This window comes from Alteromonas sp. ASW11-130, assembly GCF_026183735.1.
In the GTDB taxonomy this organism is placed as follows: domain Bacteria; phylum Pseudomonadota; class Gammaproteobacteria; order Enterobacterales; family Alteromonadaceae; genus Alteromonas.
Map to the genome: position 1 here is coordinate 115,344 of NZ_JAPFRE010000045.1, position 57,671 is coordinate 173,014.

The window sequence follows — 57,671 nt, forward strand, 5'->3', positions numbered from 1 at the left end:
AACGCCCTGATATTCGCCTTGGTATTCAGCTTCTTTGATGATATCTCTGAACGAAGTATTCAACGCAGCTACCTGAGAACGCAAAATGTCGTGAAAACGAACGACAACAGGGAATTGAACGCCTTCTTCGCAAATTTCATCGATGACAGCTTTGAAATCAATTCTGACTGAGGAATTAGTAGGATCTGGCAACACTTTGATGTTGCCATTTTCACCTATTTGAAAATAACCTCCGCCCCATTGAGAAACGCCATACATTTTTTCAGCTTGCTCAATATTCCAAGTGGACAATGTGAATCACCTATTGTGTGGTAAATGAAAAAATAGGGCGCTGATATGCGCCATTAATATCGCCGATATTATAGTCGTAGGTAGATAGGATGCTATCTTAATTAATAAGTTGAGGGGAAAAAATTTTCAATTTCGCTCCTATCGGTTTTTATCCAGCAACGTACCGCTTCACTCAACTCATCATCGAGTGATTTACTCGCCCAACTCAGGGCTTCTTCGCCACCACCTGATGCTGGCGTTCCCCAGAATACCAAATACATACGCTTTATTTGCGTTCGCGACCACAATTAAAACGTTCCCGATTTTCATCGGGATGACGATGGTGCGGAAGTTGATGAATGGTTGTAGTGCGAACATTATCGAACGCAACAAAAACACCGTCATCGTGATGAACATCACGAACTCCTTCGTCAGCATCGAGTGTGGAAGTTACCCAGCCTACCGCAGACATACGCGCTATTTACGTTTGTGAAAACATCCAAATGATCCCGATTTGCATCGGGATGACGATGGTCCGGAAGTTGATGATGGTGACGAAGTTGACGATGGTGTGGAAGTTGACGATGGTGCGGAAGTTGATGATGGTGACGAAGTTGACGACGGTGCGGAAGTTGACGAATGGTCGTAGTGCGAACATTATCGAACGCAAGAAAAACACCGTCATCGTGATGAACATCACGATCTCCTACGTCAGCATCGAGTGTGGAAGTTACCCCGTAAACCGCAGGCATACACGCTATTTACGTTTGTGAAAACATACAAAACGATCCCGATTTGCATCGGGATGACGATGATTAGGAAGTTGACGATGGTGCGGAAGTAGACGATGGTGAGGAAGTTGACTAACAGTTGGGTGAACGTTGACGAATGGCTATAGTGCGGTAATTTACGTACGATTGTAGTATGGGTCTGACGCCAAATAAAAAAGCACCCGAAGGTGCTTTTTTTAATCTTTCTGAAATGGAAGATGATGGAAGGCAGCGCCCTACATCATGCCGCCCATTCCGCCCATGCCGCCCATGTCAGGCATTGCAGGTGCTTCTTCTTTAGGAATTTCAGCAACCATTGCTTCAGTTGTAATCATCAATGAAGCAATTGATGCTGCAAATTGAAGTGCAGAACGGGTTACTTTTGTTGGATCCAAAATACCCATTTCTAACATGTCGCCGTAAGTGTCGTTACCAGCATTGTAACCAAAGTTGCCCGAACCGTTCTTAATTTCGTTAACAACGACTGAAGACTCGGCACCAGAGTTAATCGCGATCTGACGAAGCGGTGCTTCCATAGCGCGAAGAGCAAGCTTGATACCTACAGTCTGATCTTCGTTATCTCCTTTAAGATCAGCTAGTTTTGCTGCTGCACGTACTAAAGCAACACCACCTCCAGGTACCACACCCTCTTCTACTGCTGCACGAGTAGCGTGTAACGCATCTTCTACGCGATCTTTCTTCTCTTTCATTTCAACTTCTGTTGCTGCACCAACTTTGATGACTGCAACACCGCCTGACAACTTAGCCAAACGCTCCTGAAGTTTTTCTTTGTCGTAGTCTGAAGTTGATTCTTCAATTTGACCGCGAATTTGCGAACAACGACCTTCGATTGCTGCTTGCTCACCTGCACCATCTACAACAGTGGTGTTGTCTTTGTTGATAACAACACGCTTCGCTGTACCCAAATCTTCAAGCTGAGCTTTTTCTAACTCAAGACCGATTTCTTCAGAAATAACAGTACCGCCAGTAAGTGTAGCGATGTCTTGAAGCATCGCTTTACGACGATCACCAAAACCAGGCGCTTTAACCGCAGCGACTTTAACGATGCCGCGCATGTTATTCACTACTAATGTAGCAAGCGCTTCGCCTTCTACGTCTTCAGCAATGATCATAAGAGGCTTGCCCGCTTTCGCTACACCTTCAAGGGTAGGTAGCAATTCACGGATATTAGAGATCTTCTTATCTACCAATAGAATAAACGGGTTGTCTAATTCAACCGTACCGTTTTCTTGGTTGTTGATGAAGTAAGGAGACAGATAACCGCGGTCAAACTGCATACCTTCAACAACGTCAAGCTCGTTTTGAAGCGCCTGACCTTCTTCTACAGTGATAACGCCTTCTTTACCTACTTTTTCCATCGCCTGAGCAATGATTTCGCCTACTTCTGCATCAGAGTTAGCAGAGATAGTTCCTACCTGAGCGATAGATTTGCTATCGGCACACGGCGTCGAAAGGTTTTTAAGTTCTTCAACCGCGGCAATGACTGCTTTATCAATACCACGCTTAAGATCCATTGGGTTCATGCCTGCTGCTACAGACTTTAAGCCTTCGGTAACGATAGATTGTGCCAATACAGTCGCAGTGGTCGTACCGTCACCAGCTTCATCGTTTGATTTAGACGCAACTTCTTTTACCATTTGTGCGCCCATGTTTTCGAATTTGTCTTCTAGCTCAATTTCTTTCGCTACAGACACACCATCTTTGGTGATAGTCGGTGCGCCAAAAGACTTATCTAACACTACGTTACGGCCTTTTGGACCAAGGGTAACTTTAACTGCGTTTGCCAGAGTGTTTACGCCTTTAAGCATTTTTGTGCGGGCGTCATCTCCAAAACGAACTTCTTTAGCTGCCATGTTTATTTTCCTCTAAATTCAGTTAACAGATGATTACTCGACAATCGCCAGGATGTCGCTTTCGCTTACGATCAGCACTTCTTCGCCGTCTAGCTTTTCAGTTTTGACGCCATAACCATCATTAAAAATAACGGTATCGCCAACTTTTACATCCAAAGCTTTCACGTCGCCGTTGTCTAGAATGCGACCATTACCTACAGCGATTACTTCGCCACGGGTCGATTTTTCTGCTGCGGAACCAGTCAACACAATACCACCAGCAGATTTGGTTTCTTGCTCAGCACGTTTGATGATAACGCGGTCATGTAAAGGACGAATTGCCATTTTCAAGTCTCCTGAAAATCCAACTATTTTCTAAGTTTCAAGTGTGCTTTAAATACCCGTCAGGCATAAAGCTTTTACGGTTGTCGGCTTATAGCTAAATCCATAAGCCAACGTAATTTGTTTCTGCGTGGTTAAATGGGGTAATCGCGAAACGATCTCAAGGGGGACAACAAAAAAAATATAAAAAAATTTAATCCAGTCGCTTATTATTGTTGGTATCTGATTTATCCTGATATTCCCCTTCTATAATATCACTGTCCTTGTCTTGAGGGTGTGAAGAGGCTTTATAGTGTTCGTGTGAATGAAAGGATGCGCCAGTTACTACTTGCATAGACAGGTGCTTTTTAAGCTTCTGCGCAAAGAACTTTCGCGAAGGAGGCAGTACTAACAGTAAACCAAACGTATCTGTAATAAAGCCAGGTGTAACCAACAAAACGCCCGCGACAACCAGCATCAACCCTTCTAGCATTTCCTGGCCGGGGATTTGATTAGACTGCATTTTTTGCTGAGCTGTTTTAAGCGTATTCACCCCTTCCCGGCGCACAAAGTATGCGCCCACAAACGCACTAATCAACACCAGAGCAATAGTATTCCAACCACCGATAACATCGCCCACCTGAACTAACACTGCTATTTCGATAATAGGCATTATGGCGAATAATAGAAACAAGTTGCGCAAAGCTATAACCCCAGAAAAATAATATTAACTAATAGAAATGGGGTAGGTTTTTAAAATGACAACCACCTACCCGGAATTAGCGATAATTGAACGATAATGCGAACTTTAGCGGTCTTGCTTATTATCACCCTTGATGATCATTGGACAAAAAAGAATAATTTATCTAATCAGCGCTGAGGGGTAATAAGCATGCTGACACTATTTAAGACGATGTAAGACAGACTAAATCAATTCCTTTTCGTTATTGCCAAGCCTGATTCAGCGTTTTAAAAGGACACATATATCTGAGTTTACACAGTTTCAACGTTAGTTCATTGGTATGTTTTAAACAGAAAACGTGTAGCGCTAAACGTTCGTTCATCGATGCGAACTGGTATATCGTGCTAAGCTAATAACCGCTCTTTCAACTTTTTATAAGGGTCGAATCATGTCCGTCTGTGTTGTGTTTTGCACCGTACCAGAAGAAAATCTAGCGAAAAAACTAGCCACCTCACTTGTAGAAAAAAAACTGGCTGCTTGCGTTAAAGTAATACCTAAAGTGACTACCGTGTACCGCTGGGAAGAAAAAGTCGTCACAGACAGTGAATGTCAGCTAATTATTAAAACGGTTACCGATAATGTCGAAAATGCGTTTGTAGTGGTAAGCGAGCAACATCCCTACGATGTACCAGAGTGGCTAGTTATTCCTGACGCACAGGGCAGCGATGCTTACATCAGCTGGATTCGCGAGCAGACGAATTCGTAAGACGCTAAAGACTAAAGCTCGTTAACTAAATAAATAACAATCACGTTATTAGACGTACAAGATAAAAAGTAGAGATGTAATTAATGAAACTGAAACATGTATTTTTATTTATGTTTGCCCTGTTCATAACCTATTCCTGTTACGCTCAGGTTTCTGCAAATGACCAATTTGGTGACATGTTTTATGATGAGCCTGAATTTCTTCCCGTGGACCAAGCCTTCATGTTTGATTTCATTCAACAGGAGGGCGAACTACAAATTAAGTTTACTATCGCTGAGGGCTACTATTTATATAAACATCAATTTAAAACGGTTACAAAAAATGCCGAATTAGGTGAAGCTCAATTTCCTCCAGCAAAAGAAAAAGAAGATGAGTTTTTTGGCTTAACCGAAGTGTATTATGACCAGGTCACTTTTCGCTACCCAATCAACCATGCTGAACAGGACAGCGTCGTTAAGTTGCGCTTTCAAGGGTGCGCGGAGGCTGGATTATGTTATCCCCCCACTACCAAGGTTATTTACCTTTCTAAAACGGGCGTTACAGATGCAAACGATGATCCTGCAGACACCGGCGCCATGACGCCAACCTTTCAGTCCCACCAATATGATTTGGCAGAAAGACTGACTGAAGACGATTTATTAATAACCTTATTGTTGTTTCTTGCACTAGGAATCGGGCTGGCATTTACTCCCTGCGTTTTCCCCATGTATCCCATTTTGTCGGGCATCATCTTAGGCCAGGGTAAAAACGCTTCGATTGCGCATAGTTTCACTCTGTCTTTCGTCTATGTGCAGGGTATGGCGATTACGTATTCTTTGCTAGGGTTAGCTGTCGCTTCCGCGGGCGTTCAGTTTCAGGCTGCACTTCAGCATCCTGCCATTCTCGCCACATTTATTGTAATTTTTATTCTACTCGCCTTTGCCATGTTTGGTGCATACAATTTGCAACTACCTGCTACGTGGCAGGAAAAGCTTAACAATTTAAGTAACTCCCAATCCCGTGGCAAACTGGGTGGGGTATTTGTGATGGGTGTACTTTCTGGCCTGATTGCCTCCCCCTGCACTACCGCGCCGCTTACAGGTATTCTTTTGTTTATTGCCCAAACTGGCGATATGTTTTTAGGCTTTATATCGTTGTATGTGCTAAGTGTGGGGATGGGTATACCGCTTATTTTATTTGGCATGAGTGGCGGCAAACTGTTACCCAAAGCAGGTAACTGGATGAACGTAGTCAAAATCACGTTCGGGTTTATGATGTTAGCTGTAGCCTTGTTTTTCATCGAGCGGTTATGGAATAACGTTTATACAGAGCTGATGTGGGCTGCACTCGGGCTAGCAACGTTTTCGTACTATCAGGTCACCAACCAGAATACAGCACCAACATTTATGAAAGGCATACGTACAGCGATTATTTTCGTTGGACTGTTTGCTAGTGTATTAATGGGATACCAATCTCTATACAAAGTAAGTTCATTGGCGGTCAATCTCAGCTCAAACACTAGCACTACGAGTTCTGTCGGACATCCTGAGTTTATAGTGGTTAAAAACTTAGAAGACTTTACCCAGAAATTGGCGAAGGCCAACGCTCAGAATAAGTCGGTTATGGTTGATTTGTACGCGGACTGGTGCGTGGCGTGTAAAGAATTTGAAAAATATACGTTCTCAGATGCCCGCGTGCAAAGCGCGCTGGCACACACTGATTGGATGCAGATCGATTTGACTGACAACACACCGACTAATTTGGCATTTCAGGAGCACTTCGACATCCTTGGTTTACCCACCATTTTATTTTTTGACAATAAGGGTAATGAATTAAAGCAATCACGCGTTACTGGTTTTATGCGTGCAGAGCCCTTTGCGAAACATGTAGAAGAAGCTTTATCGCGTTCGGAAACTGATGAGTAACCTGTTATGAAACTGCCTCTAGCCTGCTTAATTTTGTTCATGGGTAGCGTACAAGCCGAGCCTGGATGCTTTGATGATTGGTTTTGCATTACCACGAACGACGGGTCCGTGAATATTCAATTACAGCATGAACTTCCGGCTGTCATCACCGTGACGTCGTCCGCCCTAGAACCCGCAGAAGTCACGCTATCTTTAACGGATACAAAATCCCATAAATTGGGAAACATTAGTTCGCCAACAGAATTTTGGAACACTATGCGCGTTAATTGGACGGCGGGTAAATTAAATGCAAAGCATGATAATAGTGTTGAGTATGGCTACCCACTTGAACAAAATAACCTTAACGTGGTGCAGGGTTTCAATGGCGAATATAGTCACCAGGGTGCATCTCGCTACGCTATTGATTTTGCCGCCCCAATAGGTACGCGAGTATTGGCTGCGCGAGGAGGGAAAGTCATTGATCTCGAGGAATCGTTCGATACTGGCGGTCCATCTAAAAAATACGCGACCTATGCAAATTATGTGGTGATATTGCATGACGATGGTACCACTGGCGAATACTACCACCTGAAACATAATGGGGTGTTGGTTAAGCGGGGAGATATTGTCGAACAGGGCCAAACTATTGCAAAGTCAGGCAATACGGGCTTTTCTTCCCTACCCCACTTACACTTTGGCGTTTATAAAGCGCTACCCCACGGTAAATACCAATCTGTTAAATTTAGATTTAAGCAATCACACTCAAAGCTCAATTTTCGGCGATAATGGCTGATTAGACCAGTATTTTGCTGCTAAATCTTCATTTCTGTCTATAATCGATCGTCAATTTAAAAAGTTTTTGTTCAATTGCTTTTTTTTCGTGCAACTTGCGAAAAAATTTGTTGGAATGGGAAATACTCCCCGATTTACCGGAAGATAGCTGCATTTTAATGAATATTCTGCTTATTAATGGTCCTAATCTAAATATGTTAGGTCGCCGGGAACCGGAGAAATACGGTTCTCAAACCCTTGCTCAAATAGTGAAGGGTATTGAAGCTCACGCGCATAGCCATAATGTGTCCGTTGAGCATTTCCAGTCCAATGCAGAACACGAATTGATTGATTGCATACAGCAATCTTATGGAAAAGCAGACGCTATTATCATCAACCCGGGCGCATTCACCCACACCAGTATAGCGATGAGGGATGCACTACTCAGTGTAGCTATTCCCTTTTACGAAGTGCACTTGTCAAACATACATGCACGCGAAAACTTTAGACATAATTCGTATTTTTCAGACATCGCCGCTGGAGTTTTAGTAGGGATGGGTAGTATAGGCTATCAACTTGCATTAACTGCAGCTGTTACACAATTTAAATCGAACTAACTGACAGAGACAGAACATGGATATTAGAAAGATTAAAAAACTGATTGAACTGGTCGAAGAATCAGGCATTGCTGAGTTGGAAATTACCGAAGGTGAAGAATCAGTACGCATCCATCGTGGCCCGACTGGTCAGCCGATGATGCCGCCTCCTCAATATAACTATGCAGCAGCAGCGCCGCCGCCACAAGCATCATCAGCTCCACTTCCCGTGTCAGAAGCGAGTGCACCTGTGGCGCCGTCAGGCCATGTGGTTAAATCACCCATGGTAGGGACGTTTTATCGCTCTTCCTCACCTACCGCCAAACCGTTTGTTGAGGTGGGTCAGTCAGTGAATGTTGGCGATACGCTATGTATCGTTGAAGCTATGAAAATGATGAATCAAATTGAAGCTGATAAAGCAGGTGTTATCAAAGAAATTCTGGTAGAGAACCAAGACCCAGTAGAATTTGATCAACCAATGTTCGTTATCGAATAAGCGGGTTTATCATTATGTTAGATAAAGTGCTCATAGCAAATCGTGGTGAAATTGCACTGCGTATATTGCGAGCCTGTAAGGAGCTTGGCATCAAAACCGTTGCCGTACACTCCACCGCAGATCGCAATCTAAAACACGTTCTGTTAGCTGATGAATCTATTTGTATCGGGGGCAATTCAGCAACCGATAGTTATCTGAATATTCCTCGCATAATCGCAGCAGCAGAAGTCACTAATTCAATTGCTATCCACCCGGGTTACGGCTTTTTAGCAGAAAACGCTGATTTCGCTGAGGCAGTGGAAAAAAGTGGTTTTATTTTTATTGGCCCTACAGCAGATACGATCGATTTGATGGGTGACAAAGTATCCGCGATTAACTCAATGAAAAAGGCCGGGGTGCCGTGCGTTCCTGGCTCCGACGGCCCGCTCAATGATGACGAAGAACGCAACAAAAGTATCGCCAAACGAATCGGCTATCCGATTATCGTAAAAGCCGCCGGTGGTGGCGGGGGCCGTGGAATGCGAGTGGTCCGAAGCGAGAGCGAACTTGTTCGAGCAATCGAAACGACCAAAGCAGAAGCAGCGGCGGCGTTCGGTAACGCTACTGTCTATATGGAAAAATTCCTTGAGAATCCGCGCCACGTTGAGATTCAGGTATTAGCTGATGGTCAGGGTAACGCTATTCATTTAGGTGAACGTGATTGTTCAATGCAACGCCGCCATCAAAAAGTAGTAGAAGAAGCGCCTGCTCCAGGTGTGTCTGAACAAATGCGTAGTAAAATTGGTGATCGTTGCCGCCGCGCCTGTATCGAAATTGGGTATCGGGGAGCGGGTACTTTTGAATTCTTGTATGAAAATGGCGAATTTTACTTCATCGAAATGAATACTCGTATTCAGGTTGAACACCCCGTTACTGAAATGATCACTGGCGTCGACTTAATTAAAGAGCAGCTTCGCATTGCTGCAGGTCAGCCATTGTCAATTGATCAATCGCAAATTCAAATACGCGGACACGCAGTTGAGTGCCGTATCAATGCAGAAGATCCAGATAACTTCGTGCCTAGTCCTGGAAAAATTGATATGTTTCACTCCCCTGGAGGCTTAGGGGTACGCTGGGATTCTCATATCTACGCTGGTTATTCAGTGCCGCCTTATTATGATTCAATGATTGGCAAACTTATCACTTATGGTGAGAGTCGGGATGAAGCCATTGCCCGTATGCGTCATGCGTTGGATGAATTAGTGATAGAAGGCATAAAGACGAACATTCCACTGCAACGAAAAATTATGGCCGATGAAAACTTTTTCGCAGGTGGTACTAATATCCACTATCTGGAAAAAAAGTTAGGTATGTCAAAATAAACTATTTAGCCCGGGATTCCGGGCTTTTTATTAGAGGATAACATTTAGCTTCTGCCTTCCACCCTTTCGCATGGTCGCTTTTCCCGTTTATGCCGTACATAAAAAAGGCTCGTCGGGGAGACGAGCCAAAATTGCAAGAACGCGTACGCACCTTCAACAGTGCATAAATGTATACGCCTGTTGATAACAGCAGTTCTCTTCAATAAATTAAATTTATGTAATTTATAATTAAAACGGGGTCGTATTATGGGATCTTTCACCCGACGGCAGTTTTTAGCGTCGTTAGCAGCGGGAATCGCGTTAGCCAGGTCGCGTGGAATATTGGCCAATACCCCCACGACCACACGAAAACTAGGTGTTGCGCTGCTTGGACTTGGAAGTTATAGCACGAGACTGCTAGCGCCAGCCCTGCAAGACACACAGCATTGCGAGTTACGCGGCATCGTCACTGGAAGTCCGGAAAAAATTTCTAGCTGGCAAAGACAATATAATATCCCAGATAAGAACGTATATTCTTACGACAATTTACCGGAAATTGCTAATAATCCTGATATAGATATTGTGTATATAGTTACGCCAACTGGTTTACATAGAAAATATTCAGAGATGGCAGCGTCGGCTGGAAAGCATGTGTGGTGTGAAAAGCCCATGGCAATGGATGAAGCAGAATGCCAAAGCATCATTGATGTCTGTAATAAGAATGACGTCAAGTTGGCGATTGGTTATCGTATGCAGCATGAGCCTAACACCCGTCAACTCGCGTTATTACAAGACACCATGCCTTTTGGTCGATTTAAACATATTGAAAGTTTTGCTGGCTACGCAGGCAAGGGGCGCCCCCCCCATAATTGGCGCATGCAAAAAGAAATGGGAGGGGGAGCGCTTTATGATATGGGTGTTTACCCTCTTAATGGCGCGCGATTTATCACTGGTATGGAACCGGTTGCAGTTACAGGCCATCATGAAAAATCACACCCCAATATTTTTACTGAAGTCGATGAAACCACTTATTTTAATTTGGAATTCAAGAATGGGCTGGTGGCAAAATGCGGTACCAGTGTGGTGAAATCGTTTAATCGATTAGATGTGCAGTGTGAAAAGGGACACTACTCGTTAAGACCCATGCAGGCGTATTCCGGCGTTACGGCAAAACTGAGTGACGGCACCGTGCTTCCCCCCATATCCAGTATGCAGCAGACGCTGCAAATGGATAACGATGCATTAGCAATACTAAACAAGGGGCCGGCTTTAGTGCCTGGAGAAGAGGGGCTGAGAGATATTCTAATAATCCAAGCTATCTTTAAAGCAGCTAAAAATGGCCAATCAGTACTGATCTAATGGCCTTTTCAAGTGGGTAACATTGGCTAAACGGAGTAAAAAAACTCACTAAAATGTCCGAACACGTTAAAATGGTTATTGAGCGGCTACCCTTTTACAAGCTGCCTTTCGCTATACATCTTGCACTTGCGATGATTTTCATGCCGGAAAGTGAACGCCGGACGCTGTCTACGCGCCTCTCCTACTATACTGGACAAACACCGCTTTTGGATATACAAAAGGAACTTGATCCCACCATAAAAACTTATCTAACAGATTATGCATTGACCAACCTCAGCGTCCCTGCGGATGAAATGATTGAAAGCATATTTACGCGTGTGGACATGTTATTGGAAGGCAATAGGTATTATGCTGTGATAATGGAAAGTGTTGTACGAAATGATGCCGATTTAGCGTCCATTAATTTATTACCGGCTGACTGGAAACGCCGATTAATGGCGTACCTGTTGCCCGCGTTTACAATGGATAAACACAAGCCGGACTCGGCAAAGTCTACAAAGGTCGGTTCATAGCGCAGAATGCTATACTAGAGCGTGTTGATGTGTGACAAGCTAACATAAAGAAGAATATATATTTCATTAAGGCGCGATAACTGAGCTCCTATTATGACAGATTGATATTACCTCTTTTCTGCAACACGATTTTCAGTAGTTCGGCGGCAGCTTTGGCGTCAGATAGTGCCCTATGATGGCGGTCCATTTTTATATCAAATGTCTGTGTGAGGGCCGCTAATGAATAGGAGCGAAGGCCCGGGTTGACTTTTCTCATCTCTCTGACCGTACAAAGTTTGGCACGTCTGAAGGGTAGCTCTAACCGTGCAAACTCTTGCCGTATGAACCCATAATCGAAATTTACGTTATGCGCAACAAATACACAATCCTGGGTAAACTCATCAATTTCGTGAGCAATTTCGGCAAAAAGGGGCGCTTCAGCCACCATTTCGTTAGTAATACCTGTTAACTCAGTAATGGAAAAAGGAATTCGCCGCTGGGGATTGAGTAAGCTTTGCCAACGGTCGACTTCTTCCCCACCAATCAATTTAATCATGCCAATTTCGGTTATTCGGTGATGTTCTGCTTTCCCGCCGGTTGTTTCAATATCTACGACCACATAGGGTTGGGCTGGGTCAAAATACCATTCCACAGCACTTATTTGAACGGTAAATCCGGCCTGCTGTAGACGCTGGATGGAAATAAGCTGATTGCGTCTTAACTGATCGCCAGGTGCTTTAATTTCTTCAAAACGTATCACGTCATGTTCGATGACCATTATGTCGGGAAAACCATCTTGCAAACTGTGGAAATCCCGACACATCATGCGTAGAAAATCGAATAGATGCGATAGTTCACAGTGTTCTAGTAGCGCATTGATAGGCTCTAACAGTTTATGAGACCAAATAAACAAAGCATTCGGCTGTCCGTAGCGACTGCCGGCAATGTTAAGAAGGTGTTTCTTTAACTCAGTCAAGGAATTAACCTGCGCTAACGTCGCTTCGATATGCGTATGGTAACGCTGATAAAAGGTATTTTCTTTTAAGCAAACAGGTCTACGGTCAAATTCATTCACAAACTCGTCTTGTTCAAATAAAATCTGCCAAAAAATCAATCCAAACAAGCTTCGCCACAATTGGTTTTCCGTTCTGTAAGCGGTTATCCCTTGTCGTCGGTACAACGCCATAACTCCCGATTCGACACTTGCATTTTGACTGATATCCAGCTTTAGCGTGCGTGACGCAGCGCGTAACATATCGGTTAACGCGCTCGTGCGCTTTTTCATGTACTTGCGGGCCAAAAAATCTTCAGCAAAATTTAATAAGGTATCCGAAGGGGGCGAATCAATGATATTTTCTAATTCAGCTTTTACTTTTTCTTTTTGACCATGTTTATACGCTTCACGTATCCATTTTTCTTTGGCCTTATCTCCCGGGGTATTGGCGAGAAGCCGCAGACCAGTGTCATAATCTACACTTAATAATTGCATTGAAAGCGCATATTGATACTTTTCTTGCCATTGTACAGCTAAGAGAGACTGCGCTTCAGAGGGAGCAGAGAAGGACGCTGTGTTTAGCTGGTGTTGATGCCAAAATGGCATCTGTTCAAGTTGCATAGCATAGAAAAACGCTGCCTGCGCATCGTCTTTGTTGCTAAAACGCAGCTGTTCAAAGGCGTTATCACTACGTGTGCGCATTACCCCTAAATCGCGCAATGAAAATTGGTTCAAACGGCCATTTGTATGGCCAAAATACACGAACAATAAATACCTGAAAGAATGGTCAAAAGCGCGCACTAAAAAGCTTTCCTGAGAAAACGTCTCGGGCCAACCTTTTAACGCTACTTGCTCCATAAGAAGCTGGCTAAGCTGGCTTTTCTTCAGTGACGCACTGACAGGTTCAGTTGTCAGTTGCCTAACCAATGAAATTAACTCATTTTTCACCATTACTGCGGCCACGTCCTGCGCTTTCGCCACGGAAAGGTCGCAAAACCATTGTTGCTCAACTAACTCATCTATTCTTAGTTGCGGATCTGCGATTTCTTCATAGTTAAAATGATAACGATTTATCACGGCGTATTTCCGATTGGCCGCTCGCGCAATAATGCATTGTTGATTGTGGCTTAAGGCTCTAAATTCCGCTATAAACGCCAGCGTAGTTTCGTCCAATAACGCGCTGTTCACCCCATCGAAGAAGCTGAGAAATTCATGAAAATGGGTTAAATAATAAAAGGTAGGTAGCGTCTTTCTCATAGCGTCACAGAAGGCAATGCGTTCATGTATATTTATACAGCATTCTACGGTATATTTAATCCTACTGCTACATTTATGCGCTATATATCAACTAATTTGCAAAAACAAGCCTAGTGTCTACACTTATTTTTCCATCACGATCTACGTACACTCTAACTCACATAGGTGCCCTTATGAAATGTAGGCTATTGTTTACTTTGCTATTTATCACCCTACCTATTACCGCTTTTGCGGAGACGGAAGCATTCCGAGGCAGTATTCTTCATTTTAAAGCTAACCCTGCGTTACATGAAAACGAAGCAGAAAGTTACGAATACTTTGAGGACGGCATTCTTGTTGTCAAAGATGGTAAAGTCGATGCTGTTGGCAAGGCCTCAGATTTGTTAAAAAAATATGACGGTGTCGAGGTGAAGGATATGTCTGGCAAATTAATCATGCCAGGATTTGTCGATACCCATATCCATTATCCGCAAACCGAAATGATTGCGGCGTTCGGCGAGCAGTTGTTAGATTGGTTGAAAAAGTACACCTTTCCCACCGAGAAACAATTTAAAGATAAAAAGTATGCCGCGGAGGTGTCAGAAGTCTTCCTGCACGAGCTTCTTAGCAATGGCACCACCTCAGCACTCATATTCGGCACGGTACATCCAGAGTCTGTAGATGTATTATTTGAACAAGCACAAGAAAAAAATATGCGTATAATTGCGGGTAAGGTGATGATGGATAGGAACGCACCTGACTACCTGCAAGATACGCCAGAGTCGAGCTACAAAGAAACAAAGCAGTTGATCGAAAAGTGGCATAACAAACATCGTCTACATTATGCGATTACCCCGCGTTTTGCACCTACCTCGACTCCGGCGCAATTAGAACAAGCTAAGAAGCTTAAAAAAGAGTATCCGGACACTTGGATTCACACTCACCTTTCTGAAAATAAAGGTGAAATTGCGTGGGTAAAAGACTTATTTCCGGAGCGTAAAGGCTATACCGACGTGTATGACCACTATAACTTAACCAGTTCACGGTCAATCTTTGCCCATAGTATTCACCTAGACGATGAAGAAATGAAAACGCTTGCTGATACTAAATCATCAATTGCTTTTTGCCCTACTTCGAACCTGTTTCTCGGCAGTGGGTTATTTAAATTGAAAGAAGCGCGTGATGCCGGCGTGCGTGTGGGGCTTGGAACAGACGTGGGCGCGGGTACAAGCTTCTCTATGCTGGAAACCCTTAATGAAGCCTACAAAGTTATCCAGTTACAAAGTCAAAAGTTATCTGCGTTTGAAGGCTACTACCTCGCCACGCTAGGAGGCGCAGAAGCATTAAGTCTCGACGATAAGATTGGTAATTTTGAAAAGAACAAAGAAGCTGATTTTGTGGTCATGGATTGGGCCGGCACCCCTTTTCAACAGTATAGAATGTCAAAGACTTCATCATTACATGAAAAGCTGTTTGTAATGATGATGCTTGGCGATCAGCGAAATATACACGCGACTTATGTGATGGGAGAAGAAGTGTATAATCGGGAGATGTCACATCCTGCACTGGACTTAATCGACGACTCCCATTAACAAAGTGAAACTAAAGCGTTATAAAATAACGCTGCAGATAGCGATAGTGGTTTACCAGACGTCCGCGCTGTCTGCAGCACCTTGGCTCCGCTTAACTTGGTGAATCACAATGAAAATAAAATTATTCCTCGTGTCAGCAATCATTTCATTAGTATCTATCTCACATTCACACGCTGCGATCTGGAGTACAACCGAAATACATTATCAACATGGCACATTGGATGTCCCTATTTTTTCGCAAACCATTGCCGCTAGTGCGAGCACCGATACATATACCCTTCAGCATGCCAGCGGGTGGGAATATGGCGATAACTTTTTTTTCATGGACTATATTAACGATGATGTAGAAGATGGGTTTAATGATCAAGATTTTTACGCCGAATTATACCTGAATTTTAGTCTTTCAAAGATCACCGGTAACAAGGTGGCTTTTGGTCCCGTAAAAGATGTGGGGATCATGATGGCGGGCAACTTTGCTGGCGATGCTAAGGTGAAAAAGTACCTCCCTGGTATTCGCTTAGCTCTCGCACCTCCTGGTTTTACTTTCTTCAATATTGACATCATGGCGTACATAGATGATAGCGATGGGGTTGCTAGAGGTGGTGCTCCTACCGAAGATAACAGTTTTTTAGTCGATTTTAACTGGGATTATCCCTTTACCATCGGCAACCAGTTTTTCAACTTCACGGGTCACCTGGAATATGCCGGCAGCCGCGATAACGAATTTGGCGGAAAGGTCAGTCATTGGATACTGGCGCAACCTCAATTACGCTGGGATGTTGGACAGGCGCTATTCAATAAAAAAAACGTGCTTTTTACGGGGATCGAATATCAACACTGGCAAAACAAACTAGGCGATGATTCTACCGATGAGAAAGCAGTGCAATTTTTATTGGTATGGCGGTTTTGAAGTCTTGTAGTTGGTAGTCTTAGGGTAATACCAACTCACATTAGTTTATACCTTAAAGCCAAAGGAAAACGTCATGAAGTTAAAAACGGTGCTCGTTGCTAGTATGGCCTCAGCATTGCTGATACCCCTGATTATTAGCACGATATTTTTTGCGGTGAATATTAGGACCTTGATTGATGAGCGGTTGGCTGATCGCGAGCTTCCCGCTACGTTAGAGAGGCTCCGCAATGCTATAGAATTGGAGCTGCAAGAATCACTCATCATCTCAAAGTCGATTGCTGAAAATACTTTCATTCTTGAATGGATGAGGAATGGCGAGCCACAATCAGAGCTTAACGCTGTATCTCGCTATCTACGCAATGTAAAACAACAAAACGATGCGATAACCGCATATATTGTGTCAGCACAGTCGGGAAATTATTACAACGTAGATGGTGTCTTAAAAAAAGTATCACCGACTGCAGAAGATTCCGAATGGCTTTATACGTTTTTAGAAAAAAATATCCCTTACGCGCTTAGTCTCGATATCGATGATACAACTAAACAATCTGCCGTTTTTATTAACTATGCGATTCAGCAAAACGGCCGTCCCATTGCTGTCGGAGGAATTGGCCGTTCGCTGGTGAAGATGACCAAGCTTATTGAAGGGTTCAAAATTGGTGAAACAGGTCAAATTTATCTGGTTAATAAATCAGGTGAAACTATGCTGCACAGAGATGCAAAAAAAATCGGACAGCAGCTCTCTTCAATAATCGATGATTCACAGGTGGCTTCCGACCTGACGCGTTCTGATACGTTAATCATAGAGTCATTTGAACGATCAGGTGAAGACTACGTGGTAGCTTCGCTTCAGCTTAATAGTCTCGACTGGTACTTGGTAGCAGAACTGCCCAAGGCCGAACTTTATAGCGACCTTAACGCTGCGTTAATAAGTAACCTTATAATTATTCTTATCATTGCCGCCGCCTTTTTAGTGGCAGTAGGTATTATCACCAAACGTATTCTTGAGCCCATCGGCGACGTGTCTCAAGCGATTGATGATATTAGCCAAAGAGGAGGCGATTTAACCGCACGATTACCTGAAACCGGGCCGGAAGAGTTGGCGGAGTTGTCGACGCGACTTAATACGTTTATCAGTAAACTCCAATCTATGTGTTTAGACATGCGAGCAGCGGCATGGGATATTGATAGCGCTTCCAGCAGCGTTAATAAATTAATGGAAAGCGCGGCTGAAAAAACCAATCAACAGCAAGCAGGCACTGAAATGGTGGCGTCGGCGGTTAATGAAATGGGGGCCACGGTTCAAGAAATTGCGGGTAGCGCGAACATGGCTGCAGAGCTATCGCGTGAAGCAGAAAGAGAGTCTGAGTCGGGTTTACATATTGTCGAGAAGACTGTTCACGATATCACTACCTTGAGCGCTGCGATGGATCAGGCCGTTACATCTGTGGCTTCTTTAGCCGATAAAATTAAGTCTATAACCACCGTCCTGGAAGTCATCAAGGGCATATCCGAGCAAACTAATCTTCTGGCGTTAAATGCAGCAATAGAAGCCGCGCGTGCGGGTGAGCAGGGAAGAGGATTCGCAGTAGTAGCAGACGAAGTAAGAACGCTAGCTCAACGTACCGCCCATTCGACCGAAGAAATTAATGAGATGATTGCTAAATTGGAAAAAAGTGCCAACGAAACGGTAAGTTCAATTCAATCCGGCAGAGAACTGACCCGTTCGAGTGTAACCAATGTTGAAGAAACGGGCACAACAATCAGCACCATGTCAGAAAAAATTTCGGCTATTTCTCAGACCAATATTTCTGTTGCCGCTGCCACTGAAGAACAAAGTACGGTGACAGACGAAATTAATAAAAATATTAACGAAATTGCAGAGTTTTCACATAGTACTCAACGCGATATCCACAAGTGCGAAGATAAATGTTCACAACTGAAATTACAGGTCGAACGATTGAACAAAAGTATTGGACAATTCACACTGGAGTAATAGTTAGTTGATAAGAGCGGGGTAAATATCACCCCATCGGAACGCTCATATCATAACGGGTTGCTGGTTGCATTCTTTGGTGCAGCCAGCTTTTTTTTATTGATAGTGCGGCATACCTACAAACTTATACCATTCGCAATAAACTGAAAGAAGACCAGCTGTGTGCAGTGTCGGCGGCCTTATAAAACGCCTGTGTTGGTGTGGTTTGGCCTGTCCGCTGAATCTGGTTCTAGGTAAAATCCGTAATAAGTTGAAATGACAATGAAAGGATAGTATATGAGTCTTACACGGCCGATGTCGTTTTCATGTCCCCATTGTATGGCACCAAACGATATAGAAGTGGATGAAATGAACGATATAGGGCAAACCCAAGTGCTTGACTGTCAGGTATGTTGTCAGCCAATTGAATTGTCAGTTCATACTGATGGTGATACGCTAAGAATAAGTGCTGAACGGGAAAACCCGTAAATTTAAAAAAACCTGCTCATTTAAAGCAGGTTTTTCTGTTTTAGGCAGATTATAAAAGAGAATCATTTTTGTTTTTCTTACGAGGTAGAAATAATGGCAGGTTATGATCGCAGACATTTTTTAAAGGCTTCCGCTAAAACGCTAATGGGCATTACTTTAGGCAGTGCGGCCTTACGGTCATTTGCTCAGGAACAGTTGCAAGCCAGCGATCCCACAGCAGAAGCCCTAAAATACACACCTAAATCACCGCAGGCTAACGCCATATGCGGCAACTGTATGTATATTCAGGGCAAGGAGGGTGAGCAATATCGCCCCTGCGCTATATTTCCCGGTAAACTGGTTAACAAAGATGGTTGGTGTACTGCTTGGGTGAAACGACCTGGCTAGTGAGCCGACCACATACCGCACCAGTGTGAACTTCATCTTGTAAACATTTGTAGGCCGATTTAATTTCTGGCATGTTAAGCGTACTTTCAAATTCATTGCGTTTGACATGACAACAATAAAAAACCATTTAAAAATTTTTGCTCTATCTTTCACAGTTTTAACTTCTCCTCTCTATGCCAAAGAGGAGGTTCCTCCCACTGCGATCCCTGAGCCGGTTGTAACCACCACGGAGCATAAGGCTAAAATAAACGGTGCGCGCATCAATTATATAGTGACGGCGGGAGAAACCCATTTAAAAGATGCAGAAGGTAAGCCTGCAGCCAGCATTTTTAGCATCGCTTACACCCGCTCCGATGTAAAAAATGTCGCTGAGCGTCCATTATTATTTGTATTCAATGGTGGCCCTGGTTCGTCCAGTGTATGGATGCATATGGGCGTGTTTGGGCCGAAACGCGTAGTTTTACCCAGTGATGCGGAACGCGTGGGAGCGCCGCCTTACCCGATTGAAACTAACCCCTTCAGTTTGTTAGATATTGCCGATTTAGTTTTTATCGACCCTGTAGGTACCGGATACTCGAAACCTTTAGGTGATAAAGAAGGCAAAGACTTTTGGGGCGTTAAACAGGATGCCAAAATCCTAGCCGAATTTGTACGGGTTTATATTACGCGCAACCAGCGTTGGAATTCTCCCAAGTATTTAGCCGGAGAAAGCTATGGAACCACGCGTGCAGCAGCCATGGTCAAAGAGTTACAGGAAGGCTGGGGAAGTATAGATTTAAACGGCGTATTGCTTATCTCTTCAATACTGGATTTTCAGACGGGTGATTTCACCGCCGGTAATGACTTACCTTATATGACTTTTTTACCTACTTATGCGGCAACCGCTTGGTATCACAATGCCATCCCCAATAAATCTCAATATAAAGATTTAGAAAGTTTTTTGGGTGAAGTGCGTAACTTTGCTTTGTCAGACTATGCTAGCGTTTTACTAAAAGGTGCTTTGGCTGAGCAAGCGCAAATCGACACTGTAATAAACAAGCTGCATCAATACACTGGCTTATCAAAACGCTATTTACAACAGACCGATTTACGCATAAACGAGTTTCGCTTTATGAAAGAGTTGTTGCGAGAAGAAGGAAAGGTTGTGGGTCGTTTGGATAGCCGCTACTTAGGCGAGGATGAAATTCAGGTTAGCGAAAGTTTTGAGGCCGACCCCTCCGCCTATGCGATAGATGGTGCTTTCACTGCGGCGCTGCAACACTATATGGCATCAGAGCTCAATATTGATCGGGATGATCCTTACCATATCCTTTCTGGTGATGTGTTCGGTAACTGGGATTGGCTATACGAAGATAGCCCACGTAGCCAAGGCTTCCTAGCCACGACTCCTCATTTGTCGCGTGCCATGCGTCAAAATAAAGATTTCAGAGTGTTTGTTGCCAATGGTTATTATGACTTAGCTACACCCTTTTTTGCCACTGAATACTCGATGAATCATTATGGAATGGACACTTCTCGAGTAACCATGAAGTATTATGAAGCGGGTCACATGATGTATATCCATCACCCTTCGCTAGAGCAGTTGGTGAAAGATATTCGTGATTTTATGAATAAGTGATGTGCCAACGTGTAGCGGACAGTACCCATCAAGTTAGATGTCTACAGGCACGTGGCTAAACTTTTGACAGGCCCATTTTTAAAATGCATCGGTGGGGTTACATCAACCGAGATCCGGATGGTCAAAAAGTTAGGCTAGTGAAGATGTTTGCTGATTCGTTTTGTAAACAAACGAATCAGCCTTTCGGAATTTGCACACTAGATGCGTTGATTTCGTATGTCGTCCCCGCGTGAAGTGTCTGCGCTTTCCCCCCGGTGTCTTTATTAAAATGCGCGGCTTGCTCTTCACTCCGTTCCACAGCAACCAACTTGCCATTCAATGTTACTGTTTTGCCGCTACTGTCCGTTGGAATAAAAAAGCTATAGTTATCAAAAGCAACGCGCATTTGATACTGGCCATCGCTTGCAATAAAGAAACAACCTTTCTTTTGGCACACTTTAGCAATAGGAACACTGAGCAAAAAAGTTGATTTAGTAAATGCTACTGGAGTTTGCGAAAGCTGTGCTAACGTTACCTTATTGACACTGGTATCCAGTGGTTCGCCGAAGGTTTCTGCTTGCGTATTGGCAGCCACAGGTTCTGATAATCTCACCGCTTCAGCAAATACTATGTTTGACGTAATGCAACACACCAAGCTGATACACGCTAAATACTTTTTATTTAAGGTTTTCATCGCCATTCGCTTTTTCCATTTTTCGTTCGAATTCCTCTTCCATCGGATGCTCAATGCGGTCCAGCAAATAGGTTACGTGAAAGCGTTTGATTAAACTTTTATAACGTCCATCCTGGATCATTTCACCTAGCACCCGGTTAAACTCGGCGCGCAATTCCGGATCCGGAATACCCGCGTGATAAAAGTTAATCGGAAAAATCTCGTGCATGGTGGTCGGAAATTGCTGATTGGAGGGTAACTTGCTTTTAAAGAAGCTAAAGATATTTCTATCCATTACGGCCACATCAACACTGCCTAACACTAGCATAGCAACCTGTCTACTTTGTTGGGGCGTTTCGAGATAGCCAGCGTGTTCGTTTACCGCATTGGCATACTCTTGACCCAACACGCGTTTAGCGGTTTGAAAGCCTATAACGGTGTAATTTTTTAAATCGGCTGGCGAGTTTACTGTCACATTACGTGTCGTCAAGGAAACAGCAACGTTTTGATAGGCAATGTAAATCTCGCTTAAAAATTCTCTGTTAATCTTATGATTGGGATTCATATTTAAGCCAATATCAACGCTGCCATCACTAACCATTCGGGGGATTCGTCCCATCGGCACATAAATTGGCACCATTTGGTGGCCTAGTTCGTTTAATATGGATTTGACCAGCTCAAGCTCAAACCCTGTATGTCCACGCGAGATAATATAAGGCGGCTTATCCCAACCCGCTGCAACTTCTATTTGTCGCGCTTGCGCGCTGGCACTTACCGCAAGAAGAATGAAAAGAGAATTGCAAATGAAACGCTTCAAAAAATACTCGCTTAAAAGTTACAAAAACGGTCTCAGCTTGAGTATAACATTCCCTTTATAACTTACAGGCTGCTAAAATAACAACGGTTTATAATAATAGGAAATAACATGCCTTGGTTACAACTAAAAATAGATTCTTCTGCGGAGCAAGCCGAGCTGATAGGTAATGTGCTTAGCGCCAATGGCGCGCAAGCTGTTACGTTTATTGATGCCAAGGATACGCCAATGTACGAGCCGAAACCAGGCGAAGTTATGCTATGGCCTGATACCCAAGTCATTGGTTTATTTGATGCTGCAGATGATATGCAATCTATTATTAGTAACCTTCGCAAGGCAAAAGTACTGGGCGGCAACTTCAAGTACGCGCTCGATCCGCTTGAGGACAAAGATTGGGAGCGGGAATGGATGGATAATTTCCACCCTATGCGATTTGGTGAACGTCTATGGATTTGTCCGAGTTGGCGAGACGTTCCTGATCCAAAGGCGGTTAACGTCATGTTGGATCCAGGTTTGGCTTTTGGCACAGGCACACACCCTACCACTTCATTGTGTTTAAAATGGCTAGACGCAATTGATGTACAAAATAAGGTAGTCGTAGATTTTGGTTGTGGCTCTGGTATTTTGGCTTTAGCGGCGCTTAAATTGGGTGCCAAAGAAGTCATCGGTATAGATATTGACCCCCAAGCATTGCTTGCGTCTAAAGAAAACGCGAAACGCAACGATGTAGCCGAGCGCTTACACGTTTACCTACCACAAGATCAACCGCGAATAAAAGCCGATATTGTAATGGCCAACATTCTTTCCGGCCCGCTCATTGAATTGCAAACCACTATTACCGGTTACTGCAAACATAACGGGTTAATCGTCTTATCCGGTATTCTTGCTGAGCAAGTCAGCACCATCGAGGCGGCTTATACAAAAGATCTTATTTTAGATAAGAGTATTGTTGATGGCGAATGGGCACGCGTTTCTGGCACGAAAAAATAGTATATAAATCAATAAGCCCCTGTTTAACCCTAGACATGTGAGCAACAGCCAACGCGTTTTGCATACGTATGCAGAACGTTTAGCGTGCATAAGAATGACCGTTGTCAAGGGCCCAAAACTACATTTTGTGCGATTTTTAGCCTTTTCTTACGTGTGGAAAACGCGTACACTTAGCGCCCCGTTTGGGCAAGTTGTTTAATTTCTGCACAATCGTTATGTGAAGTTTACTATGCGAATCGGTCCTTACACGCTCCAAAATAATTTGATGCTCGCGCCAATGGCGGGAGTAACTGACAGACCTTTTCGTCAGCTTTGTAAGCGTATGGGTGCGGGGTTAGTGGTATCAGAAATGTTATCCAGTAACCCGCGGGTATGGAACACCGAGAAATCTAAGCATCGTATGGATCATACAGGTGAAACCGGCGTCCGCTCTGTGCAGATTGCGGGAGCAGAACCTGAACTGATGGCCAACGCTGCTCGCTTAAACGTGGAAAATGGCGCTCAGATTATTGATATTAATATGGGGTGCCCAGCTAAGAAGGTTAATAAGAAATTAGCCGGTTCGGCGTTGTTGCAACATCCCGAACAGGTTAAAGCAATCATTTGTGCGGTTGTTGCTGCAGTTGACGTGCCTGTCACCCTAAAAATTCGTACGGGGTGGAATACAGACAATCGCAACGGTGTGCAAATAGCCCGGATTGCACAAGACAATGGCATACAGTCGCTCGCGGTTCATGGTAGAACCCGTGCTTGTATGTACAAAGGTGAGGCGGAGTATGAAACGATTCGGCTAATAAAGCAGGCCGTATCTATCCCCGTTGTAGCTAATGGAGACATTACCTCACCTCAAAAAGCACTAGACGTGCTCAATAGAACCGGTGCAGACGGGTTAATGATAGGCAGGGGTGCTCAGGGTAACCCATGGATTTTCAGAGAAATTCAACATTTTCTGGAAACGGGTGAGAACCTCCCGCCGCCATCGCTGTCTGAACAGCACCAGGTACTTAGTGAGCATGTAAACAACGTGCAAGGGTTCTACACTGGAATTACTGGTGTACGTATTGCCCGCAAGCACGTTGGCTGGTATTTGGCGGAACATGATACGGATCGACAGTTTCGCAAAGTGTTCAATGCTATCGAAGATGCGAATGCGCAACTAGAAGCACTTGAACAGTATTTTCAATCGCTGCATTCAAGAGATTCCAGAAAAGTTTCTTCTGCAGCATAGTGATGACTAACTAAAGAGCAAGAAAGTATTATGTTCGATCAAAATGTGACTTCACCTTTTACTACAACTGTAACCACGCCTTCTCAAACGCAGGCCCAAAAGCCTTTACGTGATTCGGTTAAACAAGCTGTAAATAAATACCTGAAGCAATTGGATAACGCCAATATCGATAATTTGTACGATTTAGTACTGGCGGAAGTAGAAGCGCCTTTGCTTGAGGAAGTGATGACCTATACCCGCGGCAATCAAACCCGCGCGGCAATAATGATGGGAATCAACCGCGGTACACTTCGCAAAAAATTGAAGCAGTACGGCATGAACTAAGACTGCATGGGCTTGGCCCGAACGAAGAGCACCGATTGGTGCTCTTTTTGTTTCACTCTCATTAAAGTTAGTTAACGATATATTATGCACGCACCTAAACCCATTAAACGCGCTCTATTAAGTGTTTCCAATAAAACCGGCATAGTTGAATTCGCCCACGCCTTACATCAAGCCGGTGTCGAGTTACTCTCAACTGGCGGTACCGCTCAATTAATTGCTGATGCGGGGCTACCTGTTACCGAAGTGTCAGAGTACACAGGGCACCCGGAAATTATGGATGGTCGGGTAAAAACGCTGCACCCTAAAGTTCATGGTGGCATATTAGGTCGCCGCGGCCGAGACGAAGGGATAATGGCGGAGAACGATATTAGCGCCATCGACTTAGTGGTAGTTAACCTCTACCCTTTTGCCGCAACCGTGGCGAAAGAAGGCTGTTCACTGGAAGACGCTATCGAGAATATCGATATTGGCGGACCGACCATGGTGCGAGCAGCGGCTAAGAATCACAATGATGTGACGATTGTGGTGAATGCGGGTGATTATCAGCGTGTCATCGAAGAAATGCAGCAAAACCACAATTCCGTGACATACGCCACGCGCTTTGACTTAGCAATTAAAGCTTTCGAACATACCGCTGAATACGATGGCATGATAGCTAACTATTTTGGTGCCAAACTAGACCAAACTGATTGTGAAGATAATTGTGAGCATCAACACAGCGAATTCCCGCGTACCTACAATGTGCAGATGAGCAAAAAACAAGACCTACGCTACGGCGAAAATAGCCATCAAAGCGCAGCTTTTTATGTAGAAAACGCGATCCAGGAAGCATCTGTAGCAACGGCTACTCAGTTGCAAGGTAAAGCTCTGTCGTTCAACAACATTGCTGATACGGACGCCGCCCTAGAATGTGTGAAAGAATTTGCTGAGCCTGCGTGTGTTATCGTTAAGCACGCGAACCCGTGTGGCGTAGCTATAGGCGACAGTTTGTTGGATGCATACAATCGTGCTTATAAAACCGACCCGACTTCGGCATTCGGTGGCATCATTGCTTTTAATCGCGAGCTGGATGAACAAACTGCAAGCGCAATTGTGGAACGTCAGTTTGTGGAGGTTATTATTGCCCCCTCAATCAGTGAAGCCGCGCAACAAGTGGTATCGGCCAAGAAAAATGTACGCTTACTAAGTTGCGGCGACTGGCACGGACAACTTACCGAAGGTTACGACTTTAAACGGGTAAATGGTGGTTTGTTGGTTCAGGAACGTGACTTTGGGATGGTCGATGCGGATGATTTGACTGTTGTGACGCAGCGAACACCTTCAGAAAAAGAATTAGAAGCGTTATTATTTTGCTGGAAAGTCGCTAAGTATGTAAAATCTAATGCGATTGTCTACGCTAAAGATGGAATGACGATCGGTGTAGGCGCAGGCCAGATGAGCCGAGTATATTCCGCTAAAATTGCAGGGATTAAAGCTGCCGACGAAAATCTTGAAGTGGCAGGATGTGTAATGGCTTCAGATGCCTTTTTCCCCTTCCGCGACGGAATCGATGCAGCAGCGGCTGCGGGCATCAAAGCGGTAATCCAACCAGGTGGCTCAATGCGGGACGAAGAAGTGATTGCAGCAGCTAATGAGCATGGTATAGCCATGGTGTTTACTGGCATGCGTCATTTCCGTCACTAATTTGAACGTTAATTTGTTGAAAAATTCATACACTGCGTGAGTACACATCATTGTAGATTGGTATCAACTTCTCAAAATTGTGGCTACACTGGTAACAAATAAGCGGTGGCGAAGTGCTAATATTCGCCGCTCGCTGTTACTTGAAAATCAGAAAAAGGAAGCCCTATGAAGCCACTTGCTACACTACTTTCAGCCGCGATACTCACTTTCGGAACCCTCTCGGCTATGGCCGATCCTATTTCGGAAGCTGTCGCTAACGAGCACCGCGCGATGAAAGACAGATTAAGAGATGAATATCGGAATCCCCAGCAAACGTTACGTTTTTTTGGCATTGAGCCAGACATGACAGTAGTCGAAATTTGGCCCGGCGGTGGTTGGTACACCGATATTCTCGCCCCCCTGCTTAAAGATGAGGGGAAGCTGGTGGCAGCACATTTTCATGTTACCGATAAGTCCCCTAAATACTACAGTCGTTATTTAAAGCAATTTAAAGATAAAATTGCCAATCATCCCCCTTACGCAAATATCGAATTAACCGAGTTCGATGTTATGAAAGCGCCAGACATGACTAAAGCGGGTAGTGCTGATGCTATATTGACCTTTAGAAATGTTCATAACTGGTATATGCAAAAAGGCGAAGAATCGCTAAACAATGCATTTAAAGCTTTTTACAAAGCGTTAAAACCCGGTGGCATCTTAGGTATTGTCGATCATGAGTTACCAGAATCCGCTGACGATGCCGCCATGAAAGATAGTGGGTACATCAAAAAATCATTGGTAATAGAAGCTGCAAAGGCTGCTGGCTTTGCGCTGGAAGCGGAAAGCGAGATCAATGCAAACCCAATGGATACAGCTAATCATCCCCGTGGCGTTTGGTCACTGCCACCTAGTTTGGCGATGGGCGATGAAGACAAAGAGAAATACCTCGCGATAGGCGAGAGTAATCGCATGACTTTAAAATTTGTTAAACCTAAAAACTAACGGAAAGCTTAAATGAATGTACTTGTAATTGGCGGCGGAGGCCGTGAACATGCATTGGCCTGGAAAGTGGCGCAATCTGAAAAGGTTGAGCATATTTATGTAGCGCCGGGAAATGCTGGCACCGCATCGGAAGCAAAACTACAGAATGTGGAAATTGGTGTAACTGATATTCCTGCTCTGGTTAACTTCGCCAAAGACAAGTCGATTAAGCTAACGATAGTCGGCCCTGAAGCTCCGCTGGTTGAGGGAATTGTAGACGCCTTCAATCAGGCGGGCCTGACCATTTTTGGTCCCTCCCAGGCCGCCGCCCAACTTGAAGGCTCTAAAGCCTTCACCAAAGATTTTCTTGCACGCCACACCATCCCAACTGCCGAATACGCTACCTTCACGGAAATAGATAAGGCACTTGCGTATGTCAACGAAAAAGGTGCACCAATTGTCATCAAAGCAGATGGACTGGCGGCCGGCAAAGGCGTCATTGTTGCCATGAACCTATCGGAGGCTGAAACCGCTATTCGCGATATGCTTGCCGATAATGTCTTTGGCGATGCGGGTAGCCGGGTAGTAATTGAAGAATTCCTGGAGGGTGAGGAAGCCTCGTTTATTGTCATGGTGGATGGTAAAAATATTTTGCCTTTTGCTACCAGCCAAGATCATAAACGTGCAGCCAATGGTGACAAAGGCCCCAATACCGGCGGTATGGGAGCCTATTCCCCCGCCCCCGTGGTTACGCCTGATATTCACCGACGTATTATGCAGGAAGTTATCGAGCCCACCGTGGCGGGTATGGCGGCAGAGGGTAACCCTTATCGCGGCTTCTTGTATGCGGGCCTGATGATAATGGCGGATGGCACGCCTAAGGTCATTGAATATAATTGTCGCTTTGGTGATCCAGAAACTCAACCTATCATGATGCGGCTACGTTCTGATCTGGTAGAGCTTTGTCTCCTTGCGTGTGAAGAAAAACTGAATCAAGCTTCAATTGAATTTGATGAACGTGCAGCCGTAGGTGTGGTTCTGGCTGCGGGTGGCTATCCGGGTAGCTACGAAAAAGGCTTACCCATCCATGGTCTTGAACAAGCGAGCGGTTTACAGGGCAAAGTATTTCATGCTGGAACTTCGCTGAATAACAATCAGGTGGTCACTAACGGTGGCCGCGTGCTTTGTGCTACAGCATTAGGCAATAACGTAACAGAAGCGCAAGAAAACGCCTATGAGTTAGTTAACGCTATCAGTTGGCCCGATATCTATTTCCGCACGGATATAGCACACCGCGCTATCGCCCGCGAAAGTTACGTTTAACCTACTCCACTCTCTGCTAGTCCAGTACGTTAGTAGAGAGTGTGCACTCACTTCGATGTTGTAACCGCTTGCTAACATTCGACAAAGCTTCCTTTAGCTCTATAAACTGGTAAGCTAAACTTTCATATAGCGTTAAGGTTTAAGTCATTATGTCTGTCAAACACCCGATTATTGCAATTACCGGTTCGTCAGGTGCGGGCACTACTACTACAACCAATGCTATTACTCACATTTTCCGAAACTTGCGCGTTAATTCGGCGGTAATCGGCGGAGATAGCTTTCACCGTTTTACACGACCAGAAATGGAAGTTGAAATACGCAAAGCACAAGAGCAAGGCCGGCACATCAGTTATTTTGGCCCCAAGGCCAACGATTTCGATTTGCTGGAAAACTTGTTTAAGGAATATGGCGAGTCGGGGCATGGAAAGTTTCGCCAGTATTTACACACTTTTGATGAAGCGGTTCCTTTTAATCAAATGCCTGGCACCTTTACCCCTTGGCAAGACTTACCCCCCAATACCGATTTGCTTTTTTACGAAGGCTTACATGGCGGTGTGAAGACCGAAGAAAATGATGTGGCACGCCACGTAGATTTGCTGGTAGGGATGGTGCCTATCGTGAACCTAGAGTGGATTCAAAAAATTGTCCGCGATACTACTGACAGAGGCCATTCCCGTGAAGCCGTAATGAGTAGCATTGTGCGAGGTCTGGACGATTACTTTCACTATATCACTCCGCAATTTTCGCGCACTCACGTAAACTTCCAACGTGTTCCCACCGTTGACACTTCTAACCCGTTCTCTGCCAGGGAAATTCCTTCACAGGATGAAAGCTTCGTTGTTGTGCGCTTTCGTCGTGAAATGAAAACAGTTAACTTTCCTTATCTATTACAAATGATCGATGGGGCCTTTATGTCCCGCATCAATACAATTGTGGTACCGGGAGGTAAGATGGGCTTAGCAATGGAACTCATTTTAACGCCACTGATAGAAGAGCTGTTGGATAAGAAACGTCGAGCGGGGCACCAAATGGATTGGTTGTCGGAAAAGTAGCCTTTTGAAGTTATAATTCTTTTGAGAACGGTAAAACAGCGCGAACTCTCCCTTCTTTTACACCTTTTGTAACTATCTGTGTCTTCCAATTACAGGTTTAGTGCAGAAGAAGAGCTTTAATTAAATGTCGTCCAACACAGTGGGTTATAAGGGGACGGCGCATTAGTTTTTGTATCGCTTTAATATTTCAGCGTGCTCCGGTTTCAGCGGCATTTTTTTAAAGGGACTGACATTGGCGCCACCTGTATTACCTTTCGGTAACGCTCCAAATGGCGTTTTGGTTATAGCACCTATGATGCGTATTATCTGACCGACTATTTCTTTAAACGAATTATGTGTTATGCCCCACTTTAGCATTTGCCAGTGCACGTAGGTATGCCAGTAGGTGGAGTGCTGACCCAGTACATGGGCATTTTCCAGGTGATGAAATTGTTTTTGATAATCCTCGAACGATTCACAAAGACTAGCCAACTCTAACTCTCGTTTGATTTCTTTTTCGGGTACAGCCATCGCATTACTCATCCTGCCGTCCTATTTAAATCATAAGCCTATGTTAACTATTAGTTTATTTGTGACACAGGAATAATAGAAATGCAAATATGGAGGTACAATTTGTATTGGACATACGCGCGGATGACGAAGCTTTTTCGATTATTGATAAACCCAGTTCGTCAATTTATAAAGGTGAGCAAGCTTGTTTATATTCGATGAGGGCTATCTAAACGAAACTTACACCCTCCACTCAAAGCGAGAAGGTGGAATTCCCTATTACCATTAATAGGCATAATTCTTACCTGACAAGTTTTGTAACACTCATTTATTTACAACATCGCAGATAAGCTTTTAATTTTAAATTGCTTCTGGGTATAGTGAAACAATAACAAGTGAACAGTACTATTCTTAGCCAGGAAATATAGCAATGGGTCAGGAAACATCAAAAATTCTTGTTGTCGATGACGACATGCGATTACGCAGCTTATTGGAGCGTTATCTGGTTGAACAAGGTTACCAAGTCAGAGCGGCCGCTAACGCCGAGCAAATGGATCGTCTGCTCGAACGGGAAAATTTCCATTTAATGGTGTTAGATTTGATGCTACCTGGCGAGGATGGCTTGTCTATTTGCCGGCGATTACGGCAGGCGGAAAGCCAGCTGCCGATTATTATGCTGACCGCAAAAGGTGATGAGGTCGATCGCATAATAGGGCTAGAAATGGGCGCAGACGATTATCTTCCCAAACCCTTTAACCCGAGAGAATTATTGGCCCGGGTTAAAGCGGTGATGCGCCGTCAAGCGACTGAAGCCCCCGGCGCGCCCTCTAAAGATGAGCAAGTCATTAGCTTCGGCGAATACCGCTTAAATCTTGCCACGCGGGAAATGACGGGCGATGGTACCCCGATGAGCTTAACCAGTGGTGAATTTGCCGTCCTTAAATCATTGGTGCAACATCCGAGGGAGCCGCTCTCAAGAGACAAATTGATGAATCTGGCGCGCGGTAGAGATTATAGCGCATTAGAACGCAGCATTGATGTACAGGTTTCGCGTTTGCGCCGCATGCTCGAGAAAGATCCTGCGAATCCACGCTACATTCAGACTGTATGGGGGTTAGGCTATGTTTTCGTACCAGACGGTGGTGAACACGCTTAAGCGATATTGAACCTATGCGCATGCTCCCGAAAAGCGCCTTTGGGCAAACCGTTCTGCTCATTGGCGTACTTTTGCTGATTAATCAGGTTGTATCATACCTTTCGGTTACTTATTACTTTATCCAGCCCAGCTATCAACAGATTAACAGTCTGTTAGCTACGCAGGTTAAAACGTTACTTCACCAAGGTATGGTGGACACACCTACCCCGGCCTATTCCGAGTTCACCCGCAAGACCGGCATAAGGGTGTACACCGCCCAGCAAGCGATGAGAAAAGACTTAGCGAATGCCACTTATTACGGTTTTATGTCTGCGTCAGTATCCAGATCGTTAAAAACGCGAGCAGACGTTAGGATAAGCACCCAACCTTCAACTAACCCCTCTTCGCCCTACCTGGTCTGGATAAACCTGGACACCCACCCTGAACGCTGGATAGCGATTCCTATTTCGGGCTTAAGCGAAGCGAATATATCTCCGCTCACAATGTATCTAATGGTCATTGGGGTACTAAGTGTTGCAGGTGGGTGGCTGTTTGTAAGACGCTTGAACCGCCCTTTACAAGCGTTACAGCGAGCGGCATTACAAGTCGGCCAAGGTAATTCCCCTGCTCCTTTAAAGGAGCAAGGTAGCAGTGAAATGATTGAAGTCACCCGGGCATTTAACCGTATGAATCAGGGTATTCAACAACTTGAGCGGGATCGGACGCTTATGACAGCAGGTATCTCCCATGATCTACGTACTCCTTTAACACGCATCAGGCTGGCCACAGAAATGCTACCGGATGAACAAGACTGGTTGAAAGAAGGTATTGTCAACGATATTGAAGACATGAACGCTATAATCGATCAGTTTATTGATTACGCCCGTCAGGAAGGGGCTGAACGCTTAGAGTCTGCAGACCTGAATGCGCTTATCTGTGAACTGGCGCAAGTTCGCCATATTGAAGAAACGCACCATATTGAACTGAAATTGAATGATGTGCCTTTACTCACACTGCGTAAAATTGCCATAAAACGGGTATTGGACAACCTGATCGAAAATGCGTTTCGCTACGGCAGTAATAATATTGTGGTGACGACATTTGAAGACAAAGCATCACGTCGCGTGTATTGTCGAGTAAGAGATTTTGGCCCGGGGATCCCCGACCACGAATTAGACGATGTATTTATGCCTTTTACTCAGGGTGACAAAGCCCGTGGTAGTTTAGGCTCTGGTCTCGGATTGGCTATTACAAGAAGAATTATCAAATCTCACCACGGCGATATTGCACTTCGTAATCATCCCGAAAAAGGACTGATTGCTGAGTTCTGGCTTCCTGTTACATAAAAAGCCCGCGCGAATGGCGGGCTTAGTTAATTATGCATCATGTATAGTTAGCGGTAGCCTGGTCCCGCTTTTACAATTTTTTCATCAACGTCATATTTTTCAAAGTTTTGTTGGAATTTATTAATTAAATCGTTGGCATATTCTTCGTAACGTCCTTTATCCGCCCACGTATTTTGCGGCACCAATAACTTACTATCGACGCCCGGCACCTCTATTGGAACATGCAGGTTTAGGCCTTCGATAAAGTGTGTATCTACGTGGGCCAGACTGCCTGACACGATAGCATCGATAATGGCACGGGTAGTAGGAATATCGAAACGGTTTCCAGTGCCATATGGCCCGCCGGTCCACCCCGTATTAACTAAAAATACCCTGGCATTGAAGTCTTTCACACGCTTGATCAACAAATCGGCGTATACACGTGCAGGACGGGGGAAAAATGGCGCGCCAAAACATGTGGAGAAGGTAGACTCTATATCCGCCGTCGAACCAATTTCTGTGGACCCTACTTTTGCAGTGTAACCACTTAGGAAATGGTACGCCGCGGCCTCTTCACTTAACACTGAAACGGGGGGCAATACGCCACTTACGTCGCAGGTCAAAAACACCACTGAGCGCGGCTCTCCGCCACGGTTTTCTTCTACACGCTTCTGAATATGCTCCAACGGATAAGCAGCACGTGAGTTTTGTGTAAGACGGGTATCTGTATAATCTGGGATGCGGGATTCATCTAAAATAACATTTTCTAAGATGGTGCCGAATTTAATCGCATCCCAAATAACAGGCTCGTTCTTTTGTGACAGGTCGATACATTTTGCATAGCACCCCCCTTCTATATTAAACACGCTGCCGGGTGCCCAACCATGCTCATCATCACCAATCAAGAAACGTTTTGGATCAGCTGATAAGGTGGTTTTACCTGTGCCAGATAAACCAAAGAACAAGGTCACATCGCCTTCCTCTCCCACATTGGCTGAACAGTGCATAGGCAGTACTTCTTCAGCAGGAAGCAGGAAGTTCTGGACGGAGAACATAGCTTTTTTCATTTCACCTGCGTAACGCATCCCAGCGATCAACACTTTGCGTTGCGCAAAGTTAATAATAACTGCGCCGTCACTATTAGTTCCATCACGCGCTGGTTCACAACTGAAACCCGGAACATTTAAAATTTGCCACTCAGGTTTGTCGTCAGGATTGTACTGCTCGGGCTCAATAAACAAGTTTTTAGCAAAAATATGTTGCCACGCCGTTTGCGTACGCACCTTTACCGGTAATGCATAACGGGCATCTGAGCCTACTTGTAAGTGCGATAAGAAATGTTCTTGCGCGCTGAGAAACGTATCGACTTTTTCCCACAACGCATCAAATTTTGCTGGGTCAAAAGGTTTATTAACTTTACCCCAGTCAATTTCTTTTTCTGTAGAAGGCTCTTTTACGATAAAACGATCGTTAGGTGAACGACCGGTGCGCGTACCGGTTTCTACCACAAGCGCACCATTCGAGGCCAATCTGCCCTCTTCTCGCTTTAGCGCTATCTCTACTAATTCCGAAGTATTTAAATCCGTATGGACTAATGCCGTTGTTGAACGACTTAAGTTGGCTGCCGCAGTCATTATTTTGAAATCCTATTTAAAACCCTACAAGCTTGGTTACCAAACAAACCAATTTAAGCAAGTGTATAGTAATAAACGGATTCGACAACCTATATAGGCTTGACTTGAGGAATAAATACTATAGATAGGTGTGAGCCAAAATACCTTTTTGCCGATTTTGGCTGGGCACCCCATAGTAAATTTATGATTTTAAATGATAAATAAAATGTATGTAGCGCTGAAAACTTTCAGAAGCGACCAAATTGGTCACTTCTAGATAGGTGCTATTGTCTGGCAGCAGATGATTCAAAATTACCAGCATGAATTGCTTCTATGTCAATGGCATCAAATTTATACTCCGCATGACAATATTGACAATTCATACTGACCGCCCCGTCCTCTGCGACAATGTCGAGAAGCTCAGATTTTTCGACGTTCAGTAAGGCTTGTGCGCTTCTCTCTTTCGAACAAGTGCATGCAAACTTAACTGGCTGTGGCGAAAACAGCTCTACTTTTTCCTGGTGGTACAAGCGGTACAAAATATCACTCACGGATAGATTGAACATCTCTTCTTCTGAAAGCGTTTCGCCCAGCTTTACCAAATGCTCAAATTCATTGTTTAACGCCATCACACTTTGCGAAGAATCCTGTGGTAATACTTGCAACAACATACCTGCAGCTCTTATGTTCTGGGGATCATGCATATCTGTCATAAGCATGATTTTGGTTGGCAGCTGTTCTGATTGGGCGAAGTAACTCTCTACGCATTCCCCTAATGTAGGCTTGTCCAATGCGACGACGCCTTGATAACGTTCCCCCTCTTCTGGAGTAATAGTGATCACTAATACCGCTTGGCTAAGCATTGCTTCAAGTTCATCAGGCAGCGAAGTCAGGCTTTGGTCCCACCGTGCCACCCCCCTCATGGTTTGTTCGTGGGTCGCGTTGATTACCGCATAATTTACCGGGCCATTACTTTGGATTTGCAGGCTTATTTCACCCTCGAATTTTAGAATCGCAGTAAGCATACTGGTTACTGCCGCCATCTCGCTCAACAGACGCTGGATTTGGACGGGATATTCCTGGCTGTGTACAATGTCTTTCAGACTGTCCTGTAAGCGCACGAGTTGTCCTCTGACATGGGCTCGGTCAATCAAAAAACGGTGAAGCTGATCAAAGTCACTCATAAATTGTTCCTGCTATCATCACTATTGATGTTTAAATTTAATTATCTGGCGGCGTTGTTTTTTATCGGGTTTACTTTCTGGCTTTGGACTGTGAAAGCTACTTAACTTCCTAGCTAACTGATTTTCTTCACGTCTAGCAAGGCTTTGCGCCGTTTCTTCGTACATTTGCTGCGCCAAAGGAGCACTTTGGCGCTTATCATTAATCTGCGTCACCATTACTTCTTTGACGTCCCATCCGGCGGGAATTTTAATTATCGCGCCTAGTTCAATAATTTTGCCTGGCTTAACCCGTTGCCCGTTGTAATGCACTTTTCCCGCCTGCACCATGTCTCGAGCAACCGCTCGCGTTTTAAAAAAGCGCGCTGCCCATAGCCATTTATCGATACGAACATTATCGTCCTGATTATCAACTTTACGGTTGTTCATGTAATAATTTTGTAACTCGTTCGTTTTAGTGTTGTGACCCTCACCCAGACTAGGCTATTATGGGTCGGCTTTTATGCAGTGAAACCTAATAATTATATTTCAAAAATAGTAGTTCCACATTTGGCAGCATGACATTCAGCAAATTTAACTCACAATCGCTGGTTCAGCTTTTTAACCAGCATCAAAAACAGTTGCACCTACTTTTAGTTGTGCTACTTAGCCTTTATTTGCTCGCATTTGCTGCCAGGCTAGTGTGGCAAATTATACCCGAACCTACCGTTTCTACTCCACCTGTTAATATAGCTAATACTTCACAAACTGCACGTGGCTCCAAACGTGGGGGCGATATAAGCCAAATACAACGGTTAAATCTTTTTGGTGAAGTAAGACAAGACGAGCAGCCCCCAGTTGAGCAAGTTACCGAAGCGCCTGAAACTCAGCTTAATCTAACGTTGACGGGGGTAGTAGCAAGTTCTTTGGTAGAAAGTGGTGCGGCAATTATTGAAAATCGTGGTACTCAAAACACCTATGGATTAGGTGAGAAAATTGAAGGTACTAACGCAACATTACACCAGGTATTTCATGACCGCGTTATTATTCGTAATGGTGCGCGACATGAAACATTAATGTTAGACGGGGTGGATTTCGCGCAAGCCCAGAAACGCACGTCTTCTCGCATGATTCCGAGTAACCGCCCCATACAAAGAGACGAAGAAGCTTCACGCCGCATCAGTGAAGAAGCGGCCGAATTGGCTGAAAGTTTACGTGACAAGCCAGCCAGTTTTACCGACTTCATTTCTATAACACCACAAACTCAGGATGGTCAGCTTATTGGTTATCAAGTGCGTCCTGGAAAATCACCTGAATTATTTGAAGCGGTTGGATTGAGTACCGGAGATGTTATTGTACAAATTAATGGTCTGGATCTTACCGATGCGCAACAATCCATGGAAGCTATGAATGAATTGCGTGAAGCGCAAGTTCTTGAATTAACAGTATCGCGTGAAGGGGATATGCATACCATTTATCTGGACCTTCCCTCCCCGAACTATGAATAAGAAATAGGACGATTGTAATATGAGGCGAGTTGGCCACAAATTGTTTTCAAAAATCAGCATGGCACTTTGCGCTGCCTTACTCAGTGCAGCGGCGAACGCCGCCGAATATATGCCTAATTTCAAAGACACCGATATTAACGAGTTCATCAACATCGTCGGTAAAAATTTGCAACGGACTATAATCGTCGACCCTAATGTGCGCGGAAAGATCAGCGTTCGCAGTTACGATATGCTGAACGAAGATCAGTATTATCAGTTTTTCTTGAATGTACTTCAGGTCTATGATTTTGCTGTGGTAGAAATGCCCAGCGGGATTTTAAAAGTGGTCAGAGCCAAGGATGCGAAAACCTCAAACATACCTGTCGTCGAAGGTATTAAAACCGATGGCGATGAGATGATTACGCGTGTTGTCCCGGTTTACAACGTACCTGTCCGCGAACTTGCCCCTATTTTACGTCAACTGAATGACCAAGCCGGCGGCGGTAACGTCGTCAGCCACGACCCATCTAACGTCATGATGCTAACTGGACGTGCGGCTGTAGTAAACCGACTGGTAGAAATTATTGAAAGGGTCGATCAAGCCGGTGATGAAGAAGTGGATATTATTAAGCTTCGCTTTGCGTCCGCTGGTGAAATGGTACGTATTATCGACAGCATCAACAAATCGCAGGGAAAAGCGGCCAATACGGGTGCAAAATCTGATCCGCGTGTAGTTGCAGATGATCGGACAAACTCGATTATCGTCAGTGGCGACGAAAAAGCCCGAAAGCGCATTGTTAATTTAGTTAAAAGAATGGATCAGGAATTACAAACCAACGGCAACACCCGGGTTATTTTCCTTAATTACGCTAAGGCAGAAGATCTAGTTAAAGTTTTGCAAGGTGTGTCCGCCAGTATCCAGGCAGAAGTTCAGGCAAGTGCTGCGCCAGCTAATCGCCGCTCCACGTCGGGCCGTGAAGTCAGTATCGATGCGCATGAATCGTCCAACTCTGTAGTGATAACCGCTGAGCCCGATATGATGCGCTCGTTGGAAGAAGTCATCCGCCAGTTAGATGTCCGCCGTGCACAGGTGCAAGTTGAAGCGATTATTGTCGAAGTATTTGAAGGGGACGGCACAACGTTGGGTGTTCAGTGGGTCTCTGAAGAGGGCGGGGGTACCCAGTTCACGAATGGGGTGGTTCCGGTAGGTTCCTTAGGAGTTGCACTGCGTCAGGCAGAAGACAGAACTGTAACTCGGACAATTGACACCGGTTTAGGCGATCCATATGAAACAACAGATACCATCGAAGGCGATCTTACCCCTTTAGCTAATTTATTAGGCGGCGCAAGCGGATTAATAGCGGGTGTTATTAAAGACGGGTGGGGTGCAGTGGTGCAAGCAGTCAGTAATGACACCAATTCAAACATATTGGCGACCCCGCACCTCACTACCATGGATAATGAAGAAGCGTTTTTCATTGTCGGCCAGGAAGTACCCATAATTACCGGAACCACAGCCGGCGATAATAATGCCAATCCATTTACCACCGTTGACCGCCAGGAAGTGGGGATCAAACTGAAGGTTACGCCGCAAATTAATGAAGGTGACGCTGTTCAACTACTTATCGAACAGGAAGTCTCGAGCGTCAGTGGTGCCACAGCGGTAGATATATCCATCAATAAACGTGAAATTAAAACGACAGTCATTGTGGATGATGGGGGTACTATTGTACTCGGTGGCCTGATCGATGAAGACGTTCAGGAGAGCGTATCGAAAGTTCCATTATTAGGCGATATCCCAATTCTTGGTCATTTGTTCAAAACAACTTCCACCAGTAAACGCAAACGTAATCTGATGGTATTCATCAAACCCACTATCGTGCGCGATGGGGTCACCATGAATGAAATCAGCCATCGCAAGTACAATTACATTCGTGCGCAGCAGTTGAAACGTCAACAAGAGGGCATTCCTTTGATGTATAACAAGAAAGGCCCTAGCATGCCTGAATGGAATGACGCATTGACGCTACCTCCTACATTTGAAGAATATCTATTGGAAAAAGAACGCCGCGAAGAGGATGACGATTAATCATGGCTGAGAACGAAGAGCTGCATGATGCATTAGTCGCGCAGGAAGAAGCATTGGAAGCCATGCCCGAAGAAGACATGGCGGAGAATGCTGATCATCGTCAGTTAAGTTTTAGCTTCGCCAAACGTAACCATGTATTGCTGGAAGAAAACGAAACACCGCCAATTCTTTATCATACACAGGAAACCCATCTTTCCGTATTTGCGGAAGTCCGCCGCTTTTTCGGTGTATCTTTTCGTTTAAAAGAAATTCCGGTGGATCAGTTCGAGCGTTTGCTTACCCAGGCCTTCCAGCGTGACTCCTCAGCCGCGAAACAATTAATGGAAGATTTGGGCAATGAATCGGATTTATTTGCGCTTGCCGATGAGCTGCCTGATACCGAAGATTTACTTGATAGCGAAGATGACGCGCCTATTATCAAACTGATAAATGCGATGCTAGGCGAAGCTATTAAGGAAGGCGCGTCAGATATTCACATTGAAACCTTCGAAAATCAGTTAATAGTGCGCTTTCGTGTAGATGGCGTGTTACGCGAGATTTTGCGCCCTAATCGCAAACTTTCTTCCATGTTAGTTTCGCGGATTAAAGTTATGGCAAAACTGGATATTGCCGAAAAACGTGTGCCTCAGGATGGTCGTATTACCTTGCGCATCGCTGGTCGCGCGGTAGACGTGCGCGTATCAACCATGCCCTCCAGCCACGGAGAGCGCGTAGTTCTGCGTTTATTAGATAAAAATAACGCACGCCTGAATTTAGAAGATTTAGGTATGACCAAACGCAATCGCGAATACTTTTCTGAGCTCATTCGTAAACCCCATGGAATCATTTTGGTCACGGGCCCTACAGGTTCGGGTAAAAGTACAACCTTATATGCGGGCTTAACGGAAATAAATTCAAAAGATCGCAATATATTAACAGTCGAAGATCCGATTGAGTTTGACCTACAAGGAATCGGACAAACGCAAGTTAACCCACGGGTAGATATGACTTTCGCCCGCGGCTTAAGGGCTATTCTACGGCAAGATCCTGATGTAGTAATGGTGGGTGAGATCCGGGATATCGAAACGGCACAAATTGCCGTTCAAGCCAGTTTGACCGGCCATTTGGTATTGTCTACTTTACATACCAACACCGCTGCGGGTGCCATTACCCGTTTAGAAGATATGGGTATAGAACCTTTTCTACTTTCTTCTAGTTTACTGGCCGTTTTATCCCAACGCTTAGTACGTACCCTATGTCCTGAATGCAAAATACCGCATTCTCCAACTCAGCAAGAAGCGGAAATTCTGGGCATCGCTGATTCGGCGGCACCACCTATCATTTACGGCCCGCACGGCTGTGCTGCATGTAATCAGACGGGCTATCGTGGCCGTACTGGTATTCATGAATTGTTACTGGTAGACGAAAAAATCAGAGAAATGATGCATGCTGGCCATGGCGAGCAGGCTATAGAAAAGCATATTCGTTCTTATACCCCCAGCATCAGAGAAGATGGCTGTCGTAAAGTTTTAGCAGGGACCACCGCACTGGAAGAAGTGTTGCGGGTTACACGGGAGGACTAGATGGCAGCATTTGCATATAAAGCGCTAAATGCTTCCGGCCGCAATGCCTCTGGCGTATTGGAAGGCGACAATGCCCGTCAAGTTAGACAACAATTACGCGAACAAGGTCTCATACCGCTTGAAGTCGAACAGGTTGCGGAACGCAGTAAAGGTGGCAAAACTTCTTTCACTTTATTTAAACCACGAGTATCAGCGTCTGAATTAGCGCTTATGACTCGACAGCTGGCTACGCTAGTTGAATCAGCTTTACCCATTGAAGAAGCTTTGTTAGCGGTGGCTGAACAAAGCGAAAAGCCCCGTCAGAAGAATATGATGATGGCAGTACGTAGTAAAGTTGTAGAAGGTCACGGTTTAGCAGATGCCCTGGCAGAGTTCCCGAGCGTTTTTGACGAGCTTTATCGCGCTATGGTGGCTGCTGGTGAAAAATCGGGGCACTTAGATACAGTTCTAAACCGCCTTGCAGATTACACCGAAAAGCGTCAGCAAACGCGCAGTCAAATTGTGCAAGCGATGATATACCCTTCATTAATGATGTTTTTCGCCCTGGCGATTGTGATTTTGCTATTAACCGTGGTTGTGCCAAAAATCGTCGGTCAGTTCGACAATATGGGCCAGGAACTTCCTACCATCACGCAGGTATTGATATCTATCAGTACCTTTGTACAGGATTACGGTTTATTTATGTTCGCTATCATAGTTGTGCTGGCAATAATAGTTAGACAAGTACTTCAACAGCCAGCAATGACACTACGCTATCACAAATTTATCCTAAAGCTCCCTCTTATCGGTAAGGTCTCCAAAGGCCTTAATACGGCTCGATTTGCCCGAACATTAAGTATACTTTCCGCTAGCGCGGTCCCCTTACTAGAAGCTATGCGCATTTCCAGTGACGTGTTGGAAAATCAGCATATCAAAAATGAAGTGTCAGCAGCGGCCATCAACGTAAAAGAAGGCAGTAGCTTAAGAGCCGCCTTGGATAAAACAAAAATGTTTCCGCCCATGATGATGCACATGATAGCGTCAGGGGAGAAATCAGGCGATTTACAACAAATGCTCGCTCGCGCGGCAGACAATCAAGACAGGGAATTTGAGTCGCTGATAAGTGTCTCACTTAAAGTATTTGAGCCTTTGCTCATTGTCAGTATGGCCGGGATTGTTCTCTTCATCGTGCTGGCTATTCTGCAACCAATTTTAGCATTAAATAATATGGTGAATATGTAATGAAAGCATTAAGACACAACTCGGGCTTCAGTTTGATAGAAGTGATGGTGGTATTATTAATTATCGGCATTATGGCTGCTATGGTTGCGCCCCAGATATTGGGTAACCAGGAAGAAGCCCAGTTAAAGAAAGCGGCGGTAGATATACAGCAACTGGAAAGCGCATTGGAAATGTACAAACTACGTAACAACGTGTTTCCCACTACTGAACAAGGCTTAGATGCGCTGGTGACGGCCCCCACCATTGACCCTATTCCGCGTAATTACCCAGCTGACGGTTTCATTCGCCGCTTACCCGATGATCCGTGGGGCAATCCCTACACCCTTATCAGCCCTGGAGAGCTTGGTAGAATAGATATTTTTTCTAATGGTCCCGACCAGGAACCTGGTACAGATGATGATATCGGCAACTGGAATATTAACGAATACCTGAACTAGGTTTTAGTTATATGCGGTTAGCCCAATACGTAAAGAGTGCGTTACCGAAACAGCGTGGTTTCACGCTGCTTGAAGTCTTGCTGGTACTGTTATTGATAGGACTGGCCAGTGGTTATGTGGTTTTTAACGTGTTCGGTACCAGTGAAGCTGATCGGCTAAAGCAAGAAGCTGCGCGCTTACAAGTTCTCATCGATATGGCCAGCGATTACGCCGTTTTAAATCAACAGGAGCTGGGTCTGCGTATAGAAGAAAAAGATAACTTTTACCAGTTTATGTTGCTCGATGAAGAAGATCGCTGGCAACCGATTGAAGAAGAGGAAATTTACCATAAGCGTGAACTTCCACAGCCTTTCACATTTGACCTCAATCTAGACGATTTACCGTGGCAAGATGATGATCGCTTATTTGATCGCGAATTGTTTGACGAAGAACTAAGCGTTTCTGATGAGGGGGTTGAAATAGGCAATGAAGAAAACAAACCCTTACCGCCCCCGCAAGTATTGATTATGTCCAGTGGAGACGTTACTCCGTTCACGCTGACGTTTAATTACGAACCAGAACTCGGCATCGACTCCCCCTCTTACTTTGTTCTTGTAAACGAAGACATTCCCCCACTACGCTTAGATGGGCCGTTGGAGAGCCTTGATGTTCAGTAATAACCAGCGCGGTATGACATTGCTGGAAGTGATGGTGGCATTGCTTATTTTTGCTCTCACGGGTACCGCAGTGATGAAAGCTGCCTCAGACCATCTGTTCAGTGTAGGGCAAATTGAAGAAATAACCTTTGCCACCTGGGTTGCTAATAACCGTTTAAATGCACTACAACGAGAAACTACCTGGCCACCTAAAAATAATTTAAAAGGTCAGCAAGAGATGTCTGATCGCATCTGGTATTGGCAACAAAAAGTGATTAAAACCAGCGACAAAGATTTGCGTGCCATTGAAGTGAGCGTCAGCTTAGACGAGAACTATACCAACAGCCTCACAACAGTCACCGCCTATGTGGCGAAGCCTTCACAAGATGACTAATATGCGCGTTAACGGCCACACAGGTTTTACCCTAATCGAAATATTAATTGCGATGGCGATATTTTCTGTGATTGGTTTGGCAGCCACCGGCATATTGACGACTGTCATTGATAGCAATGCAGTATCAGAAGAACGTTTTGCAAAGTTGCAACGTCTGCAACGCACTATGCTGACCATGGAACGGGATATTCAGCAGGCAGTGGCGAAACCTACCCGCATTGCCGGAGAAATCAATGAAGTGGTAATGCGCGGAGGCGAGTTGGATGGTAGCGAAGCTGACGCAATAGGATTTGTGCGTAGTGGACGCCACAACCCAAGAAATATGCTTCCTCGCAGCACGTTACAATATGTTGGCTATCGCCTAGTTGAGGGTAAACTTGAGCGCCTCTACTCCAATTATGTAGACAATGTCGTCGGTTACGAACCGAAAGTGCGGGTAATGTTAGAAGATGTAAATGACTTTCGTGTTTTTTTCATTCCAGCCGAACAAGATAATGACAATGATGAGGAAAGTGATTGGAAAGAAAGTTATACCTCTACCACATTACCGCTAGCTGTGGCTTTTGAAATTGAGAGTAAAGATTTTGGTAAAATCCGTCGCGAATTCACCTTGGGTAGCAAGTCATGAACAACTCGCTATCAAACCAGCGCGGTGTTGCATTAATCATTGTCCTAATGGTGGTAGCGCTGGTATCTGTGCTGGCCACGGATATGGCGACGCGACTACAGCTTCAAGTCCAAAGGGCGATAAATATTAAAGATAATAATCAAGCCTACTGGTATGCCATTGGTGCAGAGGAGTTTGCGCGGAAATCTATTGACTTACTGATGGAAGAAAATCGCGACAAAATTGCGCTTGACCAACCGTGGACGCAGGAATTTATGTATCCAGTAGACGGCGGCACCATTAGTGCAACACTGGAAGACATGCAAAGCTGTTTTAATTTAAATGCGATCCTTGCTACGGGTAATAACAACGCTAATAACAATACCAATGCTAATACAGTCAACAATAGCCCTGACAACAAGAATAAAGCTAAGAATAAAAATAAGAACAACCCTAGATCCAACCGTAACGCAGGCATAAACGAAGTCACCCCTGCAATGGATGCGTTTCACCGGTTGCTTCTGTCCAGTGAGCTAGACATTACTAACTTTGTCGCCGATACAGTGCGCGACAGTTTAGCCGACTGGCTGGATGAAGATGATCGGATGCGACCGTATGGCGCAGAAGACAGCGAATATGAATCACGTGAGTTTCCATACCTTGCCGCAAATGGTTTAATGTATTCACAATCAGAATTACGCTTGATTCACGGTGTAGAAGTAGCCTGGCTGAATGAAATCTTGCCCTACGTTTGCGTAATACCGGGCGTGACTGAGCTCAAAATAAACGTGAATACAATTACTGAGGAGCGTGCGCCGGTATTGGCTGGGTTAACCGGGCTATCGCTACAGCAGGCCAAAAATTTAATTGCCTCCAGACCCCAAGAGGGATGGGACGATGTGAGTGATTTTAATAGTGAACCTGACATTGCGGCATTATCGTTAACTGTCGAACAACAAGCTTGGTTTACGGTTTCAACCGAATATTTTATTTTACACACCAAGACCCGCTACAATAAAGCGACATTCAAACTCACATCAGTGTTTCACGCACCTGAAGGTGAGAAGGTACGCGTGATCAGACGCGAGTTTGGAGAAATTAATTAATGGAACAATTATTATTACGACTGGGTTCCTCTGCTACTGAACCAGTAAGCTGGCTGGTATGGTCCAGCAGCGAAAATGAAGTTATCGCATCAGGTGAGTTAGCTGATGCTACACAGCTTTCCTCTTTATCTGAACGCGCCGGCGACAGACCCGTGGTAGCATTGGTCGCTAGCTGCAATATTGCACTGAAATGGGTAACCTTACCGCCGCGTGCGGGGCGCAAGGTACTCGCCGCCATTCCGTTTATGCTTGAGGAAGAACTCGCGCAGGATATCAGTAAACAGTTTTTCGCCCTGGGACCAAAATCAGGTGACCAACAAGCGGTTGCAATAGTATCTAGAGATTTACTCGAAGCGTGGCTAACCTGGCTAAATGAAGCAGGATTGAATTGCGAGACTATCATTCCCGATGTCCTTGCCGTGCCTTATTTCAGCGAAGGATGGTCCGTTCTAAATTTAGGAAATGATGTTATTATCCGACAGGATGAATGGTGTGGTTTGCAAGGCGAAGCAGACTGGACTCTGCCTGCCGTCGCGCACTACAGCCAACAGCAAAAATCGCCGCTATCAATCAAGAATTACTCTCAATATTCTCTCCATGAGTTACCAAATACTGAAGTAGCAAGTGAGACAGTTGAACTACCCATGCTCACGCTGGCCAAGACCGCCAGTGAAGTGTCCTTCAATTTGCTGCAAGGCGATTATAAGGTAAAACGCCAAAATCATTCTGCCTGGAAGCAATGGCGGGTGGCGGCGGTTCTAGCTGTGTTGGTACTCACCGCCAGTGGCGTAGAAAAAGGCGTTAAACTGGCGCAGCTTAAACAGCAAAACACAGAGCTAGCTAAACAGATTGATGATACCGTCAAACAAGGCTTTCCCAATATTGGCGTGTATCGCGATGTTAGACGTAAAGTGCAAGCAGAAATGGCGAAGCTGGAAGCTGGCTCGGGTAATTCCTCAATGCTAGCAATGCTAGGACAGCTGGGGACCGCGTTTACGCAGTCTCAGGTAAAACCCCAGACCTTACGATTCGATGCAAATCGCGCTGAAATTCGAATGCAGGCGGCAGGAAAAAACTTCGAAGCATTGGAACAATTTAAGAAACACGCAGAACAAGCTGGCTTTGAGGTTGAGAGTGGCGCCATCAATAACCGCGGTGATGAGTTCGTTGGCACTATCGCAATACGAGGTGAGTCATGAATATCATATTAGATAAATATCGGGCCTTAACCGAGCGTGAACAAATGCTAGTCGCGATAAGTGGTGTGGTTATGGTTATTGCCATCCTATATTGGGGTATCTTCGCACCACTTAACACGGGTATAGAACGGGAACAAACGCGCTTAAGCAGCCAGCAAAAGCTACTTGAATGGGTAAGTGAACGTGCTAACCGCGCACAGCAATTGCGTCAGGCAGCAGGCTCAGGAAATCAATTCAGAGGGTCGTTACCGCAAGCAGTAAACAGTACAACTAACCGCTTTAAGATTGCTATCAGTCGTATGCAGCCACAAGGTGAAGAACTACAAGTGTGGGTGGACCAGGCCCCCTTCAATGATGTTTTGAGTTGGTTACAAGCAATGGAAAGCATGGGGATTGTTATTCTTAATGCCGACATTGCTGAAGCTGATGCCTCAGGACAAATTAAAATCAGACGGTTACAGTTAGGAAAAGCATGAAGTCTACGCTTTCATTAATTTTTACAGGCATTATTTTTTTCGTTATTTGCATGATTGCTTATTTACCCGCCGCACAAGTAGTCAATCGCCTCGAACTTCCGGCGGATATTATTATTTCAGGTGTGAGCGGCACTATTTGGGAAGGCAAAGCCCAACAGATAATTGTACAGGGTCTGCCTGTGAAAGATGTACAATGGGAGATATCTGCGTGGTCATTGTTGCTTGGCCGCATACACGCTGACGTAGTGGCAGGAAACATGCGTGATGCAGATGAAATCGCATTTAAAGGCCCAATAAATATTAGCTTACTTGATCTCAAAAACATCAATTCACATGATGCCTCACTTTATTTTCCAGTTGATAGGGTGTTGGCTGAAGTTCGGTTACCCTTGCCCGTGAATGCAGGGGGCCGCTTTCGGGTTTTAGTGGACGAATTAAGCTTTGCACCACACTGCGAACAGCTTAATGCCAGTGGTGACTGGTTAAATGCCACCGTGTCGGGTACCCAAGGCCCAATAGATTTTGGCGAATACAATGCGAAGCTGACGTGTGAAGGACGGGGCATCAGTATTAAAGTGAATGAACCTAATAAGCTTGGGCTATCCATGCACGCCATATTCAATGAAAAATTCGATTTAATTAGCGTGACAGGTCAATTTAAACCTCAGCCCTCGCTTCCGGCGGAAGTCAGTCAGGCGGCCTTATTATTCGGCCTACCTGACGCTGACGGGTACACGCGATTTAAGCTCTAGTTTGCTATCATCAACGTTTTGACGTTTACGAATTCACGCATACCAAAGCCACCGTGCTCGCGACCATATCCGCTGTCTTTAACGCCACCAAATGGTAAATTCGGCTGTGCAAGTGCATAGCCATTTATGTTGATCATTCCTGTATCGAACTCATCACGGGCCAGACGTATGGCTTCGTCTCTGTCTGCGGTAAATATTCCGCCGCCGAGTCCATAGCGAGAATCATTGGCTATTCTCATCGCATCCTTAGTGTCTTTTGCTTTAATAAGCGAGGCCACTGGGCCAAATAATTCATCGTCATAAGCTGGCATACCTTCCGTTACACTCTCCAGCACTGTGACTGGATAATACCAACCTTTCTGATCGGGTACTTCTCCCCCCAGGATGCACTTAGCGCCTTCTTTTATAGATTTTTGGACTTGCTTGTGAAGTTCGTCACGTAAGTCTTCTCTTGCCATTGGGCCAATGTCAGTATCATCTCTGGTGGGGTCACCCATCTTCAGTTTTTTGCAAGCAGCAAGAAACGCATCGCGGAATTCATCAAACACTTCTTCGACTATAACAAAGCGCTTCGCTGCCACGCAGGTTTCGCCATTGTTGATAATGCGTCCCTGCACACACGCTTCCACCGCTGTATCGATGTCTGCATCCGCTAATACGATGAATGCATCATTACTGCCAAGCTCCATTACCGATTTTTTGGCTTGCGAGCCAGCCTTTTCGGCAACTGATTTTCCAACCTCATCACTGCCCGTAAATGAAACCCCACGTATAGACTGGTGCGTGATCAATTTACTAGCAGTTTCACCGTCTATTAACAGCGATTGATACACATTTTTCGGAAAACCTGCATCTTCATAAAGTTGTTGTACTGCCTGCGCCATACCAAATACATTGCCGGCATGTTTCAACACTGTCACATTACCTGCCATAATGGTTGAGGCACTGTAACGGATAACCTGATAGAGAGGAAAGTTCCACGGCTGGATACCTAAAATCACGCCAATAGGTTGATAAGATATGATCGCGGTGCCTTCTTCATATACGCGATTTTCATCGGCTAACACTTCTTCAGCATGGTCTGCAGTATAGCGACAAATTTTCGCGCACAACGCCACCTCCTGTTTCCCTTGGGCCAGAACCTTCCCCATTTCACTGGTCATCAGCTTAGTTAGCTCATCAGAACGCGCTTCAATTAGATCAGCGAGTGAATGAAACAATTTAGCTCTGTCGGCGAACGATGTTTTACGCCAATCCTGATAACTGGTGTGAGCATTATCAACAGCATTTAACGCTTCTTTTTCAGAAAGTAAGGTGTATTTGTTTAACGTTTCTTCTGTAGCAGGATTAATTGTCTCTACTGGGTTGGACATAGCTGTCTCCGACTATTATTAATGAGTCAACGACGCATGCAAGTTAGAAACCACACTAAACCCTGTCCCTCTATCTAGCTGTATTTCATATAGATACTTGAGTTTATTAAACTTATTTAACTTATCGACATGGTTAAGATCGGTAAATCCTGTGCACTTGCCAGTAAAAATTTTAGGTTACTACTGGTAGGCAAAGCGGCTTTCATGTTGAAATTTACTCATGGCGAGTATTATGGCTGTTTCATACACACTTTGCCGGGTGGCCAGGTTATTGGTCAACAAACCAATTGCGCCCCCTTTCTGTTTCACATTTGACGTACCGAACAGTGAATCCATAACTTCACCTAATTCCTGCCCGGTTTCCAAGGCTTTATAAATTTGTGGAGGTAACGGCAAGTTAGCGCTGCGCCCTATAGACCATTTACGTTGATGCCAAATCGCAATATAGGCAAATGTGCATGGGCCGTCCGAGAATTTATCCACGCCGCCTTCAATGGCTATGACCCAGTGTTTATCATCCACTGTCCATTGTTCATCTTGTAAAATGGCATTAACCCGATTAACCGCTCCTTGTCGGGTTTCAGCCTCGGACATAGGTTGTCGATTCACACCTGAAGGTGCGTTTATTCCTTCAGCCACAAGGAGTTCACTGCTGAAAACTTTCATGAGCGCGTGTTTTGCCGCCGCGACCTTTATTGGATTGCGAGAGCCAACAAGTAACTTAATCACGACGTGTATTTTTCTACTGGATACTGGCGAATTTCTGCCACCACTGTGCGATAGTCAGAAATACTTGGAAATGCGTCGATTTCCCGCTCTGGTTGCTGCCTATCTGGGTTTCGCACGGCTAGAAGGTGCCCAATACCAAATTGTTTTGCTGCCTCTAGAATAACCAGGCTATCATCCACAAACAACGTGCGCTTAGGGTCAAACTGTAGGTGCGCCTGTAATCTCTGCCAAAGGGTTTGCGACTCTTTGGTGACACTAAATTCATGGGTGGAAATTAACGTATCTATATGAGAATCGAGTTTGGTATGTTCCACTTTTAGCGACAAACCGTCCGGATGAGCATTTGTTACCAATACCACTTCTCTGCCGGTTTCACGAAGCGCATCCAAAAAGGGAATAGTGTCTTCGCGCATGGCAATAAGATGCTCGACTTCCCGTTTGGCTGACATAATATCCATCTGCAGTACTTCGGCCCAATAATCAAGACAATACCATTCGATTTTCCCCTGCACTCTAGCATAATGTGCCAGCATATCGGCGCGACATTGCTCAACCGGTTTTTGCGTGAGCTCTGCGACCTTTTTTGGTAGATGTTCGATCCAAAAGTGGGTGTCAAAGTGTAGATCTAATAATGTTCCGTCCATATCTAGTAAAACGGTATCAATTTTGTCCCAGGGCAGAAATGGCAAGCGAAATTCCTTAAAATGCAGTAACCTTAACCTGTAGTACTATAATAACGAAAGTTGTATCTGATAGCATGAGTAAAATTGATCCTTCCAAACCATTACCATTAGTTCACCATCGCGAAATTGTTGCGCAGAGTCGACTGTTTAAAGTGGAAAGATTGGATCTGGAATTCTCCAATGGCGCCACTCGTCAATTCGAACGCATGGCTGGCAGTGGGCGCGGCGCTGTAATGATAGTGCCTATGCTGGATGCCGACACCATGTTGCTTATTCGTGAATATGCGGCGGGCACCCATTCCTATCAGTTAGGTTTCCCTAAAGGGTTAATAGACGCCGGAGAAACGCCCCTACAGGCAGCTAACAGGGAGCTTCAGGAAGAAGCCGGGTACGCAGCAAAGTCACTTCACCTGATTCATGCGGTAAGCATGGCGCCAACTTTTTTTAATGCCACTATGCATATTGTCGTGGCACAGGATTTATACCCACAACGGTTAGAAGGCGATGAGCCCGAACCGCTGGAAGTAGTCAACTGGTCATTGGACGACAGTGACGGTTTACTTGCCCGTCCTGACTTTGTCGAGGCTCGCTGTGTAGCAGCCTTATTCCTTGCTCAGAAGTGGCTAAAGGAGCAGTAAATTATGCATCAAGACTCCCTTAATGACTTACTGGATTTGGCCAAAGAGGCTGCCGTAGAAGCGGGGCAGGCAATCTTATCGGTATACGATAACGGCGCATTCGAAAGTTACACCAAAGATGATGATTCCCCGGTCACCAGTGCAGACTATCTGGCTAATGATATCATCACCAAAAAACTGACAGAAAAAACGCCCCACGTGCCGATACTTTCTGAAGAAAATAAACACGCGGCATTAGAGGACCGACAATCTTGGTCCCGCTATTGGCTCATCGATCCCATTGATGGTACGCAAGAATTTATTGCTCGCAGTGGTGATTTTGCGGTGAATATAGCGCTGGTTGAAGATAATGAGCCGGTTATTGGCGTGATATTCTGGCCGACCGGACAAACCCTTTACTATGCCACCAAAGGCCAGGGTGCATTCAAACAATGTCCTGATGAACACAAACAAATTAGCGTGCGTAAACTGGACGATCCGGATAAAGGCGTCGTAATGATTGCTATTAGCCGCCGCCAGTCACGTGATAAAATATTTAAACGTTTAAGCGGTAAACGCGTTTATCAAACTCTACCGCTGGGCAGTTGTTCATTAAAATCCTGCTTTATAGCTGAAGGTAAAGCAGATGTATTTATGCGTCTAGGTATTACAGGTGAATGGGATACTGGCGCCTCACAGTGCATTGTCACTGAGGCAGGCGGCAAAATCCTGGCGGCCGATTTTGAGCCATTAACCTACAATCAAACGCACTCGCTGAATAACCCAGACTTTGTAGTAATGGGAGATCAGCGAGTACAGTGGAAAGACATCGTTCAGTACGAAAAGGAATAAAATAATGAAGTTAAAAAGTATCGGTGCATTGGCGCTCCTATTAAGTACTCCGGTCGTGGCACAATGGCAAATCGACGCTGATGCGTCACGCTTACATTTTGTTTCAACCAAAAATGCGCAAGTTACTGAAGTCCATCGCTTTGAAAAACTTTCGGGTGAACTTGATAAGAATGGTAAGTTGGCAGTTACCGTGCCGCTAAGTAGCGTGAACACGAATATCGCCATCCGTGATACACGCATGCAGGAAAAGCTATTCGAAGTAGAACAGTTCCCCCATGCTACTTTTACTGCTCAGGTACCCCCAACCCTCACTGAACTGGAAACAGGAGAAGTGATCCAGGGTGAAGTAGACGGCACGCTGGAACTTCATGGTAAAACAGCGCCCATTTCGTTTGAGGTGATAGTGTCAAGAAGTGACAACATGTTAACCGTGACGACGGTATCCCCTACTATTATCGATGCGAAGAAATTCGATTTAGGCGCGGGCATTGAGGCATTGCGAGCCATAGCCAATTTATCAAGTATCACCTTTAGCGTACCGGTCACTTTTTCGGTAACGTTCACGCAGTAATAATATACGGGCAGCTAGCCTGCCCTATTGTGCTAATTTGTTGTTGCATTAGCTTTTCTAAAACCGGCTGCAACCATCATTATCATTACCATAAAAATTGTACTGACCACCTCCCAGCGTTGGCGACGTTGATTAACGCGGCGCAGTGTCGCTAAATTAACTGGCTTCCCTAGTCGAGATAATTTGCGATTCATGATCTTCCCCCGTTGACACATGACTATGAATATATACTCAGCAAGTATTCCAGCAAGTTTTGCTCCACTTTCGTACAGCTGTCGCAAATAAATACATTACCGTTACCTTTCAAGGTGTTAGCCAACCCTATTTATTTACACTGCGTGGGAGCGGTTTCCCTATCAGGCGCAGACGGGGTGCTGAAAGTGTCTAAATGGAGACAGCCCTAACGGTGTTAATAAGTGATAAGTGATAAGTGATTTGGACAATCGAACAAACGGTAGGGGAAGAAGGAAGAAGGAAGAAGGAAGAAGGAAGAATAAGGGCGATGAAGTCGGTGCATAAGTCGCCAGTAGGTAAGCACCTATAAATCGGTCACACCCCCTTTTTGAGGCAGATAATACGACACCGTTTAACGGTATGCTAAGGCATTATACCTATACAGAAACGTACACCAAGCGTATTTCTTTCCACCCGCTGCATACATTCTTGAAGACGTTCTTTACTCATCTACGCTTAATTCTATTAGCTCCCTTCTACCGCCAATGAATTTACTGGCCAATATGTCTTCTGCCCGAATATCGCTGATATAGTTTATATTTTTATCCAACGTAGTAATTATACTGAACTCATCGGTTGACAGTCGATACCGCCAAAAATGGTGATTAGCGTCAATGCCGTATAAATCACCTTGTTTAAAAAGGGCGATTTTGCCGAAGAGTTTTTTGGTGAGTTTCGGCATCGGATGACTATTTTTATCAGCATACAACCAAAATTGTTTACGGTAGTCACTGTATATAATTTGGTTGTCTTGGGTATGGGAGGCCCAAATAACATTGCTTATCTCAAGATATTCAGCGTTCCCCGTTCTCATATCAATACTAAATAATTGGCCTTTTTTAGTTTGATTGGCTGTGACCAACAGGTGGTTAGGATCATGCCAAGACATCAACGCATTAATAGCAATGGGAGTATTAAGTAAACGATATCCCCCATTCAGATCTAATACGGCTAATTGATTACCCAGGTTTACAACGATGCTATTGCCATCAGGAGACCAGCTGAAACGATAACCAAAAAGGCCGTCTTCGAAATCTGTCAGTTGATAAGCTGATACCCCATCGGCGATCCAGATCTGGCTGTCTCCTGACCGATACGAAACAAAAGCGATAAGGTTGCCGTGAGGTTGAAACTGAGCGTTGATTTCGGCAGCGGTCGAGCGGTTAAACGGCTCAAAAATTCCCTCTCCGTAGTCAATTTTAAGTTTACCTACATCAAAGTCTTTAGCGCCGTACGTTGCGGTCAATTTGTTACGCATTGGATGATGCGTGGGCATCTGCAGGTCTCGATAGGATTCGGGATGCAGCAATATGAGTTCGCCATCCAAATTAAGCTTGTATATTTGGCCTTTAACATCCGTTAGAAAACCGTTTCCGTCAGGTAAAAATCTGATAGGAAATCGATGATATACCGAATGGTGAGGTAAGCGTTCTATCACGCTGGCGGAGTGAACCTCCCCTTGTGGGGTGAATGTGGTTAATAAATGCTGATGATTATCTGTTAGCATTACAACAGCGAGTAATCCGGACCGATGGGAATAATCCAGTGAATAGATTTCGCCTTGATGGTCAAGCTTTAGTGGGGTTAGTTGCTCTGAAAAAGGGTCGTATAATACAATTTCGGGCGCGTTTTTCGCCTCATTCGGGTACTGAAGAAAAGCAATGCGGCCGTCATTTAACCATGTGGGTTGTGTGGTTTTTGTTTCGGCACAGTCGTAACGCAATAGGTTTTGACTATTTCCTTTCCATGCCTGTGCAAAATCAAAGGTTTGTAATTGCCAGCATTGATGGACAGGGCTTGTCATCGGCGAACAGGTCGATTCCACAATAAACGCTAACTGGGTACCGTCGGCTGACCAGCTTAATCTGCTGTAGTGTCCAGGCTCCGTACTTAATCGTACTTCCTGATTATTTTCAAGATCCTTTGCCCATAGATGACTTTGGCACTGTCCGACAAATCGATTAAAAGCCAGATATCTGCCATTAGGAGAATAGGAGGCGTTATACTCTTGCGAATCACTGGCAGTTAATGGGGTCATCTCTGCGTACAGTGGCGTATGGGGTTTTAGCATGTAGAACAATAACACAAAGGTAAATGCAATAGTCCCTGCATAAGCCCACTTGCGGTGTGAAAGCCCCCACCATCTATTATCAATAACTGCGGTTGGCGTCGATTGCGAATTTCCCCAGCGGACATTGGCTTCAAGGCTGTAACCCTTTTTCGCGTGGGTTTTAATAAACGCTTGCTGTTTACTGTCGTCACCAAAAACTTTTCTAAGCTGGGCAATTGCTCGTTGTAATGTGTTGGGCCCTACCACGCTATTTACCCACACTAACTCCATAAGCTCATCATGACTCACCACCTCGCCCGCACGGGATGCGAGCACTTCTAGCACTTTTAACGCTTTAGGTGGCAGTTGAGTAGCTTGTTGCTGGTGTTGAATCTGATTACGGGATACGTCAACAAAATAATTATTAACCCAGAATTGTTGCGCCATAAACTTTACGAATGAACCCTTGGATACTGTCAGTAGCTTACCTTGGCTGGGCTGCCTAAAACAGGGTGACAGGTTAAAAAATATAACAAATCAGCTAAACGTCAGCTTTTCTTCAAGTAAATCAGCTTATGTATAGCCATATTAAGGGGAGTTGTTAACGCCTTTTACAGAGAAATAAAAATGATTTTGATAAAAACGCTTTTGCTTATTGGCCTGACACTTACTACCTTTTCAGCTCTCACCACTGAACAGCTTATGCCCTATTCGATGCCTAGAGCACACGTAGTAGCCATAGAAGATAGTAAGTTAAATAGGCAATATGAGCTGTACATTAAACTACCAGAAGATTATACAGCTGATGGCTCTACACAATATCCTGTTATTTATACCACTGACGCAAAGTGGCAAATGGATTTGCTCTCTGGGGTAACGAGCTTTTTAATGCCAACGGCAATACTTGTTGGTATATCCTGGCAGACTAATATGAGTGAAGAAATTGATTACGGTAAGAGAAGAGCCTATGCCAGTCGATTCCGAGATTACTCGTTTCTGGAATCTGAAAAGCCAGACGTTCAAGCCAAGTATCAATTTGGCAAGGCTGATCAACACCTTAGGTTTATTCGCGACAGAGTAAAAAAATACGTCAAAAATCATTATCAGATAGATGTTAGCAATCAGACATACCTGGGCTACTCAATGGGCGCGGAATTTGGCGCGTATATTGTTTTATCGCAGCCGGATACTTTCGACAATTACATTCTTGGTAGCCCTTCAGTAGATACCCGCAGCGTTGAATTTCTTGAAAAACAGGTGACGCATCAGTCAGTAACAAAAGAAACGCATATGGCAAACGTATTTATCTCTATCGGTGAATTAGAAGATACCGCAATGAAAGAGACCAATCAGCTTGTATCATTATTTGAACGTGAAGCTGCATCTGGTTTATCGCTGACCGGCCTCAAAATTATTAAGGCCGCCAATCATTCCACCGCCGTGCCAGATACCTTTACTCAAGGTATCAAGTGGCTAGCAGCCTTATCTTCCAGATAACAACTAAAAAATTGCTTAAAGGAAATCGCATGCAACCTATTTCGCTATATTTACTTATTATACTGATAAGCCTGTGTTATCCAGATAATAGCCAGGCTAACCGTTTACCCACCTCGCTAAAAGGGGACTACCTTGGACAAACGCCGCCGGGTTTGACGCCTAAAGTTTTTGCGCCCGCTATCGTATCCACTGAAGGATGGGAATACGGGGTCGTGTTCGCCCCTAATATGAAGGAGATGTACTTTCTTAGAGAGGTGATGAGAGACAATGCGCCATTTCAGGAATTTGTGATGTTTGAACGAACTCAAAACCAGTGGCATGAAAAAATCATCTCTAGACGAATAGGCACGCCAACCTTATCCCCGGACAATAATACGATGTTTTTTGGTCGAGGTTATAAGACGCGCACCGACACAGGCTGGTCTGAAATGAAAAGACTTGGCGCTGATTTTGAAGCTATCCCCATCATGCGGGTAACCTCATCATCGCACGGCACCATAGCGTTTGATGAAGCCAGTAAGGGTAGTAACAGTATTTTACGTTTTGCCACTAAGGAAAACGGTCAATACACAACCCCCAAACCCTTTCCTAAAACCATTAATACTGGTGAATGGAACGCGCATCCGTTTATTGCTCCTGATGAAAGTTATGTCATCTGGGATGGTCAACGAAACAGTCCTGTTCGCAATGCCGACTTGTTTATCAGCTTTAAACAACCGGACGGTTCATGGAGCTACGCCATTAAAATGGGCAAGGAAATCAATACGCCGGCGTCTGAATTCGCAGCCCAGATTACGCCAGACGGCAAATACTTGTTTTTTAATCGCAGCTCAGATGACGGTAATCTTGATACCTTTTGGGTCGATGCGAGGGTATTGGACAAACTCCGCCCTTCGAACACAAGCGCCCACACCAGGCTGAAATAAAACAGGAGATTTGCCAACGAGTCACACGGTGCAGCAAGGAAAAGGGGCTCGGCAGCAGGAAGTGGAATGGCCGGCATTAAGGCCCACCGATGAAGCTACACCTGTATTTTCAAATTAAGGTAATGCAGCGCAGATGCCTCCCTCTTTTTCTTTTTTAGTGCATTTTATTCACCGTTGAAACGGCTTTCACGGGGGTCGACACGTCCCCGCAACCAACCCCAAAATGGGGTTTTAAAAAGCTAAGAATTTTCGCGCCATGTGAACACGCGTTATTGCTGATAGGTGGGAATTATTTTGCATCTACATCCTGCGCTCTCTGGTTTCCTCGAAGCCGAATTTTAACCAGTTTGGAGTCGTCAAACGGCGACTTTTCCTGAGTGAAATAGATGTCGCCGTTGTTACGCACGCATACCCCTTCGACCTGCGAATAGTGAGTTAAAGGATATACCTGTTGAACCTGCCAGTCAGTAGTGAGAACGGCTAGAAAGGGGTTGAATATTGCAATAAGCGTCGTGTCGTAGCCTACCACTACGTAGCGGTCGTTTTGTGCATCGTAGTCCGCTCCAGTGACTACCCCAGGCAAACCTTTTATGTAAAACGCGGGCGTAAGAATTTGCTTGGTCTTAT

General features: G+C 44.8%; 59 protein-coding genes and 1 pseudogene (2 of these 60 cut by a window edge). 41 read left to right on the forward strand and 19 right to left on the reverse strand.

Annotated elements, in window-relative coordinates; translation table 11 throughout:
• From speA to OPS28_RS15665, 3 genes are all read right to left on the reverse strand, one after another.
• Positions 1-291 carry the 5' end (the start) of a biosynthetic arginine decarboxylase gene (speA, locus tag OPS28_RS15655; RefSeq protein ID WP_265610400.1) on the reverse strand. Its footprint begins 1,620 nt before the window's first position, so the window shows 291 of its 1,911 coding nt (coding positions 1-291); the start codon lies at positions 289-291; its stop codon lies beyond the left edge, outside the window.
• A gap of 101 nt (positions 292-392) precedes the next feature.
• Positions 393-551: a hypothetical protein gene (locus OPS28_RS15660; protein ID WP_265610401.1), complete on the reverse strand. Its 159-nt coding sequence runs from the start codon at positions 549-551 to the stop codon at positions 393-395.
• 5 nt (positions 552-556) lie between these two features.
• Positions 557-742 (reverse strand): hypothetical protein, encoded by a 186-nt coding sequence (locus OPS28_RS15665; RefSeq protein WP_265610402.1) that lies wholly within the window; start codon positions 740-742, stop codon positions 557-559.
• Between the two features lie 42 nt (positions 743-784).
• On the opposite strand from OPS28_RS15665, the gene OPS28_RS15670 reads away from it, so the two are divergent.
• Positions 785-919, forward strand: coding sequence for a hypothetical protein (locus OPS28_RS15670; RefSeq protein WP_265610403.1), 135 nt, complete (start codon positions 785-787; stop codon positions 917-919).
• 357 nt (positions 920-1,276) lie between these two features.
• Here OPS28_RS15670 and groL read toward each other — a convergent pair whose 3' ends face one another.
• From groL to OPS28_RS15685, 3 genes are all read right to left on the reverse strand, one after another.
• A complete protein-coding gene (gene groL / locus OPS28_RS15675) occupies positions 1,277-2,914 on the reverse strand; it encodes a chaperonin GroEL (RefSeq protein WP_265610404.1) in 1,638 nt (545 codons plus the stop codon).
• A gap of 33 nt (positions 2,915-2,947) precedes the next feature.
• Positions 2,948-3,238: a co-chaperone GroES gene (locus OPS28_RS15680; protein ID WP_265610405.1), complete on the reverse strand. Its 291-nt coding sequence runs from the start codon at positions 3,236-3,238 to the stop codon at positions 2,948-2,950.
• Between the two features lie 190 nt (positions 3,239-3,428).
• On the reverse strand, positions 3,429-3,917 hold the full coding sequence (locus OPS28_RS15685) for an FxsA family protein (protein ID WP_265610406.1): 489 nt from the start codon (positions 3,915-3,917) through the stop codon (positions 3,429-3,431).
• A gap of 427 nt (positions 3,918-4,344) precedes the next feature.
• Here OPS28_RS15685 and cutA point away from each other — a divergent pair, with 427 nt between their 5' ends.
• The 8 genes from cutA to OPS28_RS15725 all read left to right on the forward strand — a co-directional run bounded on the left by cutA (position 4,345) and on the right by OPS28_RS15725 (position 11,619).
• The gene (cutA, locus tag OPS28_RS15690; RefSeq protein ID WP_265610407.1) at positions 4,345-4,662 is read left to right on the forward strand and encodes a divalent-cation tolerance protein CutA; all 318 of its coding nucleotides are present in this window, start codon (positions 4,345-4,347) and stop codon (positions 4,660-4,662) included.
• Positions 4,663-4,751: 89 nt separating this feature from the next.
• Positions 4,752-6,566, forward strand: a complete 1,815-nt coding sequence (locus tag OPS28_RS15695; RefSeq protein WP_442864014.1) for a protein-disulfide reductase DsbD — start codon at positions 4,752-4,754, stop codon at positions 6,564-6,566.
• A gap of 6 nt (positions 6,567-6,572) precedes the next feature.
• Positions 6,573-7,331: a M23 family metallopeptidase gene (locus tag OPS28_RS15700; RefSeq protein WP_265610409.1), complete on the forward strand. Its 759-nt coding sequence runs from the start codon at positions 6,573-6,575 to the stop codon at positions 7,329-7,331.
• Positions 7,332-7,495: 164 nt separating this feature from the next.
• Positions 7,496-7,933 carry a type II 3-dehydroquinate dehydratase gene (gene aroQ, locus OPS28_RS15705; RefSeq protein ID WP_265610410.1) on the forward strand — a complete coding sequence of 146 codons (438 nt, stop codon included), beginning with the start codon at positions 7,496-7,498 and terminating at the stop codon, positions 7,931-7,933.
• A gap of 16 nt (positions 7,934-7,949) precedes the next feature.
• Complete coding sequence (accB, locus tag OPS28_RS15710) at positions 7,950-8,408, forward strand: acetyl-CoA carboxylase biotin carboxyl carrier protein (RefSeq protein ID WP_265610411.1); 459 nt, start codon at positions 7,950-7,952, stop codon at positions 8,406-8,408.
• 14 nt (positions 8,409-8,422) lie between these two features.
• Positions 8,423-9,769: an acetyl-CoA carboxylase biotin carboxylase subunit gene (accC, locus tag OPS28_RS15715; RefSeq protein WP_265610412.1), complete on the forward strand. Its 1,347-nt coding sequence runs from the start codon at positions 8,423-8,425 to the stop codon at positions 9,767-9,769.
• Between the two features lie 246 nt (positions 9,770-10,015).
• Positions 10,016-11,107 (forward strand): Gfo/Idh/MocA family protein, encoded by a 1,092-nt coding sequence (locus tag OPS28_RS15720; RefSeq protein WP_265610413.1) that lies wholly within the window; start codon positions 10,016-10,018, stop codon positions 11,105-11,107.
• A 53-nt stretch (positions 11,108-11,160) separates the two neighbouring features.
• A complete protein-coding gene (locus tag OPS28_RS15725) occupies positions 11,161-11,619 on the forward strand; it encodes a hypothetical protein (RefSeq protein ID WP_265610414.1) in 459 nt (152 codons plus the stop codon).
• Between the two features lie 91 nt (positions 11,620-11,710).
• Here OPS28_RS15725 and OPS28_RS15730 read toward each other — a convergent pair whose 3' ends face one another.
• Complete coding sequence (locus OPS28_RS15730) at positions 11,711-13,849, reverse strand: exonuclease domain-containing protein (RefSeq protein ID WP_265610415.1); 2,139 nt, start codon at positions 13,847-13,849, stop codon at positions 11,711-11,713.
• 173 nt (positions 13,850-14,022) lie between these two features.
• Here OPS28_RS15730 and guaD point away from each other — a divergent pair, with 173 nt between their 5' ends.
• The 6 genes from guaD to OPS28_RS15760 all read left to right on the forward strand — a co-directional run bounded on the left by guaD (position 14,023) and on the right by OPS28_RS15760 (position 20,799).
• Complete coding sequence (gene guaD, locus OPS28_RS15735; RefSeq protein ID WP_265610416.1) at positions 14,023-15,420, forward strand: guanine deaminase; 1,398 nt, start codon at positions 14,023-14,025, stop codon at positions 15,418-15,420.
• Between the two features lie 109 nt (positions 15,421-15,529).
• Complete coding sequence (locus OPS28_RS15740) at positions 15,530-16,330, forward strand: nucleoside-binding protein (protein WP_265610417.1); 801 nt, start codon at positions 15,530-15,532, stop codon at positions 16,328-16,330.
• A gap of 73 nt (positions 16,331-16,403) precedes the next feature.
• Positions 16,404-18,326: a methyl-accepting chemotaxis protein gene (locus OPS28_RS15745; protein WP_265610418.1), complete on the forward strand. Its 1,923-nt coding sequence runs from the start codon at positions 16,404-16,406 to the stop codon at positions 18,324-18,326.
• Between the two features lie 276 nt (positions 18,327-18,602).
• A complete protein-coding gene (locus OPS28_RS15750) occupies positions 18,603-18,794 on the forward strand; it encodes a CPXCG motif-containing cysteine-rich protein (protein WP_265610419.1) in 192 nt (63 codons plus the stop codon).
• Positions 18,795-18,887: 93 nt separating this feature from the next.
• Entirely contained in the window at positions 18,888-19,181 is a 294-nt protein-coding gene (locus tag OPS28_RS15755) for a high-potential iron-sulfur protein (protein WP_265610420.1), read from the forward strand.
• A gap of 106 nt (positions 19,182-19,287) precedes the next feature.
• Positions 19,288-20,799: a S10 family peptidase gene (locus OPS28_RS15760; RefSeq protein ID WP_265610421.1), complete on the forward strand. Its 1,512-nt coding sequence runs from the start codon at positions 19,288-19,290 to the stop codon at positions 20,797-20,799.
• Between the two features lie 175 nt (positions 20,800-20,974).
• Here the strand turns inward: OPS28_RS15760 and OPS28_RS15765 are convergent, their stop codons facing one another.
• Positions 20,975-21,478, reverse strand: coding sequence for a DUF4920 domain-containing protein (locus OPS28_RS15765; protein WP_265610422.1), 504 nt, complete (start codon positions 21,476-21,478; stop codon positions 20,975-20,977).
• Entirely contained in the window at positions 21,456-22,268 is an 813-nt protein-coding gene (locus OPS28_RS15770) for a substrate-binding periplasmic protein (RefSeq protein ID WP_265610423.1), read from the reverse strand. Before OPS28_RS15770 ends, OPS28_RS15765 begins: the two co-directional genes overlap by 23 nt.
• 108 nt (positions 22,269-22,376) lie before the next feature.
• On the opposite strand from OPS28_RS15770, the gene prmA reads away from it, so the two are divergent.
• The 7 genes from prmA to OPS28_RS15805 all read left to right on the forward strand — a co-directional run bounded on the left by prmA (position 22,377) and on the right by OPS28_RS15805 (position 29,825).
• Positions 22,377-23,255 (forward strand): 50S ribosomal protein L11 methyltransferase, encoded by an 879-nt coding sequence (gene prmA, locus OPS28_RS15775; RefSeq protein ID WP_265610424.1) that lies wholly within the window; start codon positions 22,377-22,379, stop codon positions 23,253-23,255.
• Between the two features lie 229 nt (positions 23,256-23,484).
• The gene (gene dusB, locus OPS28_RS15780) at positions 23,485-24,483 is read left to right on the forward strand and encodes a tRNA dihydrouridine synthase DusB (RefSeq protein ID WP_265610425.1); all 999 of its coding nucleotides are present in this window, start codon (positions 23,485-23,487) and stop codon (positions 24,481-24,483) included.
• Positions 24,484-24,513: 30 nt separating this feature from the next.
• The gene (fis, locus tag OPS28_RS15785; protein WP_075607907.1) at positions 24,514-24,807 is read left to right on the forward strand and encodes a DNA-binding transcriptional regulator Fis; all 294 of its coding nucleotides are present in this window, start codon (positions 24,514-24,516) and stop codon (positions 24,805-24,807) included.
• Between the two features lie 84 nt (positions 24,808-24,891).
• Positions 24,892-26,490 carry a bifunctional phosphoribosylaminoimidazolecarboxamide formyltransferase/IMP cyclohydrolase gene (gene purH / locus OPS28_RS15790; RefSeq protein WP_265610426.1) on the forward strand — a complete coding sequence of 533 codons (1,599 nt, stop codon included), beginning with the start codon at positions 24,892-24,894 and terminating at the stop codon, positions 26,488-26,490.
• A 165-nt stretch (positions 26,491-26,655) separates the two neighbouring features.
• Positions 26,656-27,471: a class I SAM-dependent methyltransferase gene (locus tag OPS28_RS15795; protein ID WP_265610427.1), complete on the forward strand. Its 816-nt coding sequence runs from the start codon at positions 26,656-26,658 to the stop codon at positions 27,469-27,471.
• A gap of 12 nt (positions 27,472-27,483) precedes the next feature.
• A complete protein-coding gene (purD, locus tag OPS28_RS15800) occupies positions 27,484-28,773 on the forward strand; it encodes a phosphoribosylamine--glycine ligase (protein ID WP_265610428.1) in 1,290 nt (429 codons plus the stop codon).
• Positions 28,774-28,922: 149 nt separating this feature from the next.
• Entirely contained in the window at positions 28,923-29,825 is a 903-nt protein-coding gene (locus tag OPS28_RS15805) for a phosphoribulokinase (protein WP_265610429.1), read from the forward strand.
• A 162-nt stretch (positions 29,826-29,987) separates the two neighbouring features.
• Here the strand turns inward: OPS28_RS15805 and OPS28_RS15810 are convergent, their stop codons facing one another.
• Positions 29,988-30,347: a DUF3703 domain-containing protein gene (locus OPS28_RS15810; protein WP_265610430.1), complete on the reverse strand. Its 360-nt coding sequence runs from the start codon at positions 30,345-30,347 to the stop codon at positions 29,988-29,990.
• Between the two features lie 397 nt (positions 30,348-30,744).
• Here OPS28_RS15810 and ompR point away from each other — a divergent pair, with 397 nt between their 5' ends.
• Positions 30,745-31,470, forward strand: coding sequence for an osmolarity response regulator transcription factor OmpR (gene ompR, locus OPS28_RS15815; protein WP_265610431.1), 726 nt, complete (start codon positions 30,745-30,747; stop codon positions 31,468-31,470).
• A 14-nt stretch (positions 31,471-31,484) separates the two neighbouring features.
• A complete protein-coding gene (gene envZ / locus OPS28_RS15820; protein WP_265610432.1) occupies positions 31,485-32,795 on the forward strand; it encodes a two-component system sensor histidine kinase EnvZ in 1,311 nt (436 codons plus the stop codon).
• 47 nt (positions 32,796-32,842) lie between these two features.
• Here the strand turns inward: envZ and OPS28_RS15825 are convergent, their stop codons facing one another.
• From OPS28_RS15825 to hslR, 3 genes are all read right to left on the reverse strand, one after another.
• Positions 32,843-34,408 (reverse strand): phosphoenolpyruvate carboxykinase, encoded by a 1,566-nt coding sequence (locus OPS28_RS15825; RefSeq protein WP_265610433.1) that lies wholly within the window; start codon positions 34,406-34,408, stop codon positions 32,843-32,845.
• Between the two features lie 263 nt (positions 34,409-34,671).
• Complete coding sequence (hslO, locus tag OPS28_RS15830; RefSeq protein ID WP_265610434.1) at positions 34,672-35,571, reverse strand: Hsp33 family molecular chaperone HslO; 900 nt, start codon at positions 35,569-35,571, stop codon at positions 34,672-34,674.
• A 21-nt stretch (positions 35,572-35,592) separates the two neighbouring features.
• Positions 35,593-35,997 carry a ribosome-associated heat shock protein Hsp15 gene (gene hslR, locus OPS28_RS15835; protein ID WP_265610435.1) on the reverse strand — a complete coding sequence of 135 codons (405 nt, stop codon included), beginning with the start codon at positions 35,995-35,997 and terminating at the stop codon, positions 35,593-35,595.
• Positions 35,998-36,125: 128 nt separating this feature from the next.
• Between hslR and gspC the strand changes: the two genes are divergently transcribed.
• Genes gspC through OPS28_RS15895 form a run of 12 tightly spaced genes read left to right on the forward strand, consistent with a single transcriptional unit; the run spans position 36,126 to position 47,512 of the window.
• A complete protein-coding gene (gspC, locus tag OPS28_RS15840; RefSeq protein WP_265610436.1) occupies positions 36,126-37,055 on the forward strand; it encodes a type II secretion system protein GspC in 930 nt (309 codons plus the stop codon).
• A 58-nt stretch (positions 37,056-37,113) separates the two neighbouring features.
• Positions 37,114-39,123, forward strand: a complete 2,010-nt coding sequence (gene gspD / locus OPS28_RS15845) for a type II secretion system secretin GspD (RefSeq protein WP_265610644.1) — start codon at positions 37,114-37,116, stop codon at positions 39,121-39,123.
• A 2-nt stretch (positions 39,124-39,125) separates the two neighbouring features.
• Positions 39,126-40,685, forward strand: a complete 1,560-nt coding sequence (gene gspE, locus OPS28_RS15850) for a type II secretion system ATPase GspE (protein ID WP_269468723.1) — start codon at positions 39,126-39,128, stop codon at positions 40,683-40,685.
• Positions 40,686-41,906, forward strand: coding sequence for a type II secretion system inner membrane protein GspF (gene gspF, locus OPS28_RS15855; protein WP_265610437.1), 1,221 nt, complete (start codon positions 40,686-40,688; stop codon positions 41,904-41,906).
• Entirely contained in the window at positions 41,906-42,343 is a 438-nt protein-coding gene (gene gspG, locus OPS28_RS15860; RefSeq protein ID WP_265610438.1) for a type II secretion system major pseudopilin GspG, read from the forward strand. Before gspF ends, gspG begins: the two co-directional genes overlap by 1 nt.
• A gap of 11 nt (positions 42,344-42,354) precedes the next feature.
• The gene (gspH, locus tag OPS28_RS15865; protein WP_265610439.1) at positions 42,355-42,999 is read left to right on the forward strand and encodes a type II secretion system minor pseudopilin GspH; all 645 of its coding nucleotides are present in this window, start codon (positions 42,355-42,357) and stop codon (positions 42,997-42,999) included.
• Complete coding sequence (gene gspI / locus OPS28_RS15870; RefSeq protein ID WP_265610440.1) at positions 42,989-43,372, forward strand: type II secretion system minor pseudopilin GspI; 384 nt, start codon at positions 42,989-42,991, stop codon at positions 43,370-43,372. Before gspH ends, gspI begins: the two co-directional genes overlap by 11 nt.
• Complete coding sequence (gene gspJ / locus OPS28_RS15875; protein WP_265610441.1) at positions 43,365-44,000, forward strand: type II secretion system minor pseudopilin GspJ; 636 nt, start codon at positions 43,365-43,367, stop codon at positions 43,998-44,000. The genes gspI and gspJ overlap by 8 nt, the downstream gene beginning before the upstream one ends.
• Positions 43,997-45,085 (forward strand): type II secretion system minor pseudopilin GspK, encoded by a 1,089-nt coding sequence (gspK, locus tag OPS28_RS15880; protein WP_265610442.1) that lies wholly within the window; start codon positions 43,997-43,999, stop codon positions 45,083-45,085. The genes gspJ and gspK overlap by 4 nt, the downstream gene beginning before the upstream one ends.
• Positions 45,085-46,284 carry a type II secretion system protein GspL gene (gene gspL, locus OPS28_RS15885; RefSeq protein WP_265610443.1) on the forward strand — a complete coding sequence of 400 codons (1,200 nt, stop codon included), beginning with the start codon at positions 45,085-45,087 and terminating at the stop codon, positions 46,282-46,284. The genes gspK and gspL overlap by 1 nt, the downstream gene beginning before the upstream one ends.
• Entirely contained in the window at positions 46,281-46,760 is a 480-nt protein-coding gene (locus tag OPS28_RS15890; RefSeq protein ID WP_265610444.1) for a type II secretion system protein M, read from the forward strand. The genes gspL and OPS28_RS15890 overlap by 4 nt, the downstream gene beginning before the upstream one ends.
• On the forward strand, positions 46,757-47,512 hold the full coding sequence (locus tag OPS28_RS15895; protein WP_265610445.1) for a type II secretion system protein N: 756 nt from the start codon (positions 46,757-46,759) through the stop codon (positions 47,510-47,512). Before OPS28_RS15890 ends, OPS28_RS15895 begins: the two co-directional genes overlap by 4 nt.
• Here OPS28_RS15895 and OPS28_RS15900 read toward each other — a convergent pair.
• The 3 genes from OPS28_RS15900 to yrfG form a co-directional block, all read right to left on the reverse strand.
• A complete protein-coding gene (locus tag OPS28_RS15900) occupies positions 47,509-48,885 on the reverse strand; it encodes an NAD-dependent succinate-semialdehyde dehydrogenase (protein ID WP_265610446.1) in 1,377 nt (458 codons plus the stop codon). The genes OPS28_RS15895 and OPS28_RS15900 overlap by 4 nt on opposite strands.
• Before the next feature lie 180 nt (positions 48,886-49,065).
• Positions 49,066-49,614: an inosine/xanthosine triphosphatase gene (yjjX, locus tag OPS28_RS15905; protein ID WP_265610447.1), complete on the reverse strand. Its 549-nt coding sequence runs from the start codon at positions 49,612-49,614 to the stop codon at positions 49,066-49,068.
• Positions 49,611-50,303, reverse strand: coding sequence for a GMP/IMP nucleotidase (gene yrfG / locus OPS28_RS15910; protein ID WP_265610448.1), 693 nt, complete (start codon positions 50,301-50,303; stop codon positions 49,611-49,613). Before yrfG ends, yjjX begins: the two co-directional genes overlap by 4 nt.
• Before the next feature lie 68 nt (positions 50,304-50,371).
• On the opposite strand from yrfG, the gene nudE reads away from it, so the two are divergent.
• The 3 genes from nudE to OPS28_RS15925 are packed head-to-tail and all read left to right on the forward strand — an operon-like array spanning position 50,372 to position 52,337.
• Positions 50,372-50,935 (forward strand): ADP compounds hydrolase NudE, encoded by a 564-nt coding sequence (nudE, locus tag OPS28_RS15915; RefSeq protein ID WP_265610449.1) that lies wholly within the window; start codon positions 50,372-50,374, stop codon positions 50,933-50,935.
• Positions 50,936-50,938: 3 nt separating this feature from the next.
• Complete coding sequence (gene cysQ / locus OPS28_RS15920; RefSeq protein WP_265610450.1) at positions 50,939-51,766, forward strand: 3'(2'),5'-bisphosphate nucleotidase CysQ; 828 nt, start codon at positions 50,939-50,941, stop codon at positions 51,764-51,766.
• 4 nt (positions 51,767-51,770) lie between these two features.
• The gene (locus OPS28_RS15925) at positions 51,771-52,337 is read left to right on the forward strand and encodes a YceI family protein (protein ID WP_265610451.1); all 567 of its coding nucleotides are present in this window, start codon (positions 51,771-51,773) and stop codon (positions 52,335-52,337) included.
• 32 nt (positions 52,338-52,369) lie between these two features.
• Here OPS28_RS15925 and OPS28_RS15930 read toward each other — a convergent pair whose 3' ends face one another.
• The gene (locus OPS28_RS15930) at positions 52,370-52,531 is read right to left on the reverse strand and encodes a hypothetical protein (RefSeq protein WP_265610452.1); all 162 of its coding nucleotides are present in this window, start codon (positions 52,529-52,531) and stop codon (positions 52,370-52,372) included.
• 2,255 nt (positions 52,532-54,786) lie between these two features.
• Positions 54,787-55,068 (reverse strand): annotated as a pseudogene (locus OPS28_RS17210) (winged helix-turn-helix domain-containing protein); the annotation flags it as partial.
• Positions 55,069-55,248: 180 nt separating this feature from the next.
• On the opposite strand from OPS28_RS17210, the gene OPS28_RS15940 reads away from it, so the two are divergent.
• The gene (locus OPS28_RS15940) at positions 55,249-56,118 is read left to right on the forward strand and encodes an alpha/beta hydrolase (RefSeq protein WP_265610454.1); all 870 of its coding nucleotides are present in this window, start codon (positions 55,249-55,251) and stop codon (positions 56,116-56,118) included.
• Between the two features lie 29 nt (positions 56,119-56,147).
• Positions 56,148-57,044 carry a hypothetical protein gene (locus OPS28_RS15945; protein WP_265610455.1) on the forward strand — a complete coding sequence of 299 codons (897 nt, stop codon included), beginning with the start codon at positions 56,148-56,150 and terminating at the stop codon, positions 57,042-57,044.
• A gap of 289 nt (positions 57,045-57,333) precedes the next feature.
• Here OPS28_RS15945 and OPS28_RS15950 read toward each other — a convergent pair whose 3' ends face one another.
• Positions 57,334-57,671, reverse strand: partial view of a hypothetical protein gene (locus OPS28_RS15950; protein ID WP_265610456.1) — the 3' portion only. Its footprint extends 574 nt past the window's final position; the window shows 338 of its 912 coding nt (coding positions 575-912); its start codon lies beyond the right edge, outside the window; its stop codon occupies positions 57,334-57,336.

What these genes read in the sequence shown, in the direction of transcription:
- gspD (WP_265610644.1), top strand. Translation starts at nt 37,114, where the DNA reads ATGGCACTTTGCGCTGCCTTACTCAGTGCAGCGGCGAACGCCGCCGAA.
- envZ (WP_265610432.1), top strand. Translation starts at nt 31,485, where the DNA reads ATGCGCATGCTCCCGAAAAGCGCCTTTGGGCAAACCGTTCTGCTCATT.
- OPS28_RS15940 (WP_265610454.1), top strand. Translation starts at nt 55,249, where the DNA reads ATGATTTTGATAAAAACGCTTTTGCTTATTGGCCTGACACTTACTACC.
- gspH (WP_265610439.1), top strand. Translation starts at nt 42,355, where the DNA reads ATGCGGTTAGCCCAATACGTAAAGAGTGCGTTACCGAAACAGCGTGGT.
- OPS28_RS15760 (WP_265610421.1), top strand. Translation starts at nt 19,288, where the DNA reads ATGACAACAATAAAAAACCATTTAAAAATTTTTGCTCTATCTTTCACA.
- OPS28_RS15890 (WP_265610444.1), top strand. Translation starts at nt 46,281, where the DNA reads ATGAATATCATATTAGATAAATATCGGGCCTTAACCGAGCGTGAACAA.
- OPS28_RS15900 (WP_265610446.1), bottom strand. Translation starts at nt 48,885, where the DNA reads ATGTCCAACCCAGTAGAGACAATTAATCCTGCTACAGAAGAAACGTTA.
- gspC (WP_265610436.1), top strand. Translation starts at nt 36,126, where the DNA reads ATGACATTCAGCAAATTTAACTCACAATCGCTGGTTCAGCTTTTTAAC.
- purH (WP_265610426.1), top strand. Translation starts at nt 24,892, where the DNA reads ATGCACGCACCTAAACCCATTAAACGCGCTCTATTAAGTGTTTCCAAT.
- OPS28_RS15745 (WP_265610418.1), top strand. Translation starts at nt 16,404, where the DNA reads ATGAAGTTAAAAACGGTGCTCGTTGCTAGTATGGCCTCAGCATTGCTG.
- OPS28_RS15665 (WP_265610402.1), bottom strand. Translation starts at nt 742, where the DNA reads ATGTCTGCGGTAGGCTGGGTAACTTCCACACTCGATGCTGACGAAGGA.
- accC (WP_265610412.1), top strand. Translation starts at nt 8,423, where the DNA reads ATGTTAGATAAAGTGCTCATAGCAAATCGTGGTGAAATTGCACTGCGT.
- gspJ (WP_265610441.1), top strand. Translation starts at nt 43,365, where the DNA reads ATGACTAATATGCGCGTTAACGGCCACACAGGTTTTACCCTAATCGAA.
- gspI (WP_265610440.1), top strand. Translation starts at nt 42,989, where the DNA reads ATGTTCAGTAATAACCAGCGCGGTATGACATTGCTGGAAGTGATGGTG.
- OPS28_RS15810 (WP_265610430.1), bottom strand. Translation starts at nt 30,347, where the DNA reads ATGAGTAATGCGATGGCTGTACCCGAAAAAGAAATCAAACGAGAGTTA.
- OPS28_RS15765 (WP_265610422.1), bottom strand. Translation starts at nt 21,478, where the DNA reads ATGGCGATGAAAACCTTAAATAAAAAGTATTTAGCGTGTATCAGCTTG.
- gspE (WP_269468723.1), top strand. Translation starts at nt 39,126, where the DNA reads ATGGCTGAGAACGAAGAGCTGCATGATGCATTAGTCGCGCAGGAAGAA.
- OPS28_RS15930 (WP_265610452.1), bottom strand. Translation starts at nt 52,531, where the DNA reads ATGAATCGCAAATTATCTCGACTAGGGAAGCCAGTTAATTTAGCGACA.
- OPS28_RS15750 (WP_265610419.1), top strand. Translation starts at nt 18,603, where the DNA reads ATGAGTCTTACACGGCCGATGTCGTTTTCATGTCCCCATTGTATGGCA.
- OPS28_RS15720 (WP_265610413.1), top strand. Translation starts at nt 10,016, where the DNA reads ATGGGATCTTTCACCCGACGGCAGTTTTTAGCGTCGTTAGCAGCGGGA.
- hslR (WP_265610435.1), bottom strand. Translation starts at nt 35,997, where the DNA reads ATGAACAACCGTAAAGTTGATAATCAGGACGATAATGTTCGTATCGAT.
- purD (WP_265610428.1), top strand. Translation starts at nt 27,484, where the DNA reads ATGAATGTACTTGTAATTGGCGGCGGAGGCCGTGAACATGCATTGGCC.
- OPS28_RS15725 (WP_265610414.1), top strand. Translation starts at nt 11,161, where the DNA reads ATGTCCGAACACGTTAAAATGGTTATTGAGCGGCTACCCTTTTACAAG.
- OPS28_RS15795 (WP_265610427.1), top strand. Translation starts at nt 26,656, where the DNA reads ATGAAGCCACTTGCTACACTACTTTCAGCCGCGATACTCACTTTCGGA.
- fis (WP_075607907.1), top strand. Translation starts at nt 24,514, where the DNA reads ATGTTCGATCAAAATGTGACTTCACCTTTTACTACAACTGTAACCACG.
- OPS28_RS15740 (WP_265610417.1), top strand. Translation starts at nt 15,530, where the DNA reads ATGAAAATAAAATTATTCCTCGTGTCAGCAATCATTTCATTAGTATCT.
- guaD (WP_265610416.1), top strand. Translation starts at nt 14,023, where the DNA reads ATGAAATGTAGGCTATTGTTTACTTTGCTATTTATCACCCTACCTATT.
- gspK (WP_265610442.1), top strand. Translation starts at nt 43,997, where the DNA reads ATGAACAACTCGCTATCAAACCAGCGCGGTGTTGCATTAATCATTGTC.
- OPS28_RS15680 (WP_265610405.1), bottom strand. Translation starts at nt 3,238, where the DNA reads ATGGCAATTCGTCCTTTACATGACCGCGTTATCATCAAACGTGCTGAG.
- gspL (WP_265610443.1), top strand. Translation starts at nt 45,085, where the DNA reads ATGGAACAATTATTATTACGACTGGGTTCCTCTGCTACTGAACCAGTA.
- OPS28_RS15700 (WP_265610409.1), top strand. Translation starts at nt 6,573, where the DNA reads ATGAAACTGCCTCTAGCCTGCTTAATTTTGTTCATGGGTAGCGTACAA.
- dusB (WP_265610425.1), top strand. Translation starts at nt 23,485, where the DNA reads ATGCGAATCGGTCCTTACACGCTCCAAAATAATTTGATGCTCGCGCCA.
- ompR (WP_265610431.1), top strand. Translation starts at nt 30,745, where the DNA reads ATGGGTCAGGAAACATCAAAAATTCTTGTTGTCGATGACGACATGCGA.
- OPS28_RS15825 (WP_265610433.1), bottom strand. Translation starts at nt 34,408, where the DNA reads ATGACTGCGGCAGCCAACTTAAGTCGTTCAACAACGGCATTAGTCCAT.
- accB (WP_265610411.1), top strand. Translation starts at nt 7,950, where the DNA reads ATGGATATTAGAAAGATTAAAAAACTGATTGAACTGGTCGAAGAATCA.
- aroQ (WP_265610410.1), top strand. Translation starts at nt 7,496, where the DNA reads ATGAATATTCTGCTTATTAATGGTCCTAATCTAAATATGTTAGGTCGC.
- nudE (WP_265610449.1), top strand. Translation starts at nt 50,372, where the DNA reads ATGAGTAAAATTGATCCTTCCAAACCATTACCATTAGTTCACCATCGC.
- hslO (WP_265610434.1), bottom strand. Translation starts at nt 35,571, where the DNA reads ATGAGTGACTTTGATCAGCTTCACCGTTTTTTGATTGACCGAGCCCAT.
- OPS28_RS15755 (WP_265610420.1), top strand. Translation starts at nt 18,888, where the DNA reads ATGGCAGGTTATGATCGCAGACATTTTTTAAAGGCTTCCGCTAAAACG.
- OPS28_RS15660 (WP_265610401.1), bottom strand. Translation starts at nt 551, where the DNA reads ATGTATTTGGTATTCTGGGGAACGCCAGCATCAGGTGGTGGCGAAGAA.
- OPS28_RS15945 (WP_265610455.1), top strand. Translation starts at nt 56,148, where the DNA reads ATGCAACCTATTTCGCTATATTTACTTATTATACTGATAAGCCTGTGT.
- OPS28_RS15805 (WP_265610429.1), top strand. Translation starts at nt 28,923, where the DNA reads ATGTCTGTCAAACACCCGATTATTGCAATTACCGGTTCGTCAGGTGCG.
- OPS28_RS15730 (WP_265610415.1), bottom strand. Translation starts at nt 13,849, where the DNA reads ATGAGAAAGACGCTACCTACCTTTTATTATTTAACCCATTTTCATGAA.
- OPS28_RS15925 (WP_265610451.1), top strand. Translation starts at nt 51,771, where the DNA reads ATGAAGTTAAAAAGTATCGGTGCATTGGCGCTCCTATTAAGTACTCCG.
- cysQ (WP_265610450.1), top strand. Translation starts at nt 50,939, where the DNA reads ATGCATCAAGACTCCCTTAATGACTTACTGGATTTGGCCAAAGAGGCT.
- prmA (WP_265610424.1), top strand. Translation starts at nt 22,377, where the DNA reads ATGCCTTGGTTACAACTAAAAATAGATTCTTCTGCGGAGCAAGCCGAG.
- gspG (WP_265610438.1), top strand. Translation starts at nt 41,906, where the DNA reads ATGAAAGCATTAAGACACAACTCGGGCTTCAGTTTGATAGAAGTGATG.
- groL (WP_265610404.1), bottom strand. Translation starts at nt 2,914, where the DNA reads ATGGCAGCTAAAGAAGTTCGTTTTGGAGATGACGCCCGCACAAAAATG.
- cutA (WP_265610407.1), top strand. Translation starts at nt 4,345, where the DNA reads ATGTCCGTCTGTGTTGTGTTTTGCACCGTACCAGAAGAAAATCTAGCG.
- gspF (WP_265610437.1), top strand. Translation starts at nt 40,686, where the DNA reads ATGGCAGCATTTGCATATAAAGCGCTAAATGCTTCCGGCCGCAATGCC.
- OPS28_RS15895 (WP_265610445.1), top strand. Translation starts at nt 46,757, where the DNA reads ATGAAGTCTACGCTTTCATTAATTTTTACAGGCATTATTTTTTTCGTT.